Below are 54667 nucleotides of genomic sequence, written 5' to 3' on the forward strand. Positions count from 1 at the left end.
CCAGCGAGCCGAAGAGGCCACCAGCACCTCGCTCGCGCCGGCCTCGCGGTGCAGGTAGGAGTCCTTGCCCGGATGGTCGATGTCGAAAGCATGATGGGCATGCTTGAGCGTCGATACGCTCAGGCCACGGGATTTCAGCACGGGAATCAGGCGCGTCAGCAACTGCGTCTTGCCCGCGCCGCTCCATCCGGCAAAACCTATCACTCGGGTCATCCGGCGCCTCAGATCAAGCCATCGAACGGCAGTACGTCGACATATTCGCCCGCGGCGATATTGCCTTGTTCATGCCCCAATACCAGCAGACCGTTGGCCTGGCTCATGCTGCGCAGGATGCCCGAGCCCTGCGAGCCCGTGATGGCCGCCTGCCAGCCGCCATCTTCCGCGCGCGTAACGATGGCGCGCTGGTACTCCGTGCGGCCGGGCTTCTTGCGTATGGGCTTGGGCGTCACGCAGCGCAGAAGGGGCAGCGCTTGCGGCTCCGCGCCCCCCATGGCCAGGAGCGCGTCGCGCACCAGCGCGTAGAAAGTCACCATGACGGCCACCGGATTGCCCGGCAGGCCGAAAAGAATGGCTTGCCCGATGCGCCCGATGGCCAGGGGCCGCCCCGGCCGCATGGCGATCTTCCAGAACAGCACATCGCCCAGGCGCGCCATGACTTTCTTGGTGTAATCGGCTTCGCCCACGCTGACGCCGCCGGACGTGATGACGACATCGGCGTTGGCGGCCGCTGCCGCAAAGGCCTCTTCCAGTGTGGCCTCGTCGTCGCGCACCACGCCCATGTCGAGTATTTCCACGCCCAGGCGCTGCAACATGCACCACAGTGTGTAGCGATTGCTGTCGTATACGCAGCCTTCGTCCAACGGCTCTCCGATGGAGCGCAGCTCATTGCCGGTGGAAAAGAACGCCACCCGCACGCGGCGCCGCACGGGAACCTCGCCCCGCCCCAGCGAGGCCAGCATGCCGATATCGGCCGGACGCAGCACGCGGCCCGCCGAGAGGGCAGGCTCGCCGCGCGCCAGGTCTTCGCCCGCCAGGCGGCGATTGTCTCCCTGGCGCAGTATGCCCGCCGGGATGACGACGGCCCCGTTCTCCTGCCGCACGAATTCCTGGGGCACCACGGTATCCAGGCCGGCCGGCATGACTGCGCCGGTCATGATGCGCACGCACTGCCCGGAGCCCGCCACGCCCTCGAATTTCTCGCCCGCCAATCCGCTGCCCGCGACATGCAGGACGGTATCGCCGTCGGCACGCAAGTCCGCGCCCCTCAGGGCATAGCCGTCCATGGCCGAATTGTCGTGGGCGGGGACGTCGATGTCGGAAATGATGTCGCGGGCCAGCGTGCGGCCCAGCGCCGCGCGCAGGGGCAACACCTCGATGGCGTTCAGGCGCGGGACCAGGCGGTCGATGAACTCCCGCGCCCGGTCGATGGGCAGCGCGTTCGGGTCGTAGCCGTCGACGCAGGAGGCAATGGCCGCGAGGGTCGCAGGACGGTCGGTAATCATGATTGAAGCTGCTGCAATTCGGTTAGGGTGTTGGCGCCGGCAAAGGCATGCGCATCCTCGAACACGACCTCCACGCAGGCGTGGCTGGCGGTCCAGATGTCGATCTTTCTCTGACCGCTGTCCAGGAACGCCAGCAGGCTGCCCAGCAATGCGGTCTTGAGCAGGCAAAACACCGGTTGGGTTCGCGTTACGCCGTCCTCGCGCGTGGCGACCATGGCGATGTCGGCCCCGGCCTCTTGGAGGGCCGCCGCCAGGCGCTCCACCATGTCCGGCGGGAACAGCGGCGAATCGCAGGGCACGGTGACCAGGTATTCGGTTTCGCAGCGCTCCAGCCCCGCGGCGAAACCCGCCAGCGGCCCGGCGAAATCGGCCGAGGCGTCAGGCCATACGGGCGCGCCGAGGGATTCGTACGCGGACAGGTTGCGGTTCGCGTTGATCATGATCTCGCCGACCTGCGGCCCCAGGCGCAGCAAGGCATGCATCGCCAGGGGAATGCCCTGGAAATTCTGCAACCCCTTGTCCACGCCCCCCATGCGGCTACCTCGCCCGCCGGCCAGGATCAACCCGGTGATTTGGCTTTTATTTATCATCACGCTCACGAGTTCCGGCCGCGCATGCGGCCCTGCGGTCATAGCAGCCAGTATAGCGGCTGGCGTCCCGTCTATCGCCCCTACAGGCGAAGCCAGCCGCGTCTCGCGGCGTAGTGCAGCGCACAGCCCAGGAGAAAACCCGCGGCCACGTTCCAGATGCAGACGGCCGCGCTGGCCAGCACCACCGCGCGCTCCGTCCGTGCCTCCGGCAGCTGGCCGTTGCCCACCGCCAGCTGCAGGCCGGTAATGAATAGCAGCACGCCCAGCACGGCGGGCGGAAACAGCTGGAACAGCGTCACCACCGTGCCGCTGAAGAACAGCGCCAGAACGAGCAGCAGCCCGCCCAGGATCACCACCGAACCGCCAGTGCGCGCGCCGAACGCCACGTGGCCGGCCATGCCGCCCGCGCCATGGCACATCGGCACCCCTCCGCTCACGCCCGCGAACAGGTTCATCAGCCCCGTGGAGAAGGCAATCCCGCTTTCGGAAACGGGACGCTCGGGAAAGAGCCGGTTGTTTTCCCGGCTGATGGCGAGGATGGCGTTGCCCAGCGTCAGCGGGATCTGGGGCAGGACCAGCAAGACGATGGCGACGAAGACCTGGTTCCAGTCCAGCTCGCCCAATTCCCAGCTCGGCAGGCGCAGGGACGGCGGCGCCGACACCAGCTCGCTCAGCAGCGCAGGCTGGCGCCAGATTCCCAGGGCCGCGCCGAACAACAGGAGGAAGAACATGGCGGGAAGCCGCCTGCTGCGCAGCAACGCCAGCGCCATTGCCCCGGCGGCGACGGCGACCAGCAGGTCGCCATGCATCATCTTCACGCCCTGCAGCATGAACCCCACGCCCAGCCCCAGCAGGATCGCGTAGACCACGGTCGCCGGCACCCAGCGCGCGACATGGCGCATGAAACCGCTGAGCGCCAGCAACAGCCACACCAGCCCCGTGGCCAGCGCGGCGGCATGGACGGCTCCGGGCGTGACCACGGCCGTCTGCACGGCCTGGATGGAAGCGGCGGCGCCAATGGCCTTCATGGGCTGCACCGGAATGGGAGTCCGGTAATACAGCCCGCACACGAGCATGGACAGGCCGAATGCGAACAAAATGCCGAAGGGATCCATGCCCAGCACGCCGATATAGGCGGCGATGAACGGAATCAATGTTCCCAGGTCGCCGAAGGCGCCTGCCCATTCCATCCTGTCGTAGCGATTGGACGGCGGCGCTGCGGGAGAGGCATCTGAATCAGTCATGGAGACGCGTTCCAGAAAATTGGGCCGGCCCGCCAACGCGCGCAGGCAGGAAGCGGTCATTTCAGGCCGGCCTTGGCGGGCATGCAGCATCTTACCGCGGCGCCTCCGGCCTCGCGGCGCGCGGAGAGCGGCACGAATGGCGGCGGCTAATGCTCCCGGATCAGCGTCGTCGAAAACTCGTAGCGCCCGGCGGGATGATGCGAGCACGACACCGCGACGATGTGGCCCGCCTGATCCTTGTAATGCCGCAGGATATACAGGCCTGGCGATTCCGGCGCCACTTCCAGCGCGCGCGCGGCCGCCGCTGGCAAGGCGCAGGCGGAAATCGTCTGCTCGACCGACGCAATGCGCCGGCCATAGTGTTCTTCGATCAGTTCCGATACCAGCCGATCGGGATGCTTGCGCACCAGCGCGCGCACGCCCTTGTAATGCGCGTCGACGTACAGCTCCGTCCACACGACCGGCGGCTGGCCGTCGGCCCCGCGCGTGGACGAGAACTTCAGCCATCGGGTGCCGGGCCCCACTCCCAGTCGGACGGCCAGATCCACGTCCACCACCACCTCCTGGATCTGCCTGATGCTGCGCGGCGTGCGCGCGGCGAGCTGGACCAGGTCTTCGAGGGAACGCAGGGACTGGCTGAAGCCCGCCTTGGGGCGGGCGGCGGTCACCACCGTGCCGCTACCCCGGCGGCGCGCGATCAGGCCCAGGTCCTGCAGTTGGCGCAAGGCCGCGCGGACGGTGTGGCGGCTGGCGTCGAATTCCTCGGCCAGCGCGTTCTCGGCGGGCAATACCGTGCCCACGGGATATTCCTCGCTGGCGATGCGCCGCGCCAATTCTTCCGAGATGCGGGTGTACAGCGTAATGGACATGGCAGGGGGCTGGTTGGCGACACCCCGCATTCTATCTGCTGCCGCCCGGCCCGCCTCTTCTACGGGTAATCCCCGGCGTTGACGTCCCCTTTTGCGCCTGCTTAAATGTACGTACAACTTTTTATGAGCGTACATATTATGGCAGTCTCGGTTCTCGAATCCACCCTGTTCAAAGACATGTTCGGCACCGCCGCGATGCGCGCGGTGTTCGACGATGCCGCCACCGTGCGGCGCTATGTGGAAACCGAAGTGGCGCTGGCCCGCGTGCAGGGCCGGCTCGGCATCATCCCGCCCGAGGCCGCCCGCGCGATCGAGGCCCGCTCCGATGCCGCCGCCATCGACATGGATGAATTGCGCAGGGAAACCGAGATCGTCGGCTATCCCATCCTCCCGCTGGTGCACCAGCTGTCGCGGATGTGCGGCGCCGAAGGCGAGTACCTGCACTGGGGCGCCACCACGCAGGACATCATGGATACCGCGACGGTGCTGCAGGTGCGCGATGCCCTGGCGATCATCGATGAAGACCTGGCCGCCCTGGACGGCATCCTGGATGCGCTGGCGCTGCGGTACCGCGACACGCCCATGGCCGGGCGCACCCATCTGCAACACGCCCTGCCCATCACCTTCGGCTACAAGGCCGCCGTCTGGCTGCTGATGGTGCGCCGCCATCGCGAACGGCTGGCGCAGTTGCGTCCGCGCGTCCTGGCCGGCCAGTTCGGCGGCGCCGCCGGCACGCTCGCCTCCCTCGGCGACGAAGGCCTGGCGGTGCATGCCGCCCTGATGCAGGAACTGGGCCTGGGGGCCACGCCGGTCACCTGGCACGTGGCCCGCGACGGCCTGGCGGAAACCGTGCAATTCCTGGCGCTGGTGGCAGGATCGCTGGGCAAGATCGCCGTGGACATCATGCTGATGATGACCAACGAACTGGGTGAAGCCTACGAGCCGTTCGTGAAGGGCCGCGGCGCGTCCAGCACCATGCCGCAAAAGCGCAACCCGATCTCGTGCGAGCTGATGTGGAGCGCGTCCAAGACCGTCCGCCAGCACGCGGGTCTGGCGCTGGACGCGATGTTGCAGGATTTCGAACGCGCCACCGGGCCATGGCACGTCGAATGGACGGCCGTGCCCGAAGCCTTCGTGTTGACCGCGGGCGCGCTGCACCAGGCGAGGTTCATGCTGGGCGGGCTGGAAGTCGACACCGCGCGCATGGCCAGCAACCTGGACCTTTCCGGCGGGCTCATCGTGGCCGAGGCGGTCATGATGGGGCTGGCCCCGCATATCGGCCGCCAGACCGCGCACGACGTGGTGTACGACGCATGCCGCAAGGCCGCCACGTCCCGGCGGCGGCTGGCCGACGTGCTGAAAGACGATGCGCGGGTTGTCGAGCGGCTGGATTCGGAGGCCATCGAGCGCCTCTGCGCGCCCGCCAATTACCTGGGGGCAGCCCCCGACATGGTGGACCGCATGCGGGCCCGCCCCTATACCGGGCTGGCCTGAACGGCAGCCCTTCCCTGATCCATAAAAACAACAGGACGGAGTCAACTCATGAAGAACCGGATAGCGGCATTGGCCGCGGCGGGCGCGTTCGCCTTGCCGATGGGCGCGCAGGCGCAAGACAACTACCCCAGCCGGGCGATCACCTGGATCGTCCCCTTCTCGGCCGGCGGGCCCACGGACGCGATGGCGCGCAATGTGGCGAACCGCGTCGCGCAGGAACTCGGCCAGACGATCCTGGTCGAGAACGTAGGCGGCGCGGGCGGCACCATCGGCGCGGCCAAGGCGGCCAAGTCCGCGCCCGACGGCTATACCTTCCTGGTGGGGCACATCGGCTACATGGCGGCGGCGCCATCGCTCTATGCCCGCCTGCCGTACGATCCGGTCAAGGATTTCCAGGCCGTATTCCGCTTCCCCGACACGCCCCTGGTGCTGCTGGTGGGAGAATCCTCGCCCCACAAGTCGCTCCCCGAGCTGATCGCGTATGGCAAGCAGCATCCCGGCAAGTTGAATTTCAGCAATGCCGGCGTGGGATCGACCTCCCACCTGGTGGCCGCCATGTTCGCCAGCCAGGCCGGCATCACCATCACGCCCATCGCCTACAAGGGCGCGGGTCCCGCGCTGAATGACCTGATGGGCAACCAGGTGGACGCCATGTTCGACCAGACCAATACCGCCTTGCCGCAAACCAAGGGCGGCAAGGTCCGCGCGCTGGGGCTGACCTCGCCCGAACGCATGGCGCAGTATCCGGACGTGCCCACCATGGCGGAAAAAGCGATCCCCGGCTTCCAGGTATCCACGTGGTACGGTTTGTACGCCCCCAAGGGCACGCCGGACAAGGTCGTGCAGACCATGTACCAGGCATGGCAGAAAGCGCTGGAGGACAGCGCGTTCACCGGCAAGATGGCCGAACAGGGTATCCAGCTGCTGCCGCCTGCCCAATACGCGCCCGCCGCCTTCCAGCAGTTCACCGCCGACGAAGGCAAACGCTGGGCCCAGGTGATCAAGCAAGCGGGCATCACGCTGCAATAAGGAGCCCCGATCATGCGCGTCGTCGAAGCCTCGGACATCGAAACCAGTATTGCCGACGCATTGCAGGCGGTCAGCCACACGCATCCGGCCGACTTCGTGCGGGCGCTGAAAGCGGCCCATGACGTGGAAACCCGGACGCCCGCCCGCAACGCGCTGCTGCAGCTGCTGATCAACAGCAAGCTCAGCGCGCGGGCCCGCCGCCCCGTCTGCCAGGATACGGGCGTGGCGCACATCTACGTCACGATGGGCATGGACGTGCGCATCCGCCATCAGGGCGCCGGTCCCACGCCCAGCCTGCAGACGCTGGCCAACCGCGCCGTCGCCCGCGCCTATGGCTGCGCCTCGAACCCGCTGCGGGCGTCGATGGTCCTGGATCCGCTGGGCTCGCGCCGCAACACCCGCGACAATACGCCCGCCATCCTGCAGGTGGACCTGGTCGAAGGCGAGGCGCTGGCCTTGACCGTCGTCGCCAAGGGCGGCGGCGGCGACGTCAAGACACGCTACGCCATGCTCAACCCCAGCGATTCCGTGGCCGACTGGGTGGTGTCGCAATTGCCGGGCATGGGCGCCGGCTGGTGTCCTCCCGGCGTGCTCGGCCTGGGCATCGGCGGCACGCCCGAGCAGGCCGTGGCCATGGCCAAGCGCGCCCTATTTTGCGAAATCGACATGCCCGACCTGCTGCGCCGGGGCGCCGGCACTCCGGAAGAACGGCTGCGGACCGAGGTGTTCCAGCGCGTCAATGCACTGGGCATCGGACCGCAAGGACTGGGCGGGGCCACGACAGTGCTGGACGTGAAGGTGGCGACCGCGCCCTCGCATGCCGCGCTCCTGCCGGTGGCGCTGGTCCCCAATTGCGCCGCCACGCGCTTCGTGTCTTTCGATATGCCGGCGGCTGGGCCCGCCCGGTTTCCGCCACCCGACCCTGCCATATGGGAAGGGATACCCGATGCGTTGCCCGCCAAGGAGGGCAGGCGCGTGGACCTGGACACGCTCACGCGGGCCGAGGTGGCCGAATGGGCGGCGGGGGATACGCTGCTGCTGTCGGGCAAGCTCCTGACGGGGCGCGATGCGGCGCACAAACGCATGGCGGACCTGCTCGCCCAGGGCAAACCCCTGCCCGTTCCCCTGCGAGGCCGAGCGCTCTACTACGTGGGGCCGGTGGATCCCGTGCCCGGCGAAGCGGTGGGCCCCGCGGGGCCCACCACCGCCACCCGCATGGACAAGTTCATGCCTCGGCTGCTGGCGGAAACCGGCCTGCTGGTCACCATAGGAAAGGCGGAGCGCGGCTCGGCGGCCATCAAGGCCATCAAGACGCATGGCGCCGCCTATCTCAGCGCCGTGGGCGGCGCGGCATACCTCGTGGCGCAGACGGTCCGATCCGCCCGCGTGGTGGCCTTTGCCGACCTGGGCATGGAGGCCATCTACGAATTCGAAGTGCGCGACATGCCTGTCACGGTCGCCGTGGATGCCCGCGGCAAAACGACGTACACCGTCTTCCCGCTGGCCGTGGAGCCTCCGGGCTAGAGACGCAAGGCCCAGAATTCCTGATCGAACGTCTGCCCGAACGCCTGTTTCCCGGGGATCGCCTCCGTCATGCGAAAGCCCAGGCGCCCATAAAGCGCTCTTGCGTCCACCAGGCAGCTATATGTTTCGAGCTGCGCTTCCTTCAGGCCATGCGCGCGCGCGTGATCCAGGGCCGTATCCATCATGGCCCGCCCCACGCCCCTGCCGCGGTATTGCGGCAGCACCAGGACGAAATTCAGGAACGCCACCTCGCCGGGCCGCTCGGAAACGGCGATCGACGCCGCGCGCCGCCCCGCCACCAGGCCGACCCAAACGCGCCCGAATGCGCCGGGCAACTGGCGAAAGGTATGCATTTTCCCGGCGATGCCGTCGTGGAATCGCGCGTCGAAGCCGAATTCCCGGGCATAGACGTCCCCGTGCGCGGCAACGATCCATTCATGGTCGCCCTGCCGCGCCGTGCGCACCGTCAATTCGCTGTTCATCGCTCATTCGCCCCATTCTGCCGGTATCGGCATTATCCGCCCATGGGAGGGCTTCGCTTCTCGGTTGCGATGCGTCCGCCGCGCGCATGCGCGGCAGCACCTCAATTCCCGGCGTTGCGGTTCATCTTCGCGTGCCGGTGCAGCGCGTCGCGGTCCAGGATGGTCATCCCCCCGTAGCGGGTCTGCAGGACGCCGGCGCGGGCCAGCCGCGTCAATGCCGCATTGCAGCGCTGGCGGGACACTCCGCACAGGCTGGCGATTTCCTCCTGCGATATCTTGAGGCGCCCGTCGGTGCCCGAATGCGATTCCGCCGCGAGCTGCGCCGCGACGGCGCGCGCCACCATCGTGTCCACGTCGAGCAGCACATTGCCCGTGTAACTCGCCATCAGCCAGTCCACCCGCTGCGCCAGATGTTCCATCAAGGCCTTGGTGAACTCGATATTGTTGTTCCAGAGCTGTTCGCAGGTATCGCGCGGCAGGATCACCACCCGGCTCGGCCGCAGCGCGACCACCTCGTACTCGAAGCGCGCGCCGCGGATCATGGTGGCTTCGCCGAACCAGCTTCCCGTGCTGAAGCCCGCCAGCGACAGCGTCTTGCCGTCGGCCCCGCGCGACGACCATTTCACCAGCCCGTCGACCACGCCGTACCAGCCGGGCGAGCGCTCCCCGGCGCGGAACAGGTACTCGCCCGTTCCCAGGGAAACCATGCGCAGCCTGCCCCGGATTTCCTCGCGTTCGGCCTCCGGCAGGCCGTTGTACCAGGGCACGACGCCCAGCATCCGGTCCACCGCGCCTTGCGCCTGCCTTCGCCGCGCGCTCAATGGGCCATCCCCAGTGTTCCCTGACGCTGTGCGCATCGCTTCCTCATCGCCGGCTGTGTGGCCACGCCCAGGTAAACCCTTAGGTTCTTTGTCACCATGGTGACTGTCCGCGCGACGGGCCCGGCCACAGAATAAGGAAGCCCGTCGGGCCAAAAAACATAAGAGGAGACAGGAATGTTGTCAATGTCGCGCGCGATGTCCGCCGCCGCAGCCTGCGGCGCCATCATGTTCGCGGGGCCGGGCGCGGCCCATGCGCAGATCTCGGACGACGTCATCCGGATCGGCTTTATCACCGACCTGTCGGGCGTGTACTCGGGCCCCGATGGCCCCGGCGGCGCGGAAGCCATCAAGATGGCGATAGAGGAAATGGGCGGCGCGATCGACGGCAAGAAGATCGAGTTGCTGGTGGCGGACCACCAGAACAAGGCCGACATCGCCTCGGCCAAGGCCAGGGAATGGTTCGACCAGAAGGGCCTGGACATGCTCATCGGCGGAACCAATTCCAGCACGGCGCTCGCCATGTCCAAGATTGCCTCGGACAAGAAGAAACCCATTATCGTGGTCGGCGCCGGGGCGCCTGCGCTGACGAACGAGCAGTGCACCCCCTATACCCTGAACTATGCCTACGACACCGTCGCGCAGGCGCGCGGCACCGGCGGGGCGGTGGTCAAGACCGGGGGCAAGACCTGGTACTTCCTGACGGCCGACTACGCCTTCGGAACGGCGCTGCAGGCCGACACCACCACCGTGGTGGAGGCGGCCGGGGGCAAGGTCCTCGGAGCGGTCAAGCATCCCTTGTCCTCCAGCGACTTCTCCTCGTTCCTGCTGCAGGCCCAGGCCAGCAAGGCGGAGATACTGGCCCTGGCGAACGCGGGCGCCGATGCCACCAACGCGATCAAGGCGGCCAATGAGTTCGGCGTGACCCAGACGATGAAGCTCGCCGGCATGATCATGTTCATCAACGACATCCACGCCATGGGGCTGCCGGCGGCGCAGGGCATGTACCTGACCGACAGCTGGTACTGGAACGGTTCGGACGACGCCCGCGCCTGGAGCCGGGAGTTCTACAAGCGGCGGCAGGCCATGCCCTCGTCCCTGCAGGCGGCCGACTACTCCGCCGCGCTGCAATACCTGCGCGCGGTCAAGGCCACGGGCACGGACGACGCCGACCGGGTCCTGGCCCACATGCGCGACGGCAAGCTCAACGACATGTACATCAAGGACGGCGTCGTGCGGCCCGACGGGCGCGTCGTGCACAACATGTATCTGCTGCAGGTCAAGACGCCCGAACAGTCCAAGGAGCCCTGGGACTACTTCAATGTCGTGCAGACCATCGACGGCAACGACGCCTTCACCAAGCAATCGGAAAGCCGTTGCGCGCTGTGGAAATAAGCCGCGCCCGCGCGATCCCCGGAGAGAATCCCATGGCAAAACGCAAAGTGATCGTGACCATCGCCCCGACCGGGGGCATGGCGTTCAAGAGCCAGAACCCCAACCTTCCCACCCAGCCCGCCGAAATCGCCGAGGACGTCTACCGCTGCTACAACGCCGGCGCCAGCGTGGCGGCGCTGCATGCGCGCCGGCCCGATGACCAGGCCACCTGCGACGCGACGATCTACCGTGAGATGAACCGCCTCATCCGGGACCGCTGCGGCATCGTCCTGAACAATTCCACCGGCGGCGGCGTGCATGGAGACATGGTCAAGGAAACCTCGCCCGGCACCTGGGAAATCCTGTGGGAAGAGCGGCTGAAGGGCATGGACGCGGGCGCCGAGATGTGCACGCTGGATGCGACCACGCTGAATCTGGCCTTCGGCGAGCGCGAATACCTGATGAATACGCCGCTGAGCAAGGCGCGCGAGCTGGCCGCCGGCATGAAGGCGCGCGGCATCAAGCCCGAGTGGGAGGTGTTCAGCCCCACGCACATCATCCAGGATGCCGCCACGCTCATCGACGAAGGCCTGGACGACGGGCCGCCCTTCATCAATCTGGTCATGAACGTGCACCGGAACTTCCAGAACGCCATGCCGTTCTCGCCCCGCCATTTGCAGATGATGGTGGACCTGCTGCCCCGGAACGCCGTGTTCTGCGTGAGCGGCATCGGCCCTTCGCAGCTGGAAGCGAACATCAGCGCCCTGCTGCTGGGAGGCCACGCCCGCGTGGGCCTGGAAGACAACCTGTACTACCGCCACGGCGAGCTGGCCACCAATGTGCAGCTGACCGAACGCATCGTGCGCATTATCCGCGAACTGGACATGGAACCCGCCACCCCTGCGGAAGCCAGGGAAATCATGGGCCTGCCGCGGACCGACGGCCCCCGGCCCGAATTCGCCGCATGATGGGGACCAATATGAACGAATCGCTGAAAGGCAAGCGCGTCCTCGTCACCGCGGGCGCGAACGGCATCGGGCTGGCGATCGCGCGCAGGTTCCTGGAGTCCGGCGCCGAGGTGCACGCCTGCGACGTGGACGCGGATGCCTGCCGCGCCGCCGAAGGCATCCATCCCCGCCTGAGCGTAAGCGTCGCCGACGTGTCGTCCGAGGAACAGGTGCTGGCCCTGTTCGCCCAGCTGTCCGAAAAATGGGGCGGGCTCGACGCGCTGATCAACAATGCCGGCGTATCCGGTCCTACCAGCCGGCTGGAAGACACCACGCTCGACGCGTGGCGCCATACGCTGGACGTCAACCTGACGGGCACCTTCCTGTGCGCCCGGAGCGCCGTGCCCCTGCTGCGGGCGGCCGGCGGCGGCGCCATCGTCAACATCTCCTCGGTGGCGGGCCGCCTGGGATTTTCGCTGCGCACCCCCTATAGCGCCAGCAAGTTCGGGCTGGCCGGCCTGACGCAGACCTGGGCCATGGAACTGGGTCCGTCCAACATCCGCGTCAACTCCGTGCTGCCGGGCGTGGTGGCGGGCGAACGGGTCGAGCGCATCATCGCCGCCCGCGCCGCCGCGGCCGGCGTCGGCAACGATGAGATGCGCGCGCAACTGGTGTCCCGCGTGTCGCTGCGCCGCATGACGAGTCCGGAAGACGTGGCCAGCCAGGTAGCGTTCCTGTGCTCGGACGCCGGCGCGATGATCAGCGGCCAGAGCATCTCCGTCTGCGGCAACGTGGAGCACCTGGGCTAGCGTGCAGCCCCGCAGATACGCCCGCAAGCCCCGCCGGGACGCATGCTAGGCGCCCAAACCTTTGAGTTGCATCAAGGTTCCGGCGGAGCCTGACTCCGCCAGGTCCGCCCCGTTGCGCCATAATCAGGCCATCGCCGCCCCTCATCCGCATCGCTCTTTCCGGGAACACCGCGATGACACTCCGCGATCGTTGGCTATCGGGCCATGGCCCCATTCAGCACCGTGCCGGCACGGTCACCCGCATGGACGCGCTGGTGGGCGGCCTAGCGGCCGCCGGCCGCGTCCCCGACCCGGACCAAGCCTACGCCATGCTGGCTGCGGCGGACCGGCTGTGCTGCGCCGCCATGAACGTGGTGGCGCACATGACCTACGCCCGGCGCATCGATCCCACCGGCGCGCCGCTGGCCGCCGAGGACTTCAAACCCAATCCGGAAGGCCATACGGGCGGCTCGCTCAACATGGTGCCCGCCTTCGTGGGCTATCTGCTGGCCAATGCGCTAAGCGGGATGACCCGCGGCTGGCTGATGGGCCAGGGCCATTGCGTGGCCGCCATCGAAGCCGTCAATGCACTGACCGGCGACGTCTCGCCGGCGCAGCGCGGACGCTACGATCGCAGCGAAGCCGGCCTGGCCCGCCTCGTCACCGATTTCTATTCCTACGCCATCGACGCCCGGGGGCTGCCCGCCGTTCCGCTGGGCAGCCACGCCGGCCCCAATACGGCGGGCGCCGTCTCCGAGGGCGGCTATCTGGGTTTTGCCGGCCTGCAATACGTGCACATGCCCTTGCCCGGCGAGGGCCTGGTGGCCTTCCTGAGCGACGGCGCCTTCGAAGAGCAGCGCGGGTCGGACTGGGCCACGCGCTGGTGGCGGGCGGAGGATTGCGGCCGGGCCGTTCCCGTCATGGTCCTCAATGGCCGGCGCATCGAGCAGCGCACGCAGATCGTGCAGGAAGGCGGCGCGGATTGGCTGGCCGAAGACCTGCGGCACAACGGGTTCGACCCTCTCATCGTCGACGGACGCGACCCCTCGGCCATCGCCTGGGCCATTCTCGAAGCCGAATCGCGGCTGGCGTCCCGCCTTGCGGCCGCGGACTTCCAATACCCCGCCCGGCTGCCCTACGTCATCGCCGAGACCGAAAAAGGCTACGGCTTCCCGGGCGCGGGAACCAACGCCGCGCACAACCTGCCGCTGGACGGCAATCCCCGCATCGATCGCGCGGCCCGGGACGCCTTCAATGACGGGGCGCGCCGTCTATATGTTCCCGGACCGGAGCTGGATGCCGCGGTCGACACGCTCGTCAACCACGGCGCGCAGGGGCGCCCGCGCGAAAGCCGGCATCCCATGGCGCATCGCCACCCCGACGCCCCCGTGCTGCCCGCGCCGGCCTGGGAAACGCTCGGCAGCCAGGGCAGCGCCATGGCCACGCTGGACCGCTGGTTCGTGGAATTGGCGCGGGCCAATCCGTCGCTGCGCGTGCGCGTCGGCAACCCGGACGAACTGGCCAGCAACAAGATGGGCGGCACGCTGGCCCTGCTCAAGCATCGCGTCAATCGTCCGGAAGCCGAAGTGCCGGAGGACCTGCACGGCGCCGTCATCACCGCATTGAACGAAGAGGCGGTGGCGGCCGCCGCGCTTGCGAACAAGGCCGGCCTGAACCTCATCGTCAGCTACGAAGCCTTCGCAGTGAAAATGCTGGGCCTGCTGCGCCAGGAAATCCTCTTCGCCCGCCGCCAGAAAGAGCTCGGACAATCGCCCGGATGGCTATCGGTGCCCCTGGTGGTGACCTCTCATACCTGGGAGAACGCCAAGAACGAGCAATCGCATCAGGATCCCACCATAGGCGAAGCCCTGCTGGGCGAGATGTCCGACACCTCCCGCGTGCTCTTCCCCGTGGACGGCAATAGCGCCGCGGCGGCATTGCGGGCCGTCTACGCGCGCCGCGCCCAGGTGGCCTGCATCGTCGTGTCCAAGCGCGATGGCCCGCAACGCTTCGACGCGCGGGCCGCCGAATCCCTCGTCGAACACGGCGCGGCGCATGTCGCGGGAGACCCGTCGGCCAGCGAGCTGCAATTCGTCGCGCTTGGCGCCTACCAGCTCGAAGAAGCCCTGAAGGCGCGCGACCATCTGGCCGCTCGCGGGCACGCATGCTGCGTTTCCGTGGTGCTCGAGCCCGGCCGCCTGCGCATGCCGCGCGACGAACTCGAATCCGATTTCGTCCTTCCGGATGCCGCCGTGCATGCGCTCTTCCCGCAAGGGCTGCCGCGCGTGCTGCTGTGCCATACCCGCCCCGAACCCATGCTGGGCGTCCTGCGCCGGCTGGACGACGGCCCGGCCCGCACCCGGGCGCTGGGCTACATCAGCCGGGGCGGAACGCTGGACGTGCCGGGCATGCTCTTCGCCAACCGCTGCACCTGGGCGCACGCGGTCGCCGCCGCGGCCGCCGTGGCGGGCTGGCGCCGCGAGGACGTGCTGGACCCGCCCCGGCTTCGCGCCATCGACGGCCGCGGCAATCCCGCCGACCTGCTCGATCCCCGGTCCTGACACTCACGAGGAAACCATGCTCTCATTGACCTGCCTGGGCGGCGCCGGCACCGTCACCGGATCCAAGCACCTGCTGAGCCATGGAAACACCCGCCTGCTGATCGACTGCGGACTGTTCCAGGGCCTGAAGAACCTGCGGGAGCTCAACTGGCAGCCCCTGCCCCTCGCGCCCGCCGACATCGACGCGGTCGTGCTGACCCATGCCCATCTGGATCACTGCGGCTACCTGCCGCGGCTGGTGATCGATGGATTCAAGGGCGGCATCCACGCCACCTCCGCCACCCGCGACGTCGCGGAACTGATCCTGCTGGACAGCGCCAATCTCCAGGAGAAGGACGCTGAATTCGCCAACCGCAAGGGCTTCTCCAAGCATGCGCCGGCGCTGCCGCTCTACCGCGTCGTCGATGCGGAACGGGCGATGAGACGCTTTTCGGAAGTTGCGCTGCGCCAGCCGACCGCCCTGCCCGGCGGCGCGCGACTCACCCTGCGCCGCGCCGGACACATCCTTGGCGCGGCCACCGCGCAGATCGACATCGGCGGAATGCGCGTGGTCTTCTCCGGCGACCTCGGACGCTACGGCGATCCGGTCATGCACGACCCCGAACCGGTTCCACGGGCCGATTACATCGTCATTGAATCCACCTATGGCAACCGGCGCCACGACACGGCCGATCCCATCGAAGCCCTGGGCGCGATCATCGAACGCACCGTGCAGCGAGGCGGCACCGTCGTGATCCCCGCCTTCGCCGTGGGACGCGCGCAAACCTTGATCTACGCGCTGTGGAAGCTGCGCCAGGCGGGCCGGCTGCGGAATATCCCCGTGTATCTCGACAGCCCGATGGCGGCGAGCGCCACCGAACTGCTGTACCGCCACGCCGCCGAACACAAGATGCCCTCGGGCGAATACGAGGCGGCCTGCGCGGCCGTCGCCTATGTGCGCGACGTCGAGGAATCCAAGGCGCTGTCGGCGAACCGCTATCCCAAGGTGATCATCTCCGCCAGCGGCATGGCGACCGGCGGCCGGGTGCTGCATCACATCGCGGCCTTCGGCGGCGACCACCGCAACACCCTGCTCTTCTCCGGCTTCCAGGCCGCCGGCACGCGCGGGCGCAAACTGCTGAACGGCGCCGCCGAGACCCGGATCTACGGCCAATGGATAAGCATCAACGCGGAAGTCACCGAATTGCCCATGCTATCGGCGCACGCCGACAGCGATGAGCTCATGCGCTGGCTGTCCGGCTTTCTCGAGGCGCCCCGCCGGGTCTTCATCGTCCATGGCGAGCCGGAGGCCGCCGAAGCCTTGCGCGAACGCATCCAGCGCGAACTCGGCTGGCATGCCACCGTGCCCTTGCAGGACCAGAAGTACGCGCTTACGGACTAGCCTCAGTTGGGCAGCAGCGTTACCGTCTGCGGGTTGTACTTGGCGTAGGCGCCGCTGCCGCACCCCGCGTAGGGCCGCGCCCGCGCGGGCAGCCCGGTGGCGCGGATGGCGAGCTTCCCGTCCCGAGAACGGATTTCCTTGTAGCGCTCGGCGGCCACCTCGCCATCGGGCAGCAGGTACAGACGCACGCGCGCCAGGCCCGTATCGGGGTCGGCCTTGCTGGCCTGGCTGAACGCGGGCACGGCCACCGTCGCCTCGTGCCAGGCCTGGGGATCTTCCAAGGCCTGCCAGCGCACGCGCACGGGCTGTTCCAGATCGGCCAGGACAGGGCTGCCGCCCACGGACGGGTCGCATGGTTGCAATGCCAGGCTGCGCGCGGCGTATTCACCCAGGTCCAGCGTCTGGCCGTTGATCTCTACCCTGAAGATCGTCTGGGGCGTGTAGTTCTCCAGGCCGAAGATCGCCAGCCCCGGGATGCGGGCCCGCGTCATCGCGTCCTCGGTGCTTGCGGCAAACCGCGCGATGCTCGGCGCCACGTCGACGTGGTCGGCATAGTGGAAATACTGGAACACCAGCAGCGAGGCCTCCCCGTACGCATGCGCCGCCGCCAGCTTGCCCACCTCCGGTTGGGGCAGGCGCCGCAGCGGCAGGGACGCGCCTGGCGCCCCATCCTGGCCGGGATACTCGTAAAGCCGGACGTCGTCCTTCAGACGCGCACCCGCATAAGGGAATTTTCCCCCTCCCTGCGGGATCACATGCTGATAGCGGGAAAACCTGGCGAAGCGGCGGTTTTCGGCCGAGCCGGGCTCCAGATAGCTCGCTGCGTCCGACGATCTATAGCCGCCGCGTGTATCGAACCCGATCATGCCGCCGCTCAGATTGACGTGCGTCTCGCTGATCGCCGGGTGCGCCTCGCGGAAACGGTCGCGCCGGCTCTGCTGGACCGACTCGCTGATCGGCACGATCATCGCCGCCAGCAGCGTGGGCAGGAGCAGCAAGGCATGGGCCCGCCCGGGCATGCTTCCGCGGTCGCGCACCATGTACACGATCCAGGTCAGCAGCAGCACAACGGCCAGCGGCCCGCCGAACAGCAGCCCGTAGCTCAGCAGGGCCGCCGCCCCCCAGCCCAGACTGCCGCTGGACACGGCATACACGCCGAGAGCCGCCACCAGGCCCGCCAGCACGAAGGAAACGATGATGCCGAACAGATAATTCCCGGTCTTCAATTTCAAGGGCCTCGTCGATTATCCAGGCGGTTCGGGCCGATTGCGCGGCCAATTTGCGGGGCGTACACTGGATTTGCATGGGGATGGCATTCCTCCACTGGCCGCCAGTGTATCGCTTGTGCCGCGCCGGTTCGTGCCGGCCTGCCGCTGTGCGGCGCGAACGCCGTGCTCCGCGGGAGTCATCCATGGACGGATATCAGCTCACCTTCTTCACCCAGCAAGAACGCCGGCACGGCCATCAGCAGCTATGCCAATGGCTGTTGACGCTGGCCCAATCGATGCAGATCCGCGGCGCCACGCTGGTCAGCGCCCAGGAAGGCCTGGGCAGCCATCATCGCCTCCATTCCGCGCATTTCTTCGACCTGGCCGACCAGCCCGTGGAAGTGACCATGATCGTGTCCGCGGAGGAATGCGAGGCGTTGATGGATCGCCTGCGCAGCGAGCCCGGCCTGCGCCTCTTCTATGCGAAGAGCCGCGTGGAATTCGGCACGATAGGCGAGCCGGCCTGAGCCGGCGCGCCGCCGGCCATCAGGCCGGCCGGTCGCCGATCCAGGCCGAGAAGCGCAGCAGATATCCGTCCGGGTCCTGCACCAGGAATTGCCGCACGCCGACTTCGACCGCATCGCTGCGATACCAGCGCTCTTGGGGTTCGCGGTACAACGGCCATCCGGCAGCCGCCAGGCGCTCCACCAACGGCGCGATCGCCTGCACTTTGATCTCGAAGTTGATGCCCCGGCCCCGCGGCGCGTCGAGCGGCGCCGTGATCCAGTTCTCGCCGCCGCGCACCTCTTCCAGCATGAATTGCGCGCCGTCCAGATCCAGGTAGACGAAACCCTCGTCCTCTCGCCGATAGGCGATCTCGAAGCCGCACAAATCCATCCAGAAAGCCAGGCTGCGCGACAGGTCGCTTACCAGCAGTTCCGGCACCATGCGGGCACGGTGAAGCTCAGTCATCGGGCGCTCCAGGTTTTCAGAACCCGCCATGATGCCAGAACCGGCCCGTATCGCACTAATTCCCGTTCGACTTCCCGCTTGCGACGTCCCATAGCGCCTGGGAAATCGGCTGCTCGCGCTCTTCGATGACGTGGGCGATCAGCCCCGCCACCCGGCCGATGAGCGTCATGCCCTTGCCGAATTCAGGGCTTAGTCCCATGTCGAGCAACACTGCCGCCTTCGCGCCCGTCGCGTTCAACGGCACGGGCTTGCCGAATACTCGGCTTGCGGCCGCCGCCAGGGCCAGCACATAACGGCAATGCCTGCCGTAGTACCCGCAATCGGTAGCCACCGCCAGTATCTTGTTCGAGCGCGGGTCGGCCTCGACGTGGATGGGATGCCCGATTCCGGGAATACGCCGCCGCGCCGCGCGCTCGCGCACCACGACGCCCTCGGCGTGCGCGGCCAGTGCATCCGCGTCCGAGCCGTCGAAGTCCGCCGCGGCCTGCTGGAGAAAGCGCGCGGCGTACTCCACGACGCCCAGATAGCGGCTACCCGCGCCCAGCAGGCCGGCGGCGACGGCGCCCTGCATGGACTCCGGCGCCCCGTGCAGGGTCAGGCGGGTCGCCAGCGCGCTGGGCGTCAGTCCGTGGTCCGCAGCGGTCACCAGGAACATATTGATCATGCGGCGCTGATTGGCGTCCGGGAAACTTCCCAGCACGGTCAGGCACAGCACATCGACAAAGTCGCGCTTGTCGATCAGATCCTCGACCAGGTCATGGCCTCTGATACTGATGTGGTCGGCGTCGCCGCCGCCGATATCGCTCTTGAACATGTGTTTTCCTTTTCGGATTCGGATCGGCCGCTTATTCCAGGCGCGCGCCCGATTGGCGCACCACGGCTTTCCAACGCGGCACTTCTTGTTCCACAAAGCTCTGGAACTTCCGGTCGGACAGGCCCATGGGGAAACTGCTGATGGCCGCCATCGCGGCCACGACGTCCGGCGCCTGAGTGATCTGCCCGATCGCGCGAGCCAGCTTGGCGACCACGGCGTCCGGCGTGCCCGCGGGCACGAACACCCCCGACCAGCCCTCCAGCGCCGCATCCGGATAGCCTGCCTCGGCCATGGTGGGCACCGTCGGCATGGCGTCCAGCCGGCTCGATCCCGCCACCGCCAGCGCGCGCAGCTTGCCCGCCTGGATGTGCTGGCTTACGGATTCGGGGTAGCTGAACATGATCTCCACATTGCCCGCCAACACGTCGGACAGCGCCGGCCCCGCCCCCTTGTAGGGCACGTGCGTCATGGATATGCCCGCCGCCGATTGCAGCTTGGCCGCCGCCAGATGAGTCTGCGTGCCCGAACCCGCCGAAGCGTAGTTCACCGCTCCCGGCCGCTGCTTGGCCGCCCGCACCAGGTCGCTCAGGCTGTGATAGGGCGTGGCGGCATTGACCACCAGCACGGTCGACTGGCGAAACAGCGAGTGCACCGCGCGCAGATCCTTGGACGGATCGATGCGCGCGTTGTCGAACAGCGCCAGATTGGCGGCCTGCGTGCCGTGGGTGCCGTACAGCAGCGTATAACCGTCGGGCTTGGCGTGCGCCACGGCCTCGGCGCCGATCATGCCGCTGGCGCCGGGCCGGTTCTCGACCACGACCGGCTGCCCCAGGACGTCGGCCAGCTTGCGCGCCAGCAGGCGCGACTGGTTGTCGGATATGCCGGCCGCCGCGAACGGCACGACCAGCGTGAGACTGTGGCTGGGGAAGTCTTGCGCGCGGGCTTGCGGCCCGATCAGAAAAGCGCATGCCGCCGCGGCCGCCGCCACAAGTTTCTTGTTCCAGTTCTTCATGTTTTCCTCCGATGCGATTGCGCGGGCCTATTGGTAGGAATGCCGTCCGGCGGTGGTGCCCGCATCCACCGGCAGGACCACGCCCGTGACCCAGCGCGCCTCGTCGCTGGCGAGATAGCGGATGGCGTGGCCGACATCCCAGCCATTGCCCTCGGTGCGCAGCAGGGAGCGCTTGCGGCGGATCTCCCGTTTTTCGTCCGACATGCCGCGCGCATACACCATGGGCGTGTGGACCATGCCCGGCGCCACGCAGTTGACGCGAATTCCCTCTTCGCCGTGATGCGCGGCCATGGCCCGGGTCATGTTGACCACCGCTCCCTTTGACGTGGGGTACAGCAGGCTGGGATGGCCGCCCATCAGACCCGCCACCGACGCCACGTTCACAATGGCGCCGCGCCCCAGCTCGCGCATGGCCGGAATGCAATGGCGCGCCATGAGCATCATCGAGGTGATGTTGGTGCGCAGCGCCCGGTCCCATTCCTCCAGGTCCAGATCGACGGCGTTGCCGGCCGGGCCGCCCACGCCCACGTTATTGACCAGGATGTCCACCCGGCCCCAACGCTGCCGGGCCTCGCGCACGGCCTGGGCGCATTGCGCATCGGCGCTCACGTCGCAGGGCAGGACCAGCGCCTCGCCGCCCTCGTCCTCGATCATGCGCCGCGTCACGTCGGCCCATTCCTCGACGGCGTCGATCAACGCCACACGCGCGCCGTCGCGCGCCAGCAGGACAGCGGCTGCCCGGCCATTGCCTATGCCATCGGCGCGCGAGCCCGCGCCCGTCACGATGGCCACTCGGCCCTCCAGCGACCGCGCCGCTGCCTGGATTTCCATGCTCATCGTCTTCCCCTGATGTGTAGTTCCATTAATTGATCTTGCGCTTGCGGTCGCCCCAATAGCGAGAGCGCAACTGGTTCTTGTCGGGCTTGCCCAGCGTGGTCAGAGGCAGCGCGTCCACGAAATCGATCGACTTCGGCGTGTTGACGGGGCCTTTTGCGCTGCGCACCGCCGCCTTCAGGTCGTCTTCGGTGGCGGCGCTTCCGGGGCGCAGCACCACCACGGCCTTGACCGCTTCTCCCCATTTCTCGTCGGGCACGCCGATCACGGCCGCCGCGGCCACCGCGGAATGCGCCGCCAATACGTTCTCGATTTCCTTCGGATAGACGTTGAAGCCGCCCGAAATAATCATGTCCTTCTTGCGGTCGACAAGGAAGTAATAGCCGTGGGGATCGCGATAGGCCATGTCGCCGGTGTGCAGCCAGCCGTTGCGCAGCGCCTGCGCCGTCAGTTCCGGCTGCTTCCAATAACCCTCCATCACCAAGGGGCTGCGCACGCACAGCTCGCCTATCTCGCCCGGCTCGACCGGCCGGTCCTGATCGTCCAGCAGCTCCACCGTCACGCCCGGGTACGGCATGCCCGCCGAGCCCAGCGTATTGACGTCGGTGCGCGCATGGTCTTCCTGGGACAGGAACAGGATGTTGCTGGGACTTTCGGTCTGGCCGTAGCTCTGCACCAGCACCGGCCCGAATACGCGCAGCGCTTCCTCGATGCGCGCGGGCGCCATGGGCGACGCGCCATACGACAGCAGGCGCAGCGACGAAAAGTCGGCGGTCTTGCAAAGCGGATGGTCCAGGATGGCGTACACCATCGTGGGCACCAGGAAGCTGAAGGAGGCCCGGTGCGCCTGCAGCGCCGCGATGTACTTTTCGGGCTCGAACCCTCGCTGCAGGATGACGGTTCCGCCGCGCCACAGCGTGGGCACCAGCATCGCGCCGGCGCCGTGCGAGATGGGCGTGGGACACAGCAGACGCAGTTCCGCCGGCAGCTGGCGCGCGGCCAGCAGAAGCACCGCCTGCATCCACATCGACCGGTTGGTCAGCATGACGCCCTTAGGCTTGCCCGTCGTGCCGCCGGTATAGGCGAGGCGGATGACGTCATCCGCCTCCGCCGTCACGCGCAAGGGCGCGGGCTCCTGCTCCTGCGCGTACTCCCAGAACGACGCCTGGCCCGCCACGCCGCTGTCATGCGAATACCAATGGCGCACGGCGGGGCAGCGCCCGCGCAGCGCATCCAGGCGCTCGCGGTAGCCCCCGTCCGCAATGAAGAAACATGCCTCGGCGTCGCGGACGATGTACGCATGGTCCTCCAGGCCACCCATGCCATGCAGCGTGATGGAGCGCAGCCCCATCAGATAGGCGGCCGCCATCACCACGAATACGTCGCTGCGATTTCCCGACAGCTGGGCGACGCCGTCGCCGCGCTTGAGCCCCAGGGCCGAAAACGCCGCCATGGCCTGGCCGATACGCCGTCCAAGCTGGCGATAACTGAGCCGGGACTGCTCGTCGATGAACGCCACGCGGTCCGGATAACGCGCGATCGCCTGGATGATCAAGTCGCCGATGGTGCCGCCGACATGGGCACGGTGTGTACGCATTGCTGTCCTTGTGTGAGGGCGGTGCAACGGCTGCGCCCAAGGGCATTTGCATCGTTTCACCAACATTTTCATATGCTCAACGAATACGCAGTATATTCTTAAATGAATCGTTTCATCAATAGACCGACAAAAACCGGCGCGGCGGGCGTTCGCCATGCGTGCTCGCGGATGGGCCTGGGGTATACTTTGGCGCTGCAAAAGGGATCTACATGCGGCAAAAAAAAATCAGCATCCGGGACGTCGCGGCCCTGGCTGGCACCTCGGTGGGCAGCGCGTCGCGCGTGATCAATGGCGCTGCCAACGTCACGCCCGAAGTCCGCGCCAAAGTCGAACGCGCCATCGCCGCGCTGCGTTATCGCCCCAATCATGCGGCGCAGGCATTGCGTTCCCGCAGCAGCAAGACCATCGGCTGCATGTTCTCCGACGTCACCAACCCTCTCTACGCGCGGGCGTTCCGGGCGCTCGAGGCCCGCTTCTTCAACGCCGGCTACATGCTGCTGCTGGCGAACGGCCTCAACGACCCGAAGCGCGAAGTCAGCATCCTCAACACGTTCCAGCTGCGCGGCATGGACGGCGTGATCATCGCGCCTGGCAACGAGCGCGATCCCGACGTGCTGAATGCGGTGCAGAACCTGACCATGCCCGCGGTGATCTACGATCGCGACATGGACGTCAAGGCGGACGCGGTCCTGTATGACCATGCCAAAGGCATTGCCGACACGGTCCGCCATCTGATTTCCCTGGGCCATGTCCGAATCGCCCTTGTGCTGTGGCAGGCGCGCAGCCGCCCCGTGCGCAGGCGCATCGAAGGCTACAAAGCGGCCTTCAAGGCGGCGCACCTGCCCGTTCCCGACCTGCTGATCCAGGGCCCTTCTCCCACCAGTTCCGCCTATGACGCCATCACCGACTTGCTGGGCCGGCCCGACGCGCCCACGGCCATCATTGCGCAGGGCACGCAAACCCTGAGCAGCACGCTGCGCGCCATCGCGGCAATGGGCAAGCGGGTGCCCGAAGACATCTCCGTGGTCGGCATCGGGGATTCCGACTTCGCCGAGGATTACGCCCCTGCGCTGACCGTGCTGCGCACCCCGGTGGAATCCGTGGCCGACTGCGCCTCGGCGATGCTGCTGGAACGCATCCAGGCCCGCAGCGGCGAAGCGCAGCCTGAACCGCGCACCAACGTTTTCCCTTATGCGCTGATCGAGCGCCAATCCTGCGGCCCGGTCAAGCGACGCGCAAAATGATCTTGCCGAAGTGGCCGTTGGCCCGCATATAGGCCAGGGCCTGCGCGCCCTGCTCCAGCGCAAACTCGCGGTCCACCGGCAGGCGCAATGTCCCGTCGCCCAACGGGCCGCCCAGGTCGCGCAGCATGTCCGCGGTAATCCGCCGGACCTCCTCGCGTGAGCGGGTGCGAAACGTGACGCCGCAGTAGCGCACGCGCCGCAAGGCATGCAGATCGAAGTCGAAACTGCCCGTGCGGCCCGCCAGCCGGCCCACGTTCACGATGCGCCCTTCGATGGCAGTGGCAGCCAGGGTGTCGTTGATGGCAGGCCCCGACAGCATGTCCACCACCAAGTCCGCTCCCCTGCCGGCCGTGGCGTCCAGCACCAGGCCGGACCAGCCGGAGACGGCAGGATCCACCACCAGATCCATGCCCAGGCCGAGCAGGCGCTGGCGCTTGGCCTCGCTGGTGGAACTGCCTCCCACCCAACCGGCCCCGAGACAGCGCGCGATCCGCAGCGCCATCAGGCCCACGGCGGTCGAGGCGCCATGGATCAGCAGGGACATGCCGGCCCTCAGCCCACCATGGGTCACCAGGGCGTCGTGCATGGTCTGCAGCGCAATGGGCAGGGAGGCGGCCTGAGCGGGCTCCAGGCCGTCCGGCATGGGCAGCACCCGCCCCCAGTCCGCGACCGCATAGTCGGCGAAGGCGCCTCGCCCCGACCCCATGACGCGCTGTCCGATACGGACATGGCTCGGCACCTCGGCCCCCACGGCATCCACGGTTCCCGCCCACTCCAGGCCGAGGATGGCGCCCGGCCCGCCGGCATCGCCATGCCGGCGGCCTTCGGCCATGTAGAGATCGGCGCGGTTCAGGGCGCAGGCCAGCACCCGCAGCCGGACTTCCGACGGCCCCGGGCTGGGCACCGGCGCCCGGGCCAGCACGGGTCCGTCCGCCCCCAGGACAAGCGCGCGCATCGTCGGGGCCATTATTGCGCCTTCGCGCCCGATTTCTTGACGATGTCGCCCCAGCGGTCGATCTCGCTGTCGACGAATGCCTTGAACTGGTCGACGCCCATCAGATCGATCTGGATGCCGGCCTCGTCGAAGCGCTCACGCACCGAATCGCTTGCCAGCGCCTGATTGATGACGGTATTGAGCTTTTCCACGATAGGCCGGGGCGTGCCGGCGGGCGCGAAGATGCCGCTCCAGCTGGTGACCTCATAGCCGGGAACGCCGGCCTCCATCAGCGTGGGCACGTCCGGCAGCACGCTGGCGCGGTTGCGGCTGGTCACGCCCAGGGCGCGCAGCTTGCCGGCCTGGATGTGCGGCAGCGAAACGTTCAGGTTGTCGAACATGAGCTGGATGTGTCCGGCCAGCAGATCGTTCATGGCCGGGCCTCCTCCTCGATACGGCACGTGGGTGTAGCGGGTGCCCGTCAGCACCTGGAAAAGCTCGCCCGACATGTGGATGCTGCTGCCGGCGCCGGATGAGCCCATCATCAGCTTGCCCGGATTCGCCTTCGTCCACGCGATCAGTTCCTGCACGTTTTTCGCGGGAACCGAGGGGTTCACCACCAGCACGTTCGTGCCTGCCGTCATGCGCGCAACGGGCTCGAAATCCTTGCGCGCGTCGAAAGCCGGATTCTCGTACAGCGTCGGATTGATTCCGTGCGTTCCGATCGTTCCCTGCAACAGGGTATAGCCGTCGGGAGGCGAACCCGCGACGTGCGCGGCGCCGATGTTGCCGCCGGCTCCGCCGCGATTTTCCACGACGACGGGCTGGCCGAGGATCTTCGACATCGCTTCCGCCAGGATCCGGCCCGTGGTATCCGTGGAGCCGCCCGGCGGGAAGGGAATCACGTAGCGGATGGGCCGCTCCGGATAGGCGGCGGCCGCCACGCCGGGCACCGCGGCCACGGCGGTTGCGGCCATGGCCAGCGCCAGCATGCGCCTCATGCCCGGCACGGCCAGGCGCAAGAAAATGCGAGGGTTCATCGTTGTCTCCTGGTGTTGTTATGTGCGGTGCGGCGCGCGCCGCCCTATTTGCGCAAGACGATGCCGGCCGACATGCCCCCGTCCACCGGCAATTCAACAGCGTTGATATAGCTGGCCTCGTCGGACAGCAGGAACCGGATCGCGGCCGCCACTTCTTCCGCGGTTCCCTGCCGCCCGAAAGGCATGTGCTGTGCCAGCCGGTCCGGCCTGGCCTGGCTTGCAGCCCGGCCCATCGGCGTGTCGATCAGGCCCAGCACCACGGTATTGGCCCGAATTCCCGCCGGCTGGCCTTCCAGCGCCACCGCCCGGCATACGGCCGACAGCGCTGCCTTCGACGTTTCGTAGGCGGGGTTGCGCCCGCCAGGGCGGCGCGATGCCGTGGACGATACGAAAACGATGGAGCCTCCCGGCGCCATCCGGGGCAAGGCGTGTTTGGCGCAGAACACATGCGCCCGGGTGTTGACGTTCAGCACCGCGTCCCAGTTGTCCGGCGTCAGTCCCGACAGCGGCGTGCGGTGGCTGACGCCCACGTTCAGCACCAGGCCGTCGAGCCCGCCGAGGGCCGCGACCGCCCGGTCGATCATGCCCTCGATCTGCCCCACGTCCGACACGTCGGCCTGCAGGGCAATCGCCTGCCCGCCAACCTCGGCGATATCGCCCACCGTGCGCTCGGCGGCGTCGAGATCGCGGTCGGCGCAGGCCACGCGCGCGCCGGCGCGGGCCAGCGCCAGGCACGCCGCATTGCCGTTGGCCGCAGGCTGGCGCGCGCCGGACGAGCGCCCAGCCCCCACCACCAGGATACGGCGGCCCTCCAGGCGGAAAGCTGCGGCTTCGGATTTCTGTACTTGGCTCATGATGGACTCTTGATAGGAGGAGCGCAGCGGCTCAAAGCGTGGCGACCGGCGTGACGGGAGATCCCACCGCGCCAGGCAGGCGCAGCGGCGGCGCGGTCAGCAGGAATTTCGAGCGCCCCTGCGCGGCGAGGGCGCGCGCCAGCTCGGACAGGTGCCAAAGCTCGCCCAGGGGGATCCCGTACTGGAACAGGCATAACTGATGCAGGGGCAGCCGCGCGCAGGGTTCCGCCGCGGGCCGGCCCGGTATGCCCTCGACGGCGTAGTTGTCGGCGCAGAGCGCGGCGATCCCGCTATCCACGATCCAGCGTCGCAGGCGCTCGTCGCGGCCGTCCAGCACGGCGCAGCTGTTATCGAGCACCGCGGCGTCGGGCGCGCCGCCCATGGCAATGATCTTGTCGGCGAACCCCGTGTACAGGCATAGCATGTCGCCGGACTGGATATCGCCGCCGGCGGCATCCACGGCGCGCATCAGCAGGTCATAACCCACATACTGGCGCGCATCGCCGCACAGCGCGTGCAGGTCCAACAGCATGCCGCGCGACTGGATGGCTTTTTCCGCCATGGTCTGGATGCCCAGGCGGTGCGCGCCCGGCGGCGCCCCGTCTTCGGGGCCGACCACGTCGACGCCGGCGCGGAAACCGTTGTAATACACCGCCACGGGTTCGCCATTGCCCTCCACGTCGAACCGGTGCCCCACGTGGGCGAAGCTGTCCCATTGGGTGGAGTACTGCGTATGCAGGGTTACCGCGTCGTCGCAGACCACGTCGGTGTGCGCGTGGCCGTCCGGGTCCACGGGCAGGTTGTAGACGGGACGCCCGTCCCGCCGCGTCGGCGCCAACACCGGCGGATGGCGGCGCGGATTCAGCACATTGCCGCCCGGCAGATTCAGCGGCAGGCTCAGGCAGATGCTGCGCCCTTCCCGCACCTCGCGCACTCCCCGCAGAACCGCCTCGGGCGTGATCAAGTTGAGCCGGCCCAGCTCATCGTCCGGCCCGAAGTCGCCCCAGTTCGATGCCGAGGGCCGTACTTTCCAGCGTGGATTCATTTTTCTGTCGTTCCTTGCCATCACATCACAATTGCACGCGCGCGGACTGCACGATGCCCCGCCAGCGCCCGGCCTCGGCCGCGACGAATGCGGGGAACGCCCGCGCGTCGAGCTTGCGCAGCAATTCGGTGCCGTTCTGGGCGGCACGCGCCTGCACGGCCGGGTCCGCCAAGATGCGGCCGCAGGCGCCGGACAATATCTCGACAGCATCGGCCGGGGTGCCGCGCGGCGCGAACAACCCCGACCACACCGATGACTGCGCCCCCGCATATCCGGCCTCGGCGATGGTGGGAACGCCCGGCAGGCTGGGCAGGGGCCCCGGCCCCGTCGTCACGAGCGCGCGGAGCTTTCCGGCACGGATCAGCGGCAGACTGGTGATGGGGTAATCGAACATCACGTCCACCGTGCCGGCCATCAGGTCGTTCATCGCCAGGCCGGCGCCTTTGTAGGGCACGTGCAGCAACCGGATGCCCGCTACCTGCTGCAGCAGCTCCGCCACCAGATGCTGCGCCGTGCCCACGCCGGCCGAGGCATACGTCATCTGACCCGGCCGCTTGCGGGCCAGGGCCAGGAATTCGCCGAACGTGGCGAACGGCGTCGTCGCGCCGGTGACCAGCACGTTGAAGTCGGCGAACAGCCCGTGCACGGGCACGAAGTCCCGCAGCGGATCGTAGGGAAAATCCTTGTACAGATAGCGGTTCGCCGCATGCGTGCCATTGGTGCCGAACATCAGGCTATATCCATCGGGCGCTGCCCGCGTGGCCACGCCGAGCGCGATGTTGCCGCCCGCGCCAGGCCGGTTGTCCACGACAAAAGGCTGTCCAAGCTGGGCCGCGAGTTTTTCGGCCACCAGGCGCGCATTGCTGTCGGCGATGCCGCCGGCGGCAAAGGGCACATACAGCGTCAGCGCCCGCGAAGGATAGGCCGCGGCGCGGCCGGCGCCGGGCAGGCCCATGGCGGCCATGCCCGCCATGGCGGTGAGGAAGCCGCGCCGCCCCGCCCGGGCTTGGCTAGGCATGCGCTCCTTTGTTTGAACCGATTCATTAACTCTACAAAAAAGCACCATGCCTCCTCAGATGGCCGTTGAATTCTCTGGTAATTAACGGCTGTCTCCGTAATTTTCGCCAACTCTAGCACACAATGAAACGGTTCACCAATAACCCGAAGCACATCTATTTCGGCTTAGAAATGGGCGAGGCTGGCGCTGGCGACCAGGATGCGAGGCGGGGGAGACGGGACGTCTTGCGGGCGGCCGAAAAAAAACGGGCCGGCCGGGAATCAGGCCGCGGCCGGCCGGGCGGGGCCTTGGACTTTCATGGGCGGATTGCGCTTGCCGGTGCGTTGGGCATCGCGGGGATGTCAGAGCGCCCCGGCGATTACTTCGTGCCTGTAGCCATAGCCGAGCAGGATGGAACCGGCCTTGGAACCCTTGAGATAGAACTGGAACGACCGCGCCGTCGGATTGTTCCGCCCTTCATCGAGGATGACGGCCTGCTGCCTGATCGGATCGTAGAGCGACTGCGGGATCAGCCAGGCCGATCCTCGGGAGAGCTTGCCGTTGGCGTACACCTGCGACAGGGTCACGATGCCCAGGGCGGGAGCGCCCGAGGCGACGAACCGCCGGGACTCGGCGATATCGTGGCGTTCGACCAGCTTGGCCGAGATCTTGCTGGCTATGCCCAGGTTGTCCAGCACCTGCTTCGCCGGCTGGCCGTACACGAGATCCGGGCTCACGACCGAAAGCCGGTCGAACTTGTTGCGAGTCAGGATATGGCCCTGCGAGTCGACATACCCTTCCTGCGGAGACCACAGCACCAGCGAATTCGTCGCGTAGGTATAACGCGTGCCCGCCACAACCAGATTGCGTGCTTCCAGTTCCTTCAAGGCCGCCGTGTTATTGGGCAGCAACAGATCGTACCGGGCCCCGCCGAGGATTTGCCGCAGCAGGTCGCTGGTGTTTCCTACGGTAAGGATCACCTTATTGCCAGTGTCCTTTTCGAAGCTCTGGGCGATGGCGCGCAGCGGTTCGGCAAGCAGGGTCGCGACGGCAACACGCACTTCCCCGGCCATGGCGCTTGGACCGAGACTGGTCCCGAGCAGGGGGAACGCGGTAAGCAGGACGTGCAGGAATTTCATGGCAACGCTGGTAAGCAACCGCGGGCGCGGTCCGACATCGGGGATTGATACCATGGGGCGAAGGTCAATAACAAGGTTATGTTTCCATACGTTTCAAAGATGGTGCGCCCTCTCCATCCCCTATAGGATTCGGTTGTTTTCTATAGTAGACAAGCAAAAATGCCCCGACCCACGTTCAAATTTGCCGATTGCCGCGAGGAACAGCATTCGACCGCGATCCTCGATATCTTGAACGAAGCCATCCTGAACTCGACGGCGCTCTATGACTACCGGCAGCGCGAGCCGGCCGCGATGGCGGCCTGGTTCCAGGCAAAAGCCGCGGGCGGCTTCCCGGTGATCGGGGCCTTCACGGACGACGGCACGCTTGCCGGTTTTGCCAGTTGGGGCACGTTCCGCGCCTTCCCCGCGTTCAAGTACACCGTGGAGCACAGCGTTTATGTCCACAAGGACTATCGCGGCTGTGGACTGGGCAAGTCGCTCATGTCCGCGCTCATCGCGCGGGCGCGCGAGTCGAACGTGCACACGCTCATCGGCTGCATCGACGCGACGAATGCGGGCAGCATCGCGCTACATGAGAACCTCGGCTTCCAACACGTGGGGACCCTGCCAGAGGTGGGATTCAAGTTCGGCCGGTGGCTCGACGCAAGCTTCTATCAGCTCCGCCTCGAAGGCCCTGCCCAGCCCGTGGATGGCTGAGGCCGACGCCACAGGCCCTAGCGTCGGATCAGCGCCACCACGTAGACACAGGGCGCGTCCGTCGCGTTTTGGAATGCGCACGCGGTCGGCAGGCCGAGCTGCAGGCAGTCGCCCCGCTCCAGCACGTGCGTGATGTCCCCTTCCTGGAACGTCAGCGTTCCCTCGAGAACCCAGATCTGCTGGTGCTGGAAGACAAAGGCGCTGGCCGGGTATTCGACCCGCACGCCGGCGGGCAAGGTCACTTGCACCATCTCAAGCATCGTCCCGTTGCGAGGCGACACCACCCGGCGCTCGTAGCCGGTTTCCGGATCCACCCACACCGACTGCGAATCCGCCTTGCTCAGGCGTTCGCCAGTCCGCTCGGCCAGGGCCAGGAGCATGGACAGCTGAAGCCCGAACGCGCCGGACAGTTTGCCCAGGATGGTCGCGGTGGGGCTGGCTTCGCAGCGCTCGATCTTGCTGATCATCGCCTTGGACACGCCGGACTTGTCTGCAAGGTCGCCCAAAGACCAGCCGCGGGCTTCGCGCTCTATGCGAAGCCGCGTGGCGATGGCGATGGAAGGATCAGGAAGCGGGTTGTTCATGTTGGCAGTGAGGGCGGCGGGTTCTGTTCGTCATTGTATCGGCCCGCAGCGCGCCGGCCGGCCGTACCGATCTCATAGCACATATCGGACTCCCGGGTTTGTACCTAGATGAGAAGTCTTTGATAGTGATCAATCGTTCACTATACTTGACGACACAGCCAGACCGGCGATTCGGGCCCCACCCCGGAACTCACCAAGTACCGCTTCGGAAACTGATATGTCACGTGAAATTCGCTTCAACGCCTTCGACATGAATTGCGTCGGCCACATCCAGCAAGGCCTGTGGACGCATCCTCGGGATCAATCGACACGGCACGGAGAGCTGCAATACTGGGTAGATTACGCCAAACGGCTCGAAGCCGGCCTGTTTGACGGCATCTTTTTCGCCGACGTGGTCGGCGTCTACGACGTGCTCGGCGGCAACGCCGACGCGGCCGTGCGCAGCGCGGCGCAAGTGCCCGTGAACGACCCTACCCTGCTCATCCCCGCCATGGCGGCCGTGACGAAGCATCTGGGTTTCGGCGTTACCTCGAATCTCACCTACGAACAGCCGTTCCTGTTCGCCCGGCGCATGTCGACCCTGGATCACCTGACGGGGGGCCGCGTCGGCTGGAACATCGTCACCGGCTACCTCGACAGCGCCGCCCGCGCGATCGGCATCGAAGGCCAGATCGCCCACGACGACCGCTACGACCTGGCGGACGAATACATGTCGCTGGTCTACAAGCTGTGGGAAGGCAGCTGGGACGACGGCGCCGTGCTCGCCGACCGCGAACGCGGCATCTATGCCGATCCCGCCAAGGTGCGGACGATCCATCACGCCGGGCCCCAATACAAGGTGGACGCCATGCACCTTTGCGCGCCCTCTCCGCAGCGCACGCCGGTGCTGTATCAGGCGGGCTCCTCCACCCGCGGCCGCAGGTTCGCGGCCACGCACGCGGAATGCGTCTTCGTGAACGGCCAGAAAAAGGAAGGGGTCAAGGACATCGTCAGCGACATCCGCGCCCAGGCCGTGCAGCTCGGCCGCAAGGCCGACGACGTAAAGGTCTTCCTGGGCGCCACGCTGATCCTCGGCCGCACCGAGGCCGAGGCCCAGGAGAAGTTCGCCGAATACCGCAAGTACGTCAGCACCGAAGGCGCCCTCGCCCACGCCGCGGCGTCGCTGGGCATCGACTTCTCGAAATACGACATCGACGAGCCCATCGATACCGGCAAAAGCCAGGCGATCGTCTCGAACGTGGAAGCCATGACGCGCGCCAGCGGCCCGCAGTGGACCCGCCGCAAGCTGCTGGAACAGATGGTCCTGGGCAGCCGGCAAACGCCCTGGGTCGGCTCCGTCGATCAGATCGCGTCGCAACTTATCGGCTGGAGCGAGGAGGCCGACGTAGATGGCTTCAACCTGTCTCGCACCGTGGTCCCCGAATGCTTCGACGACGTCATCGAGCTCCTGATTCCGCAACTGCAGGAACGCGGCGTCTACAAGACCTCCTACAACGACGGTTGCTATCGCGAAAAGCTGTTCGGCCAGGCCCGCCTGCCGGCGTCGCACCCCGCAGCCAGCTATCGCAGCAACGGGAAATAAGCCGTGGCCGTGCCCGGGCACGCAGCGCCGAATCCGCCTGCATGCCCGGCCGGAAAACAGGAAGGTGCCATCATGATTGATAAATTGACCTATCGAGAGGCCATGTCCGGCCTGGGCGCGGCGGTCAACGTCATTACCAGCGAAGGCAAGGCGGGGCTTGCCGGCTGCACGGTTTCCGCGGTCTGCTCCGTGACGGACGACCCGCCCACCCTGCTCGTGTGCATCAACAGGGCAAGCAAGAACAACGCCGTTATCCGCGAAAACGGCAATCTGTGCGTGAATGTCCTGGCCGGCGATCAACGCCACATCGCCATGCGATTCGCCTCCAGGAACGTGCCCATGGAATCGCGTTTCGCGGCGGCGACCTGGGATCGCCTGGAGACCGGCGCGCCGGCGCTCGTGGACGCCGTCGCCGCCCTGGACTGCGAAGTGATGTCCATGAACGAAGTCGGGACGCACACCGTCTTCTATTGCGAAATCAAGGCGATCCGCAGCACCGCCGGCCGCGAAGGCCTGATGTACTTCGGCCGCGACTTCCACCGCCTGCCGCAGGCGCCGCAACCCGCCCACGCCTAGGGGCGCGCGGCGAGCCCTTCATTCCTTCGTCCGGAGGCTGACGATGGCCGGGGCTTGCCTTGCCGCGCCGGCCAGGCCGAAGCACGAACCAAGAATTTTGGATATCAGAATGCACGCTTACCCAGAAATCCAGATGCTCATCGGCGGCCAGTGGCGCCGAGTCGCCGGCGATCCGGTCATCAACCCCTCCGACGGCACGGTCATCGGCTCGGTCCCCAGGGCCGGCGCGCAGGATCTCGACGATGCCATCCAGGCGGCCGCCCAGGGGTTCCGCGCCTGGAGAAAGACCGCGCCCGCCCTGCGCGCGGAAATCATGTTGCGGGCCATCGCGCTGATCCGCGAACGCGTGGAGGAAATCGCCCACGCCATTTCGCTCGAGCAGGGCAAGACCTTGGCCCAGGCCCGCGCCGAAGTGCTCCGCGGCTGCGACCTGATGACGTGGGACGCAAACGAAGGAAAGCGGCTCTACGGCCGCGTCGTGCCGGCCGAGCCCGGCATGCGCCACACGGTGATCCGCGAACCCATAGGCGTCATCGCGGCCTTCACGCCCTGGAACTTCCCGATGAGCTCCCCCGCCCGGAAGGTGGGCGGCGCATTGGCCGCGGGTTGCTCGATCATTCTCAAGGCGGCCGAGGAAACGCCGGCCGGCGCGGTGCTGCTCGCAAAGGCGTTCAAGGACGCGGGGCTGCCCGACGGCGTGCTGAACGTCGTGTTCGGCGACCCGGCGATGATCTCGGCGCATCTGATTGCGAACCCCACGGTGCGCGGCATCACGTTCACGGGATCGACTCCCGTAGGCAAACACCTGGCAGGGCTGGCCGCGCAGCACATGAAGCCGGCGATCCTGGAACTGGGCGGCCACGCTCCCGTCGTGATCTGCGAGGACGCAGACCCGGAAAAGGCGGCGATCGCATGCATCAAGGGCAAGCTGAACAACGCGGGCCAGGTGTGCGTCTCGCCCACCCGCTTCTTCGTCCACGCCAGGATCTACGACGCCTTCGTCGACGCCATGCAGCGCCACGGCAGCCAGGTCAAGGCAGGCAACGCGATGGACGCCGGCAACGACATCGGCCCGGTGGTCAACCGCCGCCGCTTCGACGCGATCGACGCCCTGACGAAAGATGCGCTCGAACGCGGCGCGCGCCTGGTATGCGGCGGGAATCCGCCTTCGGGCGCGGGATACGTCTACCCCTTTACCGTGCTTGCCGACGTTCCCGGCGACGCCCGGGCCATGAACGAAGAGCCGTTCGGCCCGCTGGTTCTCGTCGTGCGCGTGACCGACATCGACGAGGCCATCGCTCGGGCGAATGCCCTGCCGTACGGACTGGCCGGCTACGCCTTCACCACGTCCGCGGCCAATGCGTACAAGCTGGGCGACGAGCTCGAGGTAGGCAACCTGGCGATCAATCACCTGGTGTCGGCCGTGTCCGAGACGCCGTTCGGCGGCGTCAAGGAAAGCGGTTACGGCCGCGAAGGCGGCACCGAAGGCCTTGAGTGCTACACGCACGTCAAGAGCATCTCCCATTTGATGGATTGGGCATAGGGCCTCCATCGACGATAAGCGGCGAGCGTCGGCCACGCTCACCGTAACAACCGCGTGCAGAGATCATCGAGGCGATGGACCATCGCCTTGAGGTCGACTCACGTCCAATCACAAGGGAAAAACCGGAGATTCATCCATGCGAGCCGTTCACACCCTGGCGTTAGCGCCAGTCCTGATGGTCCTTGTAGGGCCGTTCTTTCTGAATCGCGTCACCCCTTTCCTGCTCGGGATGCCGTTTCTGCTGTCCTGGCTGGCGCTGTCCCTCGTCCTTACATCCATTGTGATGGCGATCATCTATTTCTCTGACCAAAAGGCAGAATCCACTCAACGGGACGGCCACGCAAAATGAACAGCGCATTGATCTTTATTGCCTTGGCGGTCGGAGTCGCGCTCTTTCTCGGGATCCGGGCAAGGCGCGGCAAGGACATGAGCCTGGAACAATGGACGGTCGGAGGTCGCGGCTTCGGCGCGGCGATCGTCTTCCTGCTGATGGCAGGAGAAATCTACACAACCTTCGTCTTCCTGGGCGGCAGCGGCTTCGCCTACGGCAACGGCGCCGGTGCCTACTACCTCCTCGGGTATGGCAGCCTGCCTTTCATTCTTTCCTACTTCATCCTGCCCCCGGTGTGGAGGTACGCGAAAGAACGCCGGCTGCTGTCGCAACCCGACTTCTTCGCTTCAAAGTACAAGAGCAGCGCGCTCGGCGTGCTGGTGGCGATCGTCGGCTTCATCGCGCTGATCCCCTACCTGGTTCTGCAGCTCAAGGGCCTGGGCATCATCGTCAGCATCTCCTCCTACTCCGCCATCTCCTCGAACCAGGGCGTCATCATCGGCGCGATCGTCGTCGCCGCGTACGTCGCGCTGTCGGGCGTCCACGGATCGGCCTGGACTTCCGTGATCAAGGACGCCCTGGTGATGTTCGTGGCGGTTTTCCTCGGCCTGTATCTGCCGTACCACTACTACGGCGGCATCGAGAACATGTTCACCGCAATCGAGGCGGCCAAACCCGGCTTTCTCGCGCTGCGTGACGTGGGCCAGAGCCCGACGTGGATGGTGTCGACCGTGGTGCTGTCCACCCTCGGCTTCTACATGTGGCCCCATATGTTCATGGCGGTGTACACGGCGAAGGGAGACGGCGTCCTGCGCAAGAACGCGTTCATCCTGCCGATCTACCAGCTCATGCTGCTGTTCATCCTGTTCGTCGGCTTCTCCGCGATTCTGCAGGTCCCCGGCCTGAAGGGCGGCGACATCGACCTGGCGCTCTTCAAGATCTCCTTGCAGACGTTCGACCCCTGGTTCGTCGGAGTCATCGGCGCGGCAGGCATTCTCACCGCACTGGTTCCCGGCTCCATGATCCTGATGACCTCCGCTACGCTGCTCGCGAACAACGTCTACCGCCCCCTGCGGCCCGGCGTGGAAGACGCGCACATCGCCCGCGTCGCCAAATGGCTGGCGCCCGCCATCATGGCGGTGGCCGTCTGGTTCACCCTGGGCGGAGGAGACACGATCGTGGCGCTTCTGCTCATGGCATACGCTTTCGTGACGCAGCTGTTCCCCGTGTTCCTGGCCAGCCTGTTCAAGTCGAACCCGGTCTCCAAGCCCGCCGCCTTCGCCGGCATCATCGTGGGCGTCTCCACGGTGGCCTATGTTTCCCTGACCAAGCAGACCGTCGCCGGCATGTTCCCGCTCCTGCCGACCGCCTTGAAGGACTTGAACGTCGGCATGATCGCGCTGTTCTTCAACCTGGTCGTCCTGACCGTCGTCTCGATCGCGACGCGCGGCCTCTCCGCCCCGGGCCGGCTTTCGCCCAACGCTTCCTAACCCCTGACCCGAGCCTGCGGCGCCGTTCATCGCGAACGGCGCCGCGAATGTACGTTTATGCGGAACAAGACACAGACCAGGCGCATCGCCTACATCCAGTCCAGCTGGCACTCCGGCCTGCTGGCCCACTCCAGGCTGGCCTTCTACGACAGGATGGCCCATTACGGCTGGGCGTTGAATCGCATCGATACCTATGACGTTCCCGGCGCCTTCGAAATCCCCCTCTTGGCCAAGCGCGCCGCGCTGTCCGGGCGATACGACGCGATCGTGGGCGCCGCGCTGGTCGTCGACGGGGGCATCTACCGACACGAGTTCGTCGCGCAAGCCGTCATCGACGGCCTGATGCGCGTGCAGCTGGAAACAAACGTTCCGGTGTTCTCTATGTCGCTGACTCCCCATCACTTCCACTCGCATGACGACCACGGGAAGTTCTTCTCCGATCATCTGAAGCACAAGGGCAGGGAAGTCGCCGATGCCTGCGAAGGCATGCTCGACGCGCTGCACAGGTTCGAGCTCGACCTCCCCCCGGAAGACGTCGATCAAGCCGCGTGAGGCCCGCCATGGACATAGACACCCGCGCCGCCGGCGTTTCCCAAGACCCGATCGAGCCCCTCTCCGCGTTGCGCAAGCAGCTTCATGCCAGGCCGGAGCTGCGCTTCGAAGAGCGCCTCACTTCGGACGCCATCGCCCGGGCGTTGGAAAGCTACGGCTATGCCGTCGAGCGTGGCATCGCCGAGACCGGCCTGGTGGCCACGCTGCCCGGCAAAGACCCGACCCGGGCCATCATGCTGCGGGCGGACATGGACGCGCTGCCGATCCAGGAAGCCAACGATTTCGAGCATGCCTCGCGGCACCCGGGCCACATGCACGCCTGCGGCCACGACGGCCACATCGTCATGCTGCTGGGCGCAGCCAGGGCGCTCAAGCTGCGGCCCCAGCTGCCGGGAACCGTGCATTTCGTGTTCCAGCCCGGCGAAGAAGGCGGCGCGGGCGCCAAGCGCATGATCGACGAAGGGCTATTCACCCGCTTTCCCGCCGATGCGGTTTTCGGCATGCACAACTGGCCCGCGCTGCCTGTCGGAAGCGCGGGGATCCGCCCGGGGCCTATCATGGCCGCCGGCGCGCGCTTCCGGATCGTGGTCCAGGGCAAGGGAGCGCATGCGGCGCAGCCGCATCTGGGCCGCGATCCCATCCCCCTGGCCTGCACGCTCGTCCTGGAACTTCAGACCCTGGCGGCGCGGCACAAGAACCCCATCGACCCGGCCGTGATCTCCGTATGCATGCTCAACGCCGGGCATACCGACAACGTCATACCCGAGAGCGTGGAGATCCGCGGCACGGCTCGCGCCCTCTCCACCGGCGTCCTGGAGATGCTGCAGCGCGCAATGGACAACATCTGCAACGGCCTGGCGCTGGTCCAGGACGCCAGCATCTCACTGGAATTCTTCCAGTTCTATCCGGCGACCGTGAACTCCCCCGCCGAGACACGGCTTTGCGCGCAGGTCCTGCAGGATGCCTTCGGGGTCGACAAGGTGGACGTGGACACGCCGCCGAACATGACGTCGGAGGACTTCGGCTTCATGCTTCAAGAGAAGCCCGGCGCGTATATTCTTATCGGAAATGGATCGCCGGACCGGAAATCGCATAATCTTCACCATCCCAATTATGACTTCAACGATTCGGCCATTCCCCATGGCGTCCGGTACTGGGTCGATCTCGCGCATGCCTACTTCCGGCAGGCGCGGGGCCATCGGGCCATCGGATGAATCCGCATGGAAACGCGCATGAAAGCCACTTCCCCCGGCATGGAAACGAACCGCTGGCTGCGCCCTTCGGCCGTGATCGCCGTCGCGCAGCTGCTGGGCACGTCGCTTTGGTTCAGCGCAAACAGCGCCGCGCCCGACCTGGCCGTCTCGTGGAACATCACCGCATCGGACATCGGCTGGCTGACCAGCGCCGTGCAGGCGGGATTCATCGCCGGAACGCTGGTCCTGGCCCTCTTCGGCCTCGCCGACCGTTATCCCGCGAGCCGGGTGTTTGCCTTGAGCACGGTGCTTGGCGCGGCCTTCAACGGACTCTTCGCGCTCGCCGCCCACGGCCTCGGCGACGCGATCGCCTATCGATTCCTTGTGGGCCTGTCGCTCGCCGGGATCTATCCGCTCGGCATGAAGCTGATCGTGAGCTGGGAGCCGGCCCGCACGGGCATGGCGCTCGCCCAGCTCGTCGCTATGCTCACCCTTGGCACCGCCCTGCCCCATCTTCTGCGCGAGTTGGGCGCCGGCCTTCCTTGGCAGTCCGTCGTCCTGGCGTCCTCGGCGCTCGCGGTGGCGGGCGGCCTGATGATACTCAAGCTGGGGGATGGCCCATTCCTGCCCGCCCGACGCCCGCGCGACGCGCGGGCAAACGCCGCGGCGCCCGCCAGGCCGAATGTGCTGTCCGCCTTCAAGGTCCGGAAGTTCCGCGCCTCGGCCTGGGGATACTTTGGCCATATGTGGGAGCTGTACGCATTCTGGACCGTGGTTCCCGTCCTGGTGGCCCGCACGGATCTCGCCTCTTTCCTGCCGTTCACGGGCATTCCGGGGATTTCGTTCGCCGTCATTGCGGTCGGCGCGCTCGGCTGCATCGTGGGCGGGCTGGTCTCGCGCCGCCATGGAAGCGCGCCGGTCGCCCTCGGGGCGCTCTGCCTCTCGGGCCTTTGCGGCGCCATATTCGCGCTGTCCTGGCATGCGCTGCCCGCCGCGGCCATGATGGCGCTCCTGCTCCTCTGGGGAGTCTCCGTCGTTGCGGACTCGCCGCAATTCTCGGCCCTGTCCGCCCGCAGCTGCCCGCCCGAAATCGTCGGATCCGCCCTGGCCATCCAGAACTCGATCGGCTTCGCGATAACCGTGGTTTCAATCGCGCTGACCACGTCCGTGCTGGAGAGGATCGGCCTGGACGCTGCCTGGGTCCTGGTGCCCGGCCCCGTCATCGGCCTGCTGGGCTATGTGCTGACGGCCCGGACCGTCCGCGACTGACCCTCCCATGGGGCCGGCGCGCCGCCGCTCAGCCTCCCGGTTCCAGGATCGCGCCCTCCCGCCGCAACGCCTCTTGCAGCACCCCGACGTGGATCGCCCGGCTATCGCATTTCGCTTCCAACGCCATGGCGGCGGCCATTCCAGCCGCCTCGCCCATGGCCATGGAGGGCGCGGACACACGGATCGATGCCTGCGCCTCGTGCGTGGAGGACACGCAGCGCCCCGCCACCAGGACATTGTGCAATGCGCGCGGCGTCAGGCAACGATAAGGTATCCGACAGTATTCGCCCGGCTCCAGGAATTTCCATACCGTCTTCAGCCCCTGCGCGTGGACTTCGACCGGCCAGGCATTGCAGGCGATGCCGTCGTCGGGCTTCGCGCCTCCCAGAACTTCCTCCGCCGTCAGGACGTGGTCCCCCTTGACCAGCCGCGTTTCCCGGATGCCGATCTGCGCGCCGATATCGACGATGCGCGCGCGGGAAAATCCCGGCATGTGCTCGCGCAGCACGGATTCGTATAGGTAGGCCTGGCGGCGTCCTTCCCTTTCGGCCTCGGAAAGCTGCATCGGATCGGTCAGGTCGAATGGCTCTCCATCCTCGCGCGCGACACGCGTCGCGTTCAGGTGGACGACGCCCTCTATCGGATTCGGGTAGAGCGCGACCATGGTCCGGGGCAATGGCGTCCCGCCCGCGACGATCTCGGCCATGCGGGCGCTGACGTCGTCCCGGCTCAGCTTGCAGAAAGTCTCCACGTCGACGGGCGCCATGCGGAACATGCTGGATCCGAACTGCGTGATCCCCCCGGAACCCAATTCGAACGGGGCCCCCGCGCGGGCCGCGATGTCGCCGTCTCCCGTGCAGTCGATCACCATGCGCGGGCGCACGGCGAACCGGCCGCCCTTGTTTTCCACGAACACGGTGCCCACCCTGCCGTCCTCCACGGCGACGTCGGCCACCCAGGTATGGAACAGCACCTCCACTCCGTAAGCCGCCATCATTTCGTCCGCCACCAGCCGCACGCTGGTCGGGTCGTATGGCAGCGACGCAGCCAGGGACCAGCGGCGCGCCCCGGTCACCGCGTCGCGCTTGCGCAGCCGGTCCACCATTTGGCCGAATAAGCCGTCGACGACCGGAATGAGATCATCCGGCGTCACCGCCCAGATGCCGCAGAAGCCTCCCAGCGTGACCGCCGACACCGTTCCGCCCAGGAACCCCCAACGTTCGAGCAGCAGCACCTTCGCCCCCGAGCGCGCGGCCGCGGCCGCCGCCGCAATGCCCGCCACGCCGCCGCCCGCCACCAGTACATCGGGTTCGGCCAGCACGGGAATATCGCGGGCCGGCTCCCTGACAGTCTTTGCGCTCATGCGAATTTCTCCTTCAATGGTCGCGTCTGGCCGCGACAGGTTTCGATGCGGCCGCCGCCCTCGGCGTCGAAAAGATGCGCGCGGCTCCAATCCAGGCTCACGTTCACGCGGTCCCCCGCCCGGTAACGCACCTCGCTGTCGAGCTTGACGCGCAACGACGCGCCGAGAGCCTGCAACGTCACCACTTGCTCGGTTCCGAGCCGCTCCACCAGTTCGATCTGCGCGGGCATCCCTTGCTCGCCGATCCGGAGATACTCGGGCCGAATACCGAGCGTGAGACTGCGCGGCAGCTGGGTTGCGCCCATGGCGGCGCGGTACTGGACCGATCCCGGGAGCACGTAGCCATTGACGGCAAACCCTTCCGCGGCGGGCTGCGCCGGAATGAGATTGATGGCGGGACTGCCCACGAAGCCCGCGACGAATGCGTTGGCGGGCGCGTCGTAGAGGTCGTCAGGCGTGCCATCCTGCTGGATCCGCCCCTGGTTCATGACGATCACCCGAGTCCCCATCGTCATGGCTTCGACCTGGTCATGCGTCACGTAGACGAAGGTGCGCTTCAGGCGCTGATGCAGGCGGATGATCTCGGCCCGGGTATGAGAGCGCAGCTGCGCATCCAGGTTCGACAGCGGCTCGTCCATCAGGAATACGGACGGATCGTGGATCATGGCGCGCGCCAGCGCCACGCGTTGCCGCTGCCCGCCCGACAGTTCGCGCGGCTTGCGATGCAGCAGGTGCTGCATGCCCACGGCCTCCGCGGCCTTACCCGCCTGCTCCCGGTGCGCCCGCTTCCTCTCCCTCGCGGCGGGCATCAACCTGCCCAGCACCGGTATTTCGTAGTACCAGGGCAGGTCCCGCATCCTGAGCGGAAAACTGATGTTGTCGGCGACGCTCAGGTGCGCGTAGAGCGCATAGCTCTGGAACACCATGGCGACGTCCCGGCGGCGCGGCGGAAAATCCGTCACGTCGCGGGGGCCGATGCGTATGCGCCCGGCGCTGGGCTCCTCCAGGCCCGCGATCAGGCGCAACAGGGTGCTCTTTCCGCAACCCGAAGGCCCCAGCAGCACGACGAACTCGCCGGGCTCGATGGACAGATTCAGGTCGTGCAGGACGGAGTTGTCGCCAAAGCGCTTCGCGATCCCGTCCAGTTCGATCCGCGAGGAGGGCTTAGACAAGTGCATAACGGACATTTTTCACCTGCGTGTCGTCCAACATTGCCAACATTCCACGTTCCTTTCCGATGCCGCTTTCCTTGTAGCCGCCAAAAGGCGCATCGACGGCGGCCTTGGCGCCATGGTTGACGCATACCGTGCCCGCCTGGATCTTGCGCACCATGCGCATGGAACGGGCCGCATCGCGCGTAAAGACGGCGGCGGCCAGGCCGAACGGGGAATCGTTGGCAATGCGCACCGCGTCGTCCTCCGTATGGAAGGCGATCACGGTCTGCACCGGGCCGAAGATTTCCTCGCGGGCCACGCGCATTTCGTTGCTAGCGTCGAGGAACAGGACGGGATCCATGTAGTAGCCCTTGCCCAGTTCAGGCCGGCCTGCCAGGTCGACGCTGCGCACGGTCCGGACGCCCTCCTCGCCCGCCACCTGCAGATAGGCCTGGATACGCTTGATCTGGGTAGCGTTGACGATAGGCCCCATTTCCGTGGTCTCGTCATCGGGCCTGCCTATCCTCACCTTGGCCACCCGCTGCGCCAGCTTCTCGATGAATTCATCGTGGACGGACCGCTCGACCACCAGGCGCGTGCAGGCGGCGCACACCTGACCGGTATTCCGGGTCATGTCGTTGTAGGCCGTCGTCACGGCGGCATCGATATCGCTGTCGGCGAAGACGATCAGCGGCGACTTGCCCCCCAGTTCCAGCGTCAAGCGCTTGATGGAATCGGCCGCCGCCCGGAAGATCTTCCGGCCGGTCACCGTGCCGCCGGTAAACGAGATCTTGGCGACGCCGGGGTGGCGCGCCAATGCGTCGCCCGCTTCTTCGCCGGTTCCATGGACGATGTTGACGACGCCCGGAGGAATGCCCGCCTCCACGACCGCCAGGCCAAGCTCCGTCGTGGACAGCGGCGTCACCTCGGAAGGCTTGATGACCACGGTATTGCCCGCCGCCAGCGCGGGCGCCAGCTTCAGCACCGCCAGGCTGACAGGATAGTTCCAGGGCACGATCAGCCCGCATACGCCCAGCGGCTCGCGCAGCGTGAAATCCATGATGGCCGGGTCGGAGACATTGATCGTTTCCCCGCCCATTCCGAGCAGCACGCCCGCGTAGTACTCCAGCGTGGGAGCCAGGCCGATCATGGACGCGCGCGATTGCTTGATGGGTTTGCCCACGTCCAGCATTTCGATCTGCGCAAGCATTTCGGCCTTGTCGTTCAGCACGGCCGCCAGCCTCAGAAGCGCCTTGCTACGTTCCTTGGGCGTCATTTTTCCCCAGGGCCCCTCGAAGGCCTTGCGCGCGGCCAGCACCGCCCGATCGACATCCGCGGCCCCCGCCTGCGCCACATGCGCCAGGATTTCCCCGTTGTCCGGGTTGATGCTGGCGAAGGTTGCTCCCGATGCCGCGGGCACCTCTTCTCCGCCGATCAGCAGGGGATACGGCGCGTCGCGCAGGGTTTTCGGCAATGCCTGATCCATTTTTGTCTCCTATGGGCTAGCCCTTGACCGATCCAGAGGTCAGGCCGCTGATGAAATAGCGTTGAAAGAACAGGTACAGGAAAATGATGGGAACCGTCGTGATGGTGCCCATGGCCATCATCTGGCCGTCGGTGACCGAGTAATCCGCCGCCAGCAATCCAACCGCCAGGGGCAGCGTGCGCATGCTGTCGGAGTTGATGATGATCAAGCCGAACAGGTAGTCGTCCCAGGCCAGGATGAAACAGAAGAGAAAGGTCGCCACGATGCCTGGCAGCGCAACCGGCAAGACCACTCGCCACAAGGCGCCGATCCGGCTGGCGCCGTCCACGATGGCGGCCTCTTCGATCTCGGGGGGAACCTGGGCGAAATACCCCTTGAGCACCCATACCGAGAACGGCACCGCGTAGGTGGACACGGCCAGCATCAGCCCGGTGCGTGTGTCCAGCAGATTGAGCTCGCTAAGCAGCAGGTAGAACGGCAAGGCAAGAAGAATGACTGGCACCAGATAGATCACCAGCACGAACGCGCCCAGCACCCGCTTTCCCCTGAACTCGAAGCGCGACAGCGCGTAGCCCCCCAGTATGGCCACGGCCGTGCTGAAGACCGCCGTGGCCGTGGACACGATGAGGCTATTGAGGAAATAGACGCTGAAGTTCTTCTCCAGCCATGCGGAACGCAGATGCGACCAGTCTATCGTGGCGGGGATCCACGATGCTTCCGGAGAGTAGATCTCGGCGGTGGGCTTGATCGCTGTCAGCACCATCCACACGATAGGAAACAGCACCGCGAACGTGGTCGCGATCACGGTGGCGTAGGCGAACAGCACGCCGGGAGTCGGTTTCCTAAGCATGGTTGCGCTCCCTCAACGCCCGCGCATACAGCACCGCGACTGCCATCAGGACGATCAACAGCAGGACCGCAAGCGCGGACGCCTGCCCGAACTGGTGTGCGCCGAAGGCCTTCAAATAGACCAGGATCGGCAGTATTTCCGTCGAGTCCGCCGGCCCGCCTCCGGTCAGCAGCCACATCAGCGAGAAGTTGTTAGCGATCTGCATGGTGCGCAACAGCACCAGGGTCGCGATGATCAGCTTCAGGTTGGGCAGCGTGACGTACCAGAACTCGCGGAGCGCGCCCGCGCCCGAAATGCGCGCCGCCTCGTACTCGTCCTTGGGAATGCCTTGCAGGGCCGCCACCACCATGATCAGCACGAACGGAACGCCCCGCCAGAGATTGATCAACAACGCGCTGGCCATGGCGGTGTCCGGCTCCGAGAGCCAGGGCAGAGTCGCCCCCCAATCGAATCCCAGATTCCTGAGCGTGACGTTCACGATGCCGGATTGCGGATTGAGAATCCATCGCCACAGATAGGCGATCACGGCCACCGGCATCACCCATGGAAGGAACAGGGCCGCGCGGAAGACGTTGCGCCCGATGACCAGCCGGTCCAGGATTACGGCCAGCACGACTCCCACGATGATCTGCGATGAAACCGAGCCCGCCACCCAGATCACGGTGTTCCACGCCGAGGTCCAGAACCGGGCTTCCTGGAGGACCGCTGCATAGTTGTCCAGGCCGACGAAACGCCCCAGCCCCAACCCCAGCTGCGCCTCGTAGAAGCTGAGGAAGATGGAGTACAGCAGCGGCACCAGCGTCAAGGCCGTCAGCAGGACGAGCGCTGGGGCCATCAACAAGTAAGGCAGGCTGTGCCGGGCCAGCCTGGGGCCCGGCCGCCACATGGAAATGGCGGGCGCGTCCATCAGAGCATCCGCTGGTACATCGCCTGGATGTCGCTACGCGACATCTTGCGGCAGTTGATCAGCGTGGAGCGGCTATTCTCCGCGAGCTCCGACAAGCGCTCGATCATGTCGGGCTTCACGCCCAGCGGAGCCAGCGCGCGCGAAACGCCGATCTCGTCGCGCAATGCCGTCACCCGCTCGAGCAGGGCGCGGGCGGCGGCCTGATCGCTTGCGTTCCTGTCCGCCGCGCCTATCGCGCGCCCGATCGTCGCGTAGAGGTCCGGCCGGGCTTCGATGTTGAAGGCCACCACGTGCGGCAGTATGGCCGACAGGCTTTCCCCGTGCGTCACGTCCAGCAGGGATTCGACCGGGGTGGACAGGCCGTGCACGGCGTCGTTGCCCTTGCAGGAAATGGCGATGCCCGCCAGATGGCTGGCCAGCATCATGTTCTCCCGGGCGTCGAGATCGTCGCCACGCTGCACGGCGCGGGGCAGGTTCTCCATCACCAGGCGGATCGCCTCCAGCGCGAGGACGTCGGCGATGGGATGCTGGCTGCTGTTCGTGTAGGCGCCCATGGCATGGATCAGCGCGTCCATGCCGGTCGCCGCCGTCATGCGCGCCGGAACGCTTGCCGTGATCTCGGGATCCAGCACCGACAGGACGGGCCTGCAGCGCAGGCTGCGGATCAGGTACTTCCGGCCATCGTCGTCCTTCACCATCGCCGCGGAGGTCGCCTCGCTGCCCGTGCCGGAGGTTGTCGGAACGGCAAAGAATGGAACGGGATCCCCGGGCAGGTGGTCCACGCCGTTGGTGACCTGGTCCACGATCTCCTTGCCTGAAAGCAGCGTCGTCGCGATGGCCTTGGCCGCGTCCATGGAGCTGCCGCCGCCCAGCGCGAGAAGGCCGTCGAAGGATTCCGAGCGCCACAGCGCAACGCCTCGCCGCACCTCGGTCATCGTGGGGTTGGGCTGCACTTCGCCGAAGATGCGGGATTCGATTCCATCCTTGGCGAGCGTCCGCGCGACGTTCTCGGCCAGGCCGCATTTGACCAGCCCGGCGTCGGTGACGATCAGCATGCGCCGCACGTTCAACGCCTTCGCGCGGGCGCCCAGCTGGCTCAGCGCTCCGCGCCCGAAAACCATGTCGCGCGGCCATACGGTGGAGAAGTTCTTCATGTCGTTTTTCCTCTCGGTGTTCAGCGATTTCTGGGGCGCAGCAGGGCGCCGACTTCGTTGATGTCCTGGACCTTTTCCAACGAGCGCAGCGCTTCCGCGGCCTCGCACGCCTGGGCGTGGGGCAGCACGTCCTCCGCGCCTTCCATGAACTTCTCGACGTGGTCGAAGGTTCGATCGCGCGCGCCCAGCAACTGCTTGCGCTCCTCGTGCAGGACTGAGCCGTCCTCCATGTGCAGCTCCACGCGGGAGCCGTATTGGTAGTCCTTGTAGTAGGCCTTCTGCATGTCGGGATCGGTGCGGTACTCGACGATGCCGTGCAGGCGGGCGACTTCGGGGTCGAAGATCCGTTCCTTGAGGAACTGCTTGTAGGTGAGCTTCCCGTCGACGAGCGCGGCGGCCACCGCATAGCCCGCGTCGAAGCACAGGCCCATGTGGCTCAGCTTGTCGTCCCGTATCAGTTCGCGGATGTCCGGCTCGAAGCCGTGATAGCGTCCGCTGACGTAGATCGTCACGCCGGGACATTGGATGACTATCTTGCGGATCCTGCGAGTGGCTTCGGATCCAAGGCGTTCGTTCAGCGTGATGGCCGATTCGATCGCCGCCAGGTTGTACGCACAGGACGGATAGCGCTTGGTGTTCAGGGTCAAGGTGTACCAGTCCTGGCCCAGCCCCTTGAGCAGCTCGCTGTGATCCACCTCTTCGGAGACCGTAGCCAGGTACCCCGCGGGATGCTCGATCATGTCCAGGTTGCCGATCAGGCCCTCCTTGGCGAGATTGGCGGAAACGATCCCCCACATCGCCGGCAAGCCATTGACCAGCACCTTGGAATCGCTCGCCCAGCCCAGGAAGCAGTTTTCCATCGCGAGGTAGGCCGAATGGCTGACCGACCGCGCCAATGCGATGGGGTCGAGCCTCATCAGGTGGCCGGCCACCAGGGACGCTTCGGCCTGATGGTTGGGCATGCCGTTGCCGAGATAGGCGCCTCGCTGGATGGCGCGCGAAGTCCGCCCCGCCACCTCGTTGCCGATGACGACGGCCGTCACCACGTCGCGCCCCGAACTGCGGCACGCTTCGCCGGTGGCAAAAGCCGTGGGCACGACACAGGCGCCAGTATGGCTTATGAGCACCCAGTCATCCCATTCGATGATCTGGCCGGTGCCCGCGTTGTACAGGGCGGCGGCCGGCGCCGGCACCTTTTCCGGCAGGCCGAACAGCGTGGCCGCCTCTCCGCTGCCCAGAATCCGGCTCCCCCTGCGCAACGACTCCGCGCCCGGCATGCGCGAGCCTGCCAGGCAGGATCCGATCGTGGCCAGGATCTGGTCTTTCGCTACCGCCGCGACTGCCTCCGGCAGCGCGTCATAGCCCAGCCCGGCGGCGAACCTGGCGTATTCCATGGTGACCGGTTCGCGCGCCAGCCCCTGCGCTTGCTGAATATCCGACGCGCCCATTTATGCCTCCAGAAGCAAAAGTGCCTGCATGAGCATGGACAGCTGCATGATGTAGCGGCGTTCATGCTTGGGAAAATTGCTGCGCCCCCCCAGGACGACCGTCATCACGGACCATTTCCCCGAAAAGACCTGTTTCCAGTCGCCGGGCCCCATGGCGATGGTCGCGTACGCGGGCTGCGCGGGATCGGCGGGCCCGATGGCGGCGGTCTTGGCCGTCAACATCAGGCTCATGGCGGGTTCGCCGGCGCATTCGAACCGGAACTCCCGCCCCAGCGCGCCTTCCAGGCGGCGGCTCATCAACTGGTATCCATTGCGCTCCCAGCGTTGCGCAAGCGTGCGCAACCCAGTGCCAAGGATGGTGTCATCCTGCATGCTGTTTCTCCGATGGATTGGAAAGCAGAGAGGAGCCCCTCTCCGGAACGTCAGTCGAAAATTTCCTTCAGCTCGCGCTGAATGGCCTGGGCGGTCTGGGCCGTGTCCTGCTTCTTGGCCAGATGCATGTTCAGGTTGCGCTCGACGATCCCCTTGGATCCCACCAGGCCGCCCTTGGGGTTCTGCCCGTACCAGTCGATGCCCGAGTAGTAGCCCGAATGGTTCGAAAGCAAGGTCTTCACCACGTCGGGGTAGGCCTTCACCGAGCCCACGCGGTCGAAGTACATGTCGACGGCCTGCTTATCGTCGTACAGCGCAAGGCCGCCCAGCGCGCTGGCCTCCAGGCCTCTTGCGTACTGGTCGGTTTCATACAGGAACTGCACGAACTTCTTCGCCTCGGCCTGGTGCTTGGACTTCTCGAAGATCGACCATCCCTTGTTGTTCTGCATGGTCATGGCCAGCCCGGCGTCGGAAGGAATCAGCGCCCCGACCTGCCCGGCCTTGCCCGGATTCGCGTCGTGGAACTGGCTAAGCGCCACAGGAAGCGAGATGGCCATCGCTGCGGTGCCCGTGGCAAAGCTCCGGTTCACCTCCGCATAGGCAGCGTTCAACGAGCCTGGCGGCGTGTATTTGAAAAGCGCCGTGTAGATATCGATCGCCTTGCGCCCCACGTCGTTATCGAACGCGGCCTTGCCGTCCTTGGTCAGCAGGTGGCCGCCGTTGGAATACAGCACGAGCTCGAAATTCTGGCGCACGGTCCAATCGTTCTTGCCCGCTATGGCGATGCCGTATTGGCCCTTCTCCGGCTTGTGCAGCACCTTGGCGGCGTTGATGATGTCGTCCCAGGTCTTCGGCGCCGGCAACCCAGCCTCGGCGAATTTGTCCTTGCGCCAGAAAAGATAGAACGGCTGGCGCGTGTACGGAATGCCGAGGTATTTGTCCTTGTAGCGCCACGCGGACAGGCCGTCGGGGTGGAACTTGTCCTTGCCGAGCGCGTTGATGACGTCGTCCATCGGCGCCAGCGTGCCGCCCGGAATGTCGTTCACCCAGGCCGAGAACGCGAAGAACATCCAGGTGATGTCCGGCTGGTTGCCTGCCGCGATCGAGGCGGGCCATTTGATGTAGGCGTCGTTCGGAGACATCTGCACGATCTCGAAACTGACGTTGGGGTTGGCCTTGCGGAATTCGGCGGCCGACTTCTCCAGCCAGGTCTTGTACTGCGCCCGCGAATCGGTGAACCAAAGCGTCAGCTTCACGGGCTCCTGCGCATGGGCTGCGAGGGAAACGAGCGACGATGCCAGCAGCACCGTCGTCAACACGCGCCTGATGGAACCAAATAGGGTATGCATGCATGTCTCCTTTAGTTATCATCTCATGGTTCACTTAATGAACCACTGTGTCGCTCTTTAAACCAATACTAGGCGGCAAAATTTGAACATGCAAGAACAAGTTGTTCTGCACCGCAGCAAGCAATTGCGGCGGATGCCCTTGAATACATTCAGGTTTTTTGATCTTTCAGGGACGAGGAACGACAGGCCGCCGCCCATTTACACTAGGTGCCATCGCACGGAAGATATCGAAAAATGAGTGCTTCCGCGCTAGTCTTTGTGGCAACGATAAGTCCGCAAAAATCGGAGATACCGTGACCGTTTCAAACCGCTCGCTTTCGCGAGGTCTCGCCATTGTTCGAGTCTTCAATGACATTCCCTCGCCATCCCTCACGGAGATTTCCACTCGCGTCAATCTGACCAAGGCGACCTGCCTGCGATTCCTGCGGACCCTGCAGGACGAAGGCTATGTAGGCCACGACGAAGAAACCAAGCGCTACCAGTTGCGGCCGCTGGTGCTGGAACTCGGATACGCCGCGCTGTCCAGTCTGTCGCTGCCCCTTATGGCGGAAAGCGAAATGGAGGTGCTGGCCGACGCGGTTGGCGGCTCGGTGCACCTGGGCTTGCTGGAAGGAGATGAAGTCGTCGTCGTGGCCCGCTCCATCGCGTCGCTCGAAACGCGCAAGCTCGTCACCATGAACATCCATGTCGGAAGCCGCCTGCCCGCCCACTGCAGCGCCATGGGCCGCATGCTGATCTCGCAATCCGACGATATCGACGCATACGTGGCCAGCATGAAGATTTCGCAGATGACGTCCAAGACGCTCGTCCATCGCGGCAAGCTGGCCAAGGAGATGAAAGAGACCAGGAAGCGCGGCTGGTCGCTCGTCGAGGAAGACCTGGGTATCGGCTATTCCGCCATCGGCACCCTGGTGGAGGCCGGAGCCCAGCGATATGGACTGGCCGTTTCCGTGAACACGAAAGACTACTCCCGGGAAAAGCTGGTGAAGGATGTCCTGCCGCTGCTGAGCGCTGCCGCCGATCGCCTGCAACGGGCGTTCCGCCACGGCAGCCCGTAAGGCGCTTGCGCAAGCGCTCGGCCTATTTCCCGTACGTCGATATCAGTGTCTGCAGGGGCACGTGGCCTTTGCAGGGGCCCGAGCCGGGCGGGCTTGCGCCCGCCTCCAGCGCGGTGGCGTACTTCACGGCCGGGTCGTTTTCCAGGCGTTGCCGCAATGCGGCCAGCCGGGGCCAACGGGACGGATCGGCAACGCCATGGAAATCGCGCCAACGCGCCACGCCGACCAGAACGGCGTCCCCCAGCGTCGGACCTGCGGTAAAGCCGGTATTCAGAAACGCGATGAACTGGTGCATTCGATCCGACTCCGGTGAGAGAGGATCGAAACTGACGCGCCGCTCGATGTCCCGGTTCTCGATCCACCTCGCAATCGCCATGGTCTCCGAGAACACAACGCCGATCGCGCTGCCCCATCGAAGAGATCATGCAGGTCCTGAGCGGCAGATGGCCGACGCTGCTGATCTACTACCTCAAAGAGGGCACCAAGCGCTTCAGCGACCTGCGCCGCGACAATCCGACGATCTCCCACCGCATGCTGACCCTGGAATTGCGCAAGCTGGAATTGGCGGGCATCGTCCGTCGGACCGACTTCGACGGATATCCCAGGCGCGTCGAGTACGGCCTTACGGCCTCGGGCAGGGCGCTCGTGCCGCTGCTGGAGGCATTGGGCGACTGGTGGAACGGCAACGCGGCGCCGCTTGAAGGTTCCGCAATGGCCGGCGCCAGTGAAAGCGGCGGCACTTGCGAGAGTCTCCCCGACCCGCCGGCCCTTGCCTAGGCGGGCCCGGAACTCAGCCCGGATAGAACGCATACAGCGCGTAAGCGAGAAAACCCGCCCACAGCGCAAGATGGATGGAGATCCCCCGACGGCCTTGCAGGATCGTCGCGGGCCGCTTGGCGCGCGCGAAGCAGGCGAGCAGGCTCGAATGCGCCAGCAGGAGGCCTACCGGCCACAACGACAGGTAAAGCAGGACGCCGAAGGCGTCGGGGCCATAGCCGTCGCCATAACGCGGAGCCTCATACGTGCCAATGCCGACCATCCAGACCGCGAGCGCCAGCACGCTCAAGACGAAACTGATTCGGTAATACAGAAACAAGGCGGACGCTCCTTACCGGCGCTCTGACAGCCATGCGGATACATGGGGCGGAGCGAAAAGATGGTAGGCCCGAAAGCTGGCCATCAGTTCCCCTTCCCCGACTCGAAAATCTTCTGGTACGCGCTGTAGTAGCAGGCGGCCGCCGCGCGCGCGTGGCCAAGCATGCGGATACGGACGAGTTCGGCGTCGCCGGACAGCAAGGCTTCGCACAGGCCCCGCATTCCGTCCAGGATGATGCTGCGGACCTGCCGGTCGTCCATCGTCACCAGGCGCACCCCCTGCACGTGATCGATATAGCGCGAGATCGCGCCGGCCAATTCGCGATTGCGCACCATGGCGAGCCAGACCAGCCGCAAGCGCGCATTGCTGCGCATGAAATCGTCGAGGTCGGTCCGGAGGTGCGCGCTTTCGGCCTGCTCCAGGGCGGCCTTCATTCCGGCCAGGCCCTTGGGGTCCGCGTGCAGCGACGCGGAAGCGGCGGCGGGGGGGCTCGAGCAAGGTGCGGATCTCGACATGCAGTTCATGCGCGATATCGTGATCCACCCGACGGTCTTCCAGGCGGATCAAACCCCTCTGGATGCGTTGGCGGACGATGCCATACACGCGTTCGCGCAGATTGGGCTTACGCGCCGCGCCGCTCGTTTTCCTGCGCTTTACCTTCGTCTCCACCGGCCTGGCCTCATTCGTTCTGCGCCTGGAATACGCAACAGGGCGCTACGGCTTCGAGCATACCCGTTATCGCGTGGCACACCGGCTTGTCGTGAGTGGAGGCCGCCATCGCGAAGGGGCTGTTTCGCACCGCAAGCGTCGGCGGGCCCGCATCGCCCGATTCGAAGCGCCATGCGCCGCTGCCGGATTACCAGGCGGCACTCGAGGCGCGCCACGGCCAGGACGCCGCGCACCAGATCCTGCTGGCGACGACGCCCAGGCCGGCAGCCTCCTAATGGCTACGCGCGCGGCGGATAACCGGCTTCGCGCAAGGCTTCGGTTATCTGCTTCTCGGATGCCGAGGTCTGCACCTGGACCAGGCGGGTCTGTGGATCCGTAACGATACCGGCGTCGGGATCGACCGACTGGATCGCCGCCTTTACGGTGCGGGCGCATCCCCCGCAGGTCATGTCGTCGAGATGGAATTGCATGGAATGCTCCTTTCGGGTTGGGATGCCAGGCAGTCTGGCCGTTGCCACGGTTGGAAGGTCAAGCGCCGGGGTCGACCCTAACGGCTCTCCTTGGCATGGTTGACGGTGTACCTGGGGATCTCGATAGTCAGATCTTCCGGGCCCACGATCGCTTGGCAGCTCAGGCGCGACTGCGCCTCCAGCCCCCAGGCGCGGTCGAGCAGGTCGTCCTCGCCATCCTCGATCTCATTCAGGGAGTCGAAGCCCTGCCGCACGATGCAATGGCAGGTCGTGCATGCGCCGCTCATGTCGCACGCATGCTCGATTTCAATGCCATTTGCGAGCAAGGCCTCGGAGATCGAAGAGCCCGCTGGCGCTTCCAGCACGGCGCCTTCGGGCGCCAGATCGGCATGCGGAAGAACGGTGATGATTGGCATATCGTGCTCCAGGGCTCAGTAGGACGGCGCGCGCTTGGCCAACCGGTTTCCGCGAGGGCGACGCGCCACGGCCCCTGTGCGGGCTTCGGACTCCGGGCCGCCATTGTCGGGTTGTTCGAGGATGTGCAGGATGGGGCAGTTGGGCCGCTCGTCGCCCGCGCAGCACCGGATCAAAGCCTTGAGCGTCTCCGCCATCTGCCGCATGCTGTCGATACGCCGGTCCAGTTCGGCAAGGTGCGCCTGGGCCAGGCGCTTGACGTCGGCGCTCTGGCGCGATTGATCGTTCCACAAGCTCAACAGGTCGCTGGTCTCGGCCACCGAAAACCCGAGGTCGCGAGCCCGGCGGATGAAGTGCAGGCGGTGGACGTCGGCCCGGCCGTAGGCGCGGTAGCCCGACGCGGTCCGCTGCGCCGCGGGGATCAGCCCGATCTGCTCGTAGTAGCGGATCATCTTGGCCGATACCCTGGATGCCTTGGATGCTTCACCGATGTTCATGGCAGTCTCCTTGTTCAATGAAAGAAAGCCTGAGGCTTGCCATTGTGGGAAGGTCAAGCGCCCTGCCTTCATCCGGCGGCGCCGGAGGGCGGCTGCCCCTGCGGGGTGAAGAAAACATCGGCGTGCATATCCCCCGCATTCAGCCCGCGACCGAAAGCAGTCTCCATCGCCGCGTCCACCATTGGCGGCGGGCCCGCGACGTAAACCTTGAAGTTGGCCAGGTCCGGGAAGTCGTCTGCAACGGCTTGCGTGACTATGCCTATCCGCCGCG

The 54667-nt window shown here is 66.3% G+C and carries 58 protein-coding genes (2 of these 58 running past the window's edge); 22 read left to right on the top strand and 36 right to left on the bottom strand.

The features are described 5' to 3' along the window. The 5 genes from mobB to ACN6PJ_RS03510 form a co-directional block, all read right to left on the bottom strand. Window positions 1-213, bottom strand: partial view of a molybdopterin-guanine dinucleotide biosynthesis protein B gene (gene mobB, locus ACN6PJ_RS03490; RefSeq protein ID WP_427994517.1) — the 5' end (the start) only. Its footprint begins 315 nt before the window's first position; 213 of the gene's 528 nt are visible here — the first part of the coding sequence; the start codon lies at window positions 211-213; its stop codon lies beyond the left edge, outside the window. A gap of 8 nt (window positions 214-221) precedes the next feature. Then, window positions 222-1502, bottom strand: coding sequence for a molybdopterin molybdotransferase MoeA (gene moeA, locus ACN6PJ_RS03495; protein ID WP_427994518.1), 1281 nt, complete (start codon window positions 1500-1502; stop codon window positions 222-224). Further along, window positions 1499-2092, bottom strand: a complete 594-nt coding sequence (gene mobA, locus ACN6PJ_RS03500; protein WP_427994519.1) for a molybdenum cofactor guanylyltransferase MobA — start codon at window positions 2090-2092, stop codon at window positions 1499-1501. The genes moeA and mobA overlap by 4 nt, the downstream gene beginning before the upstream one ends. An 80-nt stretch (window positions 2093-2172) precedes the next feature. Beyond that, window positions 2173-3336 carry a putative sulfate/molybdate transporter gene (locus ACN6PJ_RS03505; protein WP_427994520.1) on the bottom strand — a complete coding sequence of 388 codons (1164 nt, stop codon included), beginning with the start codon at window positions 3334-3336 and terminating at the stop codon, window positions 2173-2175. A 146-nt stretch (window positions 3337-3482) separates the two neighbouring features. Beyond that, the gene (locus ACN6PJ_RS03510) at window positions 3483-4205 is read right to left on the bottom strand and encodes a GntR family transcriptional regulator (RefSeq protein WP_427994521.1); all 723 of its coding nucleotides are present in this window, start codon (window positions 4203-4205) and stop codon (window positions 3483-3485) included. A gap of 138 nt (window positions 4206-4343) precedes the next feature. On the opposite strand from ACN6PJ_RS03510, the gene ACN6PJ_RS03515 reads away from it, so the two are divergent. The 3 genes from ACN6PJ_RS03515 to ACN6PJ_RS03525 are packed head-to-tail and all read left to right on the top strand — an operon-like array spanning window position 4344 to window position 8252. Further along, the gene (locus tag ACN6PJ_RS03515) at window positions 4344-5699 is read left to right on the top strand and encodes a class-II fumarase/aspartase family protein (RefSeq protein ID WP_427994522.1); all 1356 of its coding nucleotides are present in this window, start codon (window positions 4344-4346) and stop codon (window positions 5697-5699) included. A 48-nt stretch (window positions 5700-5747) separates the two neighbouring features. Next, on the top strand, window positions 5748-6728 hold the full coding sequence (locus ACN6PJ_RS03520; protein WP_427994523.1) for a Bug family tripartite tricarboxylate transporter substrate binding protein: 981 nt from the start codon (window positions 5748-5750) through the stop codon (window positions 6726-6728). A gap of 12 nt (window positions 6729-6740) precedes the next feature. After that, the gene (locus ACN6PJ_RS03525) at window positions 6741-8252 is read left to right on the top strand and encodes a fumarate hydratase (protein WP_427994524.1); all 1512 of its coding nucleotides are present in this window, start codon (window positions 6741-6743) and stop codon (window positions 8250-8252) included. Here ACN6PJ_RS03525 and ACN6PJ_RS03530 read toward each other — a convergent pair. Beyond that, window positions 8249-8734: a GNAT family N-acetyltransferase gene (locus ACN6PJ_RS03530; protein WP_427994525.1), complete on the bottom strand. Its 486-nt coding sequence runs from the start codon at window positions 8732-8734 to the stop codon at window positions 8249-8251. The genes ACN6PJ_RS03525 and ACN6PJ_RS03530 overlap by 4 nt on opposite strands. Window positions 8735-8835: 101 nt before the next feature. Beyond that, window positions 8836-9555 carry a Crp/Fnr family transcriptional regulator gene (locus ACN6PJ_RS03535; RefSeq protein ID WP_427994526.1) on the bottom strand — a complete coding sequence of 240 codons (720 nt, stop codon included), beginning with the start codon at window positions 9553-9555 and terminating at the stop codon, window positions 8836-8838. A 183-nt stretch (window positions 9556-9738) separates the two neighbouring features. On the opposite strand from ACN6PJ_RS03535, the gene ACN6PJ_RS03540 reads away from it, so the two are divergent. From ACN6PJ_RS03540 to ACN6PJ_RS03560, 5 genes are all read left to right on the top strand, one after another. Then, window positions 9739-10947 carry an ABC transporter substrate-binding protein gene (locus tag ACN6PJ_RS03540; protein WP_427994880.1) on the top strand — a complete coding sequence of 403 codons (1209 nt, stop codon included), beginning with the start codon at window positions 9739-9741 and terminating at the stop codon, window positions 10945-10947. Window positions 10948-10979: 32 nt separating this feature from the next. Further along, on the top strand, window positions 10980-11894 hold the full coding sequence (locus ACN6PJ_RS03545; RefSeq protein ID WP_427994527.1) for a 3-keto-5-aminohexanoate cleavage protein: 915 nt from the start codon (window positions 10980-10982) through the stop codon (window positions 11892-11894). 11 nt (window positions 11895-11905) lie between these two features. Next, the gene (locus ACN6PJ_RS03550; RefSeq protein ID WP_427994528.1) at window positions 11906-12682 is read left to right on the top strand and encodes an SDR family oxidoreductase; all 777 of its coding nucleotides are present in this window, start codon (window positions 11906-11908) and stop codon (window positions 12680-12682) included. Between the two features lie 173 nt (window positions 12683-12855). After that, entirely contained in the window at window positions 12856-15222 is a 2367-nt protein-coding gene (locus ACN6PJ_RS03555; protein WP_427994529.1) for a xylulose 5-phosphate 3-epimerase, read from the top strand. Between the two features lie 16 nt (window positions 15223-15238). Beyond that, on the top strand, window positions 15239-16603 hold the full coding sequence (locus tag ACN6PJ_RS03560; RefSeq protein ID WP_427994530.1) for an MBL fold metallo-hydrolase RNA specificity domain-containing protein: 1365 nt from the start codon (window positions 15239-15241) through the stop codon (window positions 16601-16603). Between the two features lie 2 nt (window positions 16604-16605). Here ACN6PJ_RS03560 and ACN6PJ_RS03565 read toward each other — a convergent pair whose 3' ends face one another. Further along, on the bottom strand, window positions 16606-17835 hold the full coding sequence (locus tag ACN6PJ_RS03565; protein WP_427994531.1) for a hypothetical protein: 1230 nt from the start codon (window positions 17833-17835) through the stop codon (window positions 16606-16608). A gap of 179 nt (window positions 17836-18014) precedes the next feature. Here ACN6PJ_RS03565 and ACN6PJ_RS03570 point away from each other — a divergent pair, with 179 nt between their 5' ends. After that, window positions 18015-18338 carry a DUF190 domain-containing protein gene (locus tag ACN6PJ_RS03570; protein WP_427994532.1) on the top strand — a complete coding sequence of 108 codons (324 nt, stop codon included), beginning with the start codon at window positions 18015-18017 and terminating at the stop codon, window positions 18336-18338. Window positions 18339-18357: 19 nt separating this feature from the next. Here the strand turns inward: ACN6PJ_RS03570 and ACN6PJ_RS03575 are convergent, their stop codons facing one another. The 5 genes from ACN6PJ_RS03575 to ACN6PJ_RS03595 are packed head-to-tail and all read right to left on the bottom strand — an operon-like array spanning window position 18358 to window position 23040. Further along, complete coding sequence (locus ACN6PJ_RS03575; protein ID WP_427994533.1) at window positions 18358-18783, bottom strand: bleomycin resistance protein; 426 nt, start codon at window positions 18781-18783, stop codon at window positions 18358-18360. A 55-nt stretch (window positions 18784-18838) separates the two neighbouring features. Further along, window positions 18839-19597 carry a citryl-CoA lyase gene (locus ACN6PJ_RS03580; protein WP_427994534.1) on the bottom strand — a complete coding sequence of 253 codons (759 nt, stop codon included), beginning with the start codon at window positions 19595-19597 and terminating at the stop codon, window positions 18839-18841. A gap of 31 nt (window positions 19598-19628) precedes the next feature. Next, entirely contained in the window at window positions 19629-20609 is a 981-nt protein-coding gene (locus ACN6PJ_RS03585) for a Bug family tripartite tricarboxylate transporter substrate binding protein (protein ID WP_427994535.1), read from the bottom strand. A 27-nt stretch (window positions 20610-20636) separates the two neighbouring features. Then, window positions 20637-21446 (bottom strand): SDR family NAD(P)-dependent oxidoreductase, encoded by an 810-nt coding sequence (locus ACN6PJ_RS03590; protein WP_427994536.1) that lies wholly within the window; start codon window positions 21444-21446, stop codon window positions 20637-20639. 25 nt (window positions 21447-21471) lie between these two features. Continuing rightward, window positions 21472-23040: an AMP-binding protein gene (locus ACN6PJ_RS03595; protein ID WP_427994537.1), complete on the bottom strand. Its 1569-nt coding sequence runs from the start codon at window positions 23038-23040 to the stop codon at window positions 21472-21474. Between the two features lie 209 nt (window positions 23041-23249). Here ACN6PJ_RS03595 and ACN6PJ_RS03600 point away from each other — a divergent pair, with 209 nt between their 5' ends. Next, window positions 23250-24284 carry a substrate-binding domain-containing protein gene (locus ACN6PJ_RS03600; protein WP_427994538.1) on the top strand — a complete coding sequence of 345 codons (1035 nt, stop codon included), beginning with the start codon at window positions 23250-23252 and terminating at the stop codon, window positions 24282-24284. Here ACN6PJ_RS03600 and ACN6PJ_RS03605 read toward each other — a convergent pair. From ACN6PJ_RS03605 to modA, 6 genes are all read right to left on the bottom strand, one after another. Further along, window positions 24265-25251, bottom strand: coding sequence for a quinone oxidoreductase family protein (locus ACN6PJ_RS03605; RefSeq protein ID WP_427994539.1), 987 nt, complete (start codon window positions 25249-25251; stop codon window positions 24265-24267). The two genes, ACN6PJ_RS03600 and ACN6PJ_RS03605, sit on opposite strands and share 20 nt — an antisense overlap. Continuing rightward, entirely contained in the window at window positions 25251-26258 is a 1008-nt protein-coding gene (locus tag ACN6PJ_RS03610) for a Bug family tripartite tricarboxylate transporter substrate binding protein (protein WP_427994540.1), read from the bottom strand. The genes ACN6PJ_RS03605 and ACN6PJ_RS03610 overlap by 1 nt, the downstream gene beginning before the upstream one ends. 44 nt (window positions 26259-26302) lie before the next feature. After that, window positions 26303-27112: an SDR family NAD(P)-dependent oxidoreductase gene (locus tag ACN6PJ_RS03615; RefSeq protein ID WP_427994541.1), complete on the bottom strand. Its 810-nt coding sequence runs from the start codon at window positions 27110-27112 to the stop codon at window positions 26303-26305. Between the two features lie 31 nt (window positions 27113-27143). After that, a complete protein-coding gene (locus ACN6PJ_RS03620) occupies window positions 27144-28157 on the bottom strand; it encodes a cyclase family protein (RefSeq protein WP_427994542.1) in 1014 nt (337 codons plus the stop codon). Between the two features lie 25 nt (window positions 28158-28182). After that, entirely contained in the window at window positions 28183-29175 is a 993-nt protein-coding gene (locus ACN6PJ_RS03625) for a Bug family tripartite tricarboxylate transporter substrate binding protein (protein ID WP_427994543.1), read from the bottom strand. A gap of 341 nt (window positions 29176-29516) precedes the next feature. After that, the gene (gene modA / locus ACN6PJ_RS03630) at window positions 29517-30293 is read right to left on the bottom strand and encodes a molybdate ABC transporter substrate-binding protein (RefSeq protein WP_427994544.1); all 777 of its coding nucleotides are present in this window, start codon (window positions 30291-30293) and stop codon (window positions 29517-29519) included. Between the two features lie 159 nt (window positions 30294-30452). On the opposite strand from modA, the gene ACN6PJ_RS03635 reads away from it, so the two are divergent. Further along, window positions 30453-30989 carry an N-acetyltransferase family protein gene (locus ACN6PJ_RS03635; protein WP_427994545.1) on the top strand — a complete coding sequence of 179 codons (537 nt, stop codon included), beginning with the start codon at window positions 30453-30455 and terminating at the stop codon, window positions 30987-30989. A gap of 17 nt (window positions 30990-31006) precedes the next feature. Here the strand turns inward: ACN6PJ_RS03635 and ACN6PJ_RS03640 are convergent, their stop codons facing one another. Continuing rightward, window positions 31007-31573: a helix-turn-helix domain-containing protein gene (locus ACN6PJ_RS03640; protein WP_427994546.1), complete on the bottom strand. Its 567-nt coding sequence runs from the start codon at window positions 31571-31573 to the stop codon at window positions 31007-31009. Between the two features lie 217 nt (window positions 31574-31790). Here ACN6PJ_RS03640 and ACN6PJ_RS03645 point away from each other — a divergent pair, with 217 nt between their 5' ends. From ACN6PJ_RS03645 to ACN6PJ_RS03680, 8 genes are all read left to right on the top strand, one after another. Then, entirely contained in the window at window positions 31791-33155 is a 1365-nt protein-coding gene (locus ACN6PJ_RS03645; protein WP_427994547.1) for an LLM class flavin-dependent oxidoreductase, read from the top strand. A 72-nt stretch (window positions 33156-33227) separates the two neighbouring features. After that, window positions 33228-33731, top strand: coding sequence for a flavin reductase (locus ACN6PJ_RS03650; protein WP_427994548.1), 504 nt, complete (start codon window positions 33228-33230; stop codon window positions 33729-33731). A 109-nt stretch (window positions 33732-33840) separates the two neighbouring features. Further along, window positions 33841-35274: an NAD-dependent succinate-semialdehyde dehydrogenase gene (locus ACN6PJ_RS03655; protein WP_427994549.1), complete on the top strand. Its 1434-nt coding sequence runs from the start codon at window positions 33841-33843 to the stop codon at window positions 35272-35274. Between the two features lie 136 nt (window positions 35275-35410). Then, window positions 35411-35623: a DUF3311 domain-containing protein gene (locus ACN6PJ_RS03660; RefSeq protein WP_427994550.1), complete on the top strand. Its 213-nt coding sequence runs from the start codon at window positions 35411-35413 to the stop codon at window positions 35621-35623. Beyond that, on the top strand, window positions 35620-37095 hold the full coding sequence (locus ACN6PJ_RS03665) for a sodium:solute symporter family protein (RefSeq protein ID WP_427994551.1): 1476 nt from the start codon (window positions 35620-35622) through the stop codon (window positions 37093-37095). Before ACN6PJ_RS03660 ends, ACN6PJ_RS03665 begins: the two co-directional genes overlap by 4 nt. A 57-nt stretch (window positions 37096-37152) precedes the next feature. Next, window positions 37153-37647, top strand: coding sequence for a 6,7-dimethyl-8-ribityllumazine synthase (locus tag ACN6PJ_RS03670; protein ID WP_427994552.1), 495 nt, complete (start codon window positions 37153-37155; stop codon window positions 37645-37647). Between the two features lie 8 nt (window positions 37648-37655). Next, window positions 37656-38861: a M20 aminoacylase family protein gene (locus tag ACN6PJ_RS03675; protein ID WP_427994553.1), complete on the top strand. Its 1206-nt coding sequence runs from the start codon at window positions 37656-37658 to the stop codon at window positions 38859-38861. Window positions 38862-38879: 18 nt separating this feature from the next. Then, window positions 38880-40109: an MFS transporter gene (locus ACN6PJ_RS03680; protein ID WP_427994554.1), complete on the top strand. Its 1230-nt coding sequence runs from the start codon at window positions 38880-38882 to the stop codon at window positions 40107-40109. A 28-nt stretch (window positions 40110-40137) separates the two neighbouring features. Here ACN6PJ_RS03680 and ACN6PJ_RS03685 read toward each other — a convergent pair whose 3' ends face one another. From ACN6PJ_RS03685 to ACN6PJ_RS03725, 9 genes are read right to left on the bottom strand one after another with little or no spacing between them, the layout of a single operon-like run. Beyond that, window positions 40138-41472: an FAD-dependent oxidoreductase gene (locus tag ACN6PJ_RS03685; protein WP_427994555.1), complete on the bottom strand. Its 1335-nt coding sequence runs from the start codon at window positions 41470-41472 to the stop codon at window positions 40138-40140. Further along, entirely contained in the window at window positions 41469-42644 is a 1176-nt protein-coding gene (locus ACN6PJ_RS03690) for an ABC transporter ATP-binding protein (RefSeq protein WP_427994556.1), read from the bottom strand. The genes ACN6PJ_RS03685 and ACN6PJ_RS03690 overlap by 4 nt, the downstream gene beginning before the upstream one ends. Further along, the gene (locus ACN6PJ_RS03695) at window positions 42637-44112 is read right to left on the bottom strand and encodes an aldehyde dehydrogenase family protein (RefSeq protein ID WP_427994557.1); all 1476 of its coding nucleotides are present in this window, start codon (window positions 44110-44112) and stop codon (window positions 42637-42639) included. The genes ACN6PJ_RS03690 and ACN6PJ_RS03695 overlap by 8 nt, the downstream gene beginning before the upstream one ends. 16 nt (window positions 44113-44128) lie before the next feature. Continuing rightward, a complete protein-coding gene (locus tag ACN6PJ_RS03700) occupies window positions 44129-44962 on the bottom strand; it encodes a carbohydrate ABC transporter permease (protein WP_427994558.1) in 834 nt (277 codons plus the stop codon). Continuing rightward, window positions 44955-45869, bottom strand: coding sequence for a carbohydrate ABC transporter permease (locus ACN6PJ_RS03705; protein ID WP_427994559.1), 915 nt, complete (start codon window positions 45867-45869; stop codon window positions 44955-44957). The genes ACN6PJ_RS03700 and ACN6PJ_RS03705 overlap by 8 nt, the downstream gene beginning before the upstream one ends. Beyond that, the gene (locus ACN6PJ_RS03710; RefSeq protein ID WP_427994560.1) at window positions 45869-47023 is read right to left on the bottom strand and encodes an iron-containing alcohol dehydrogenase; all 1155 of its coding nucleotides are present in this window, start codon (window positions 47021-47023) and stop codon (window positions 45869-45871) included. Before ACN6PJ_RS03710 ends, ACN6PJ_RS03705 begins: the two co-directional genes overlap by 1 nt. 20 nt (window positions 47024-47043) lie before the next feature. Beyond that, window positions 47044-48471 (bottom strand): MmgE/PrpD family protein, encoded by a 1428-nt coding sequence (locus tag ACN6PJ_RS03715; RefSeq protein WP_427994561.1) that lies wholly within the window; start codon window positions 48469-48471, stop codon window positions 47044-47046. After that, window positions 48472-48843, bottom strand: a complete 372-nt coding sequence (locus tag ACN6PJ_RS03720; RefSeq protein ID WP_427994562.1) for a hypothetical protein — start codon at window positions 48841-48843, stop codon at window positions 48472-48474. 50 nt (window positions 48844-48893) lie between these two features. Further along, entirely contained in the window at window positions 48894-50192 is a 1299-nt protein-coding gene (locus tag ACN6PJ_RS03725) for an ABC transporter substrate-binding protein (protein WP_427994563.1), read from the bottom strand. A gap of 293 nt (window positions 50193-50485) precedes the next feature. Between ACN6PJ_RS03725 and ACN6PJ_RS03730 the strand changes: the two genes are divergently transcribed. Beyond that, on the top strand, window positions 50486-51250 hold the full coding sequence (locus tag ACN6PJ_RS03730; protein ID WP_427994564.1) for an IclR family transcriptional regulator: 765 nt from the start codon (window positions 50486-50488) through the stop codon (window positions 51248-51250). 22 nt (window positions 51251-51272) lie between these two features. On the opposite strand, the gene ACN6PJ_RS03735 is transcribed toward ACN6PJ_RS03730, so the two are convergent. Beyond that, entirely contained in the window at window positions 51273-51626 is a 354-nt protein-coding gene (locus ACN6PJ_RS03735; protein ID WP_427994565.1) for a hypothetical protein, read from the bottom strand. Between the two features lie 47 nt (window positions 51627-51673). On the opposite strand from ACN6PJ_RS03735, the gene ACN6PJ_RS03740 reads away from it, so the two are divergent. Beyond that, a complete protein-coding gene (locus tag ACN6PJ_RS03740; protein ID WP_427994566.1) occupies window positions 51674-52027 on the top strand; it encodes a winged helix-turn-helix transcriptional regulator in 354 nt (117 codons plus the stop codon). Window positions 52028-52040: 13 nt separating this feature from the next. Here the strand turns inward: ACN6PJ_RS03740 and ACN6PJ_RS03745 are convergent, their stop codons facing one another. Both ACN6PJ_RS03745 and ACN6PJ_RS03750 read right to left on the bottom strand, forming a co-directional pair. After that, complete coding sequence (locus ACN6PJ_RS03745; RefSeq protein ID WP_427994567.1) at window positions 52041-52346, bottom strand: hypothetical protein; 306 nt, start codon at window positions 52344-52346, stop codon at window positions 52041-52043. Window positions 52347-52429: 83 nt separating this feature from the next. Next, window positions 52430-52861 carry an FCD domain-containing protein gene (locus ACN6PJ_RS03750; protein WP_427994568.1) on the bottom strand — a complete coding sequence of 144 codons (432 nt, stop codon included), beginning with the start codon at window positions 52859-52861 and terminating at the stop codon, window positions 52430-52432. A gap of 249 nt (window positions 52862-53110) precedes the next feature. On the opposite strand from ACN6PJ_RS03750, the gene ACN6PJ_RS03755 reads away from it, so the two are divergent. After that, window positions 53111-53290 carry a hypothetical protein gene (locus tag ACN6PJ_RS03755; protein ID WP_427994569.1) on the top strand — a complete coding sequence of 60 codons (180 nt, stop codon included), beginning with the start codon at window positions 53111-53113 and terminating at the stop codon, window positions 53288-53290. A gap of 3 nt (window positions 53291-53293) precedes the next feature. On the opposite strand, the gene ACN6PJ_RS03760 is transcribed toward ACN6PJ_RS03755, so the two are convergent. The 4 genes from ACN6PJ_RS03760 to ACN6PJ_RS03775 all read right to left on the bottom strand — a co-directional run. Further along, window positions 53294-53485: a heavy-metal-associated domain-containing protein gene (locus ACN6PJ_RS03760; RefSeq protein WP_427994570.1), complete on the bottom strand. Its 192-nt coding sequence runs from the start codon at window positions 53483-53485 to the stop codon at window positions 53294-53296. Window positions 53486-53562: 77 nt separating this feature from the next. Further along, window positions 53563-53901 (bottom strand): ISC system 2Fe-2S type ferredoxin, encoded by a 339-nt coding sequence (fdx, locus tag ACN6PJ_RS03765; RefSeq protein ID WP_427994571.1) that lies wholly within the window; start codon window positions 53899-53901, stop codon window positions 53563-53565. Between the two features lie 15 nt (window positions 53902-53916). Further along, a complete protein-coding gene (cueR, locus tag ACN6PJ_RS03770) occupies window positions 53917-54396 on the bottom strand; it encodes a Cu(I)-responsive transcriptional regulator (RefSeq protein WP_427994572.1) in 480 nt (159 codons plus the stop codon). 68 nt (window positions 54397-54464) lie between these two features. Beyond that, window positions 54465-54667 carry the end of a 2Fe-2S iron-sulfur cluster-binding protein gene (locus tag ACN6PJ_RS03775; protein WP_427994573.1) on the bottom strand. Its footprint extends 868 nt past the window's final position, so 203 of the gene's 1071 nt are visible here — the last part of the coding sequence; the start codon falls outside the window, past its right edge; the stop codon is at window positions 54465-54467.

This window comes from Achromobacter sp., from assembly GCF_050285585.1.
Lineage (GTDB): Bacteria > Pseudomonadota > Gammaproteobacteria > Burkholderiales > Burkholderiaceae_B > Achromobacter.

Bases quoted from the DNA above. Each gene is read 5' to 3' on its own strand.
- ACN6PJ_RS03570 (WP_427994532.1), top strand. From the start codon at position 18,015: ATGGACGGATATCAGCTCACCTTCTTCACCCAGCAAGAACGCCGGCAC.
- ACN6PJ_RS03670 (WP_427994552.1), top strand. From the start codon at position 37,153: ATGCGGAACAAGACACAGACCAGGCGCATCGCCTACATCCAGTCCAGC.
- ACN6PJ_RS03605 (WP_427994539.1), bottom strand. From the start codon at position 25,251: ATGGCCCCGACGATGCGCGCGCTTGTCCTGGGGGCGGACGGACCCGTG.
- ACN6PJ_RS03720 (WP_427994562.1), bottom strand. From the start codon at position 48,843: ATGCAGGATGACACCATCCTTGGCACTGGGTTGCGCACGCTTGCGCAA.
- ACN6PJ_RS03590 (WP_427994536.1), bottom strand. From the start codon at position 21,446: ATGAGCATGGAAATCCAGGCAGCGGCGCGGTCGCTGGAGGGCCGAGTG.
- ACN6PJ_RS03595 (WP_427994537.1), bottom strand. From the start codon at position 23,040: ATGCGTACACACCGTGCCCATGTCGGCGGCACCATCGGCGACTTGATC.
- ACN6PJ_RS03715 (WP_427994561.1), bottom strand. From the start codon at position 48,471: ATGGGCGCGTCGGATATTCAGCAAGCGCAGGGGCTGGCGCGCGAACCG.
- ACN6PJ_RS03735 (WP_427994565.1), bottom strand. From the start codon at position 51,626: ATGGCGATTGCGAGGTGGATCGAGAACCGGGACATCGAGCGGCGCGTC.
- ACN6PJ_RS03515 (WP_427994522.1), top strand. From the start codon at position 4,344: ATGGCAGTCTCGGTTCTCGAATCCACCCTGTTCAAAGACATGTTCGGC.
- ACN6PJ_RS03550 (WP_427994528.1), top strand. From the start codon at position 11,906: ATGAACGAATCGCTGAAAGGCAAGCGCGTCCTCGTCACCGCGGGCGCG.
- ACN6PJ_RS03505 (WP_427994520.1), bottom strand. From the start codon at position 3,336: ATGACTGATTCAGATGCCTCTCCCGCAGCGCCGCCGTCCAATCGCTAC.
- ACN6PJ_RS03620 (WP_427994542.1), bottom strand. From the start codon at position 28,157: ATGAATCCACGCTGGAAAGTACGGCCCTCGGCATCGAACTGGGGCGAC.
- ACN6PJ_RS03610 (WP_427994540.1), bottom strand. From the start codon at position 26,258: ATGAACCCTCGCATTTTCTTGCGCCTGGCCGTGCCGGGCATGAGGCGC.
- ACN6PJ_RS03645 (WP_427994547.1), top strand. From the start codon at position 31,791: ATGTCACGTGAAATTCGCTTCAACGCCTTCGACATGAATTGCGTCGGC.
- ACN6PJ_RS03600 (WP_427994538.1), top strand. From the start codon at position 23,250: ATGCGGCAAAAAAAAATCAGCATCCGGGACGTCGCGGCCCTGGCTGGC.
- ACN6PJ_RS03575 (WP_427994533.1), bottom strand. From the start codon at position 18,783: ATGACTGAGCTTCACCGTGCCCGCATGGTGCCGGAACTGCTGGTAAGC.
- ACN6PJ_RS03695 (WP_427994557.1), bottom strand. From the start codon at position 44,112: ATGGATCAGGCATTGCCGAAAACCCTGCGCGACGCGCCGTATCCCCTG.
- ACN6PJ_RS03625 (WP_427994543.1), bottom strand. From the start codon at position 29,175: ATGCCTAGCCAAGCCCGGGCGGGGCGGCGCGGCTTCCTCACCGCCATG.
- ACN6PJ_RS03740 (WP_427994566.1), top strand. From the start codon at position 51,674: ATGCAGGTCCTGAGCGGCAGATGGCCGACGCTGCTGATCTACTACCTC.
- cueR (WP_427994572.1), bottom strand. From the start codon at position 54,396: ATGAACATCGGTGAAGCATCCAAGGCATCCAGGGTATCGGCCAAGATG.
- ACN6PJ_RS03665 (WP_427994551.1), top strand. From the start codon at position 35,620: ATGAACAGCGCATTGATCTTTATTGCCTTGGCGGTCGGAGTCGCGCTC.
- ACN6PJ_RS03655 (WP_427994549.1), top strand. From the start codon at position 33,841: ATGCACGCTTACCCAGAAATCCAGATGCTCATCGGCGGCCAGTGGCGC.
- ACN6PJ_RS03685 (WP_427994555.1), bottom strand. From the start codon at position 41,472: ATGAGCGCAAAGACTGTCAGGGAGCCGGCCCGCGATATTCCCGTGCTG.
- ACN6PJ_RS03615 (WP_427994541.1), bottom strand. From the start codon at position 27,112: ATGAGCCAAGTACAGAAATCCGAAGCCGCAGCTTTCCGCCTGGAGGGC.
- ACN6PJ_RS03530 (WP_427994525.1), bottom strand. From the start codon at position 8,734: ATGAACAGCGAATTGACGGTGCGCACGGCGCGGCAGGGCGACCATGAA.
- ACN6PJ_RS03710 (WP_427994560.1), bottom strand. From the start codon at position 47,023: ATGAAGAACTTCTCCACCGTATGGCCGCGCGACATGGTTTTCGGGCGC.
- ACN6PJ_RS03520 (WP_427994523.1), top strand. From the start codon at position 5,748: ATGAAGAACCGGATAGCGGCATTGGCCGCGGCGGGCGCGTTCGCCTTG.
- ACN6PJ_RS03640 (WP_427994546.1), bottom strand. From the start codon at position 31,573: ATGAACAACCCGCTTCCTGATCCTTCCATCGCCATCGCCACGCGGCTT.
- ACN6PJ_RS03675 (WP_427994553.1), top strand. From the start codon at position 37,656: ATGGACATAGACACCCGCGCCGCCGGCGTTTCCCAAGACCCGATCGAG.
- moeA (WP_427994518.1), bottom strand. From the start codon at position 1,502: ATGATTACCGACCGTCCTGCGACCCTCGCGGCCATTGCCTCCTGCGTC.
- modA (WP_427994544.1), bottom strand. From the start codon at position 30,293: ATGAAATTCCTGCACGTCCTGCTTACCGCGTTCCCCCTGCTCGGGACC.
- ACN6PJ_RS03760 (WP_427994570.1), bottom strand. From the start codon at position 53,485: ATGCAATTCCATCTCGACGACATGACCTGCGGGGGATGCGCCCGCACC.
- ACN6PJ_RS03560 (WP_427994530.1), top strand. From the start codon at position 15,239: ATGCTCTCATTGACCTGCCTGGGCGGCGCCGGCACCGTCACCGGATCC.
- ACN6PJ_RS03510 (WP_427994521.1), bottom strand. From the start codon at position 4,205: ATGTCCATTACGCTGTACACCCGCATCTCGGAAGAATTGGCGCGGCGC.
- ACN6PJ_RS03525 (WP_427994524.1), top strand. From the start codon at position 6,741: ATGCGCGTCGTCGAAGCCTCGGACATCGAAACCAGTATTGCCGACGCA.
- ACN6PJ_RS03700 (WP_427994558.1), bottom strand. From the start codon at position 44,962: ATGCTTAGGAAACCGACTCCCGGCGTGCTGTTCGCCTACGCCACCGTG.
- ACN6PJ_RS03555 (WP_427994529.1), top strand. From the start codon at position 12,856: ATGACACTCCGCGATCGTTGGCTATCGGGCCATGGCCCCATTCAGCAC.
- ACN6PJ_RS03660 (WP_427994550.1), top strand. From the start codon at position 35,411: ATGCGAGCCGTTCACACCCTGGCGTTAGCGCCAGTCCTGATGGTCCTT.
- ACN6PJ_RS03545 (WP_427994527.1), top strand. From the start codon at position 10,980: ATGGCAAAACGCAAAGTGATCGTGACCATCGCCCCGACCGGGGGCATG.
- ACN6PJ_RS03705 (WP_427994559.1), bottom strand. From the start codon at position 45,869: ATGGACGCGCCCGCCATTTCCATGTGGCGGCCGGGCCCCAGGCTGGCC.
- ACN6PJ_RS03540 (WP_427994880.1), top strand. From the start codon at position 9,739: ATGTCGCGCGCGATGTCCGCCGCCGCAGCCTGCGGCGCCATCATGTTC.
- ACN6PJ_RS03750 (WP_427994568.1), bottom strand. From the start codon at position 52,861: ATGTCGAGATCCGCACCTTGCTCGAGCCCCCCCGCCGCCGCTTCCGCG.
- ACN6PJ_RS03585 (WP_427994535.1), bottom strand. From the start codon at position 20,609: ATGAAGAACTGGAACAAGAAACTTGTGGCGGCGGCCGCGGCGGCATGC.
- ACN6PJ_RS03580 (WP_427994534.1), bottom strand. From the start codon at position 19,597: ATGTTCAAGAGCGATATCGGCGGCGGCGACGCCGACCACATCAGTATC.
- fdx (WP_427994571.1), bottom strand. From the start codon at position 53,901: ATGCCAATCATCACCGTTCTTCCGCATGCCGATCTGGCGCCCGAAGGC.
- ACN6PJ_RS03680 (WP_427994554.1), top strand. From the start codon at position 38,880: ATGAAAGCCACTTCCCCCGGCATGGAAACGAACCGCTGGCTGCGCCCT.
- mobA (WP_427994519.1), bottom strand. From the start codon at position 2,092: ATGATAAATAAAAGCCAAATCACCGGGTTGATCCTGGCCGGCGGGCGA.
- ACN6PJ_RS03725 (WP_427994563.1), bottom strand. From the start codon at position 50,192: ATGCATACCCTATTTGGTTCCATCAGGCGCGTGTTGACGACGGTGCTG.
- ACN6PJ_RS03650 (WP_427994548.1), top strand. From the start codon at position 33,228: ATGATTGATAAATTGACCTATCGAGAGGCCATGTCCGGCCTGGGCGCG.
- ACN6PJ_RS03635 (WP_427994545.1), top strand. From the start codon at position 30,453: ATGCCCCGACCCACGTTCAAATTTGCCGATTGCCGCGAGGAACAGCAT.